General features: G+C 69.1%; 49 protein-coding genes, 2 tRNA genes and 3 pseudogenes (1 of these 54 only partly in view). 33 read left to right on the top strand and 21 right to left on the bottom strand.

What is annotated here, in order from left to right:
* Together mdoH and HHL10_RS05680 are read right to left on the bottom strand one after the other, a co-directional pair.
* Positions 1-1,108 carry the 5' portion of a glucans biosynthesis glucosyltransferase MdoH gene (mdoH, locus tag HHL10_RS05685; RefSeq protein WP_205832925.1) on the bottom strand. Its footprint begins 1,037 nt before the window's first position, so only the first 1,108 of its 2,145 coding nucleotides appear in the window; it begins with the start codon at positions 1,106-1,108; the stop codon falls past the left edge of the window.
* Between the two features lie 65 nt (positions 1,109-1,173).
* Entirely contained in the window at positions 1,174-2,634 is a 1,461-nt protein-coding gene (locus HHL10_RS05680; RefSeq protein ID WP_235971119.1) for an OpgD/OpgG family glucan biosynthesis protein, read from the bottom strand.
* A gap of 306 nt (positions 2,635-2,940) precedes the next feature.
* On the opposite strand from HHL10_RS05680, the gene HHL10_RS05675 reads away from it, so the two are divergent.
* The 15 genes from HHL10_RS05675 to HHL10_RS05605 all read left to right on the top strand — a co-directional run bounded on the left by HHL10_RS05675 (position 2,941) and on the right by HHL10_RS05605 (position 17,057).
* Complete coding sequence (locus HHL10_RS05675; RefSeq protein WP_169159384.1) at positions 2,941-5,271, top strand: Tex family protein; 2,331 nt, start codon at positions 2,941-2,943, stop codon at positions 5,269-5,271.
* Between the two features lie 565 nt (positions 5,272-5,836).
* Entirely contained in the window at positions 5,837-6,331 is a 495-nt protein-coding gene (locus tag HHL10_RS31110; RefSeq protein ID WP_375138942.1) for a superoxide dismutase family protein, read from the top strand.
* Between the two features lie 127 nt (positions 6,332-6,458).
* Positions 6,459-6,920, top strand: coding sequence for an outer membrane lipoprotein (locus tag HHL10_RS05665; RefSeq protein WP_169159383.1), 462 nt, complete (start codon positions 6,459-6,461; stop codon positions 6,918-6,920).
* A 206-nt stretch (positions 6,921-7,126) separates the two neighbouring features.
* Positions 7,127-9,046 carry a threonine--tRNA ligase gene (gene thrS / locus HHL10_RS05660; RefSeq protein WP_169159382.1) on the top strand — a complete coding sequence of 640 codons (1,920 nt, stop codon included), beginning with the start codon at positions 7,127-7,129 and terminating at the stop codon, positions 9,044-9,046.
* Positions 9,047-9,111: 65 nt separating this feature from the next.
* Complete coding sequence (infC, locus tag HHL10_RS05655) at positions 9,112-9,660, top strand: translation initiation factor IF-3 (protein WP_157266315.1); 549 nt, start codon at positions 9,112-9,114, stop codon at positions 9,658-9,660.
* A gap of 164 nt (positions 9,661-9,824) precedes the next feature.
* The gene (gene rpmI, locus HHL10_RS05650; protein WP_029001830.1) at positions 9,825-10,028 is read left to right on the top strand and encodes a 50S ribosomal protein L35; all 204 of its coding nucleotides are present in this window, start codon (positions 9,825-9,827) and stop codon (positions 10,026-10,028) included.
* Between the two features lie 25 nt (positions 10,029-10,053).
* Positions 10,054-10,410: a 50S ribosomal protein L20 gene (rplT, locus tag HHL10_RS05645; protein WP_169159381.1), complete on the top strand. Its 357-nt coding sequence runs from the start codon at positions 10,054-10,056 to the stop codon at positions 10,408-10,410.
* A 138-nt stretch (positions 10,411-10,548) separates the two neighbouring features.
* Positions 10,549-11,592, top strand: a complete 1,044-nt coding sequence (pheS, locus tag HHL10_RS05640; RefSeq protein ID WP_169159380.1) for a phenylalanine--tRNA ligase subunit alpha — start codon at positions 10,549-10,551, stop codon at positions 11,590-11,592.
* Between the two features lie 15 nt (positions 11,593-11,607).
* Positions 11,608-14,031 (top strand): phenylalanine--tRNA ligase subunit beta, encoded by a 2,424-nt coding sequence (pheT, locus tag HHL10_RS05635; protein WP_169159379.1) that lies wholly within the window; start codon positions 11,608-11,610, stop codon positions 14,029-14,031.
* A gap of 12 nt (positions 14,032-14,043) precedes the next feature.
* Positions 14,044-14,406, top strand: a complete 363-nt coding sequence (locus tag HHL10_RS05630) for an integration host factor subunit alpha (protein ID WP_051244479.1) — start codon at positions 14,044-14,046, stop codon at positions 14,404-14,406.
* 91 nt (positions 14,407-14,497) lie between these two features.
* Positions 14,498-14,965, top strand: coding sequence for a MerR family transcriptional regulator (locus HHL10_RS05625; protein ID WP_169159378.1), 468 nt, complete (start codon positions 14,498-14,500; stop codon positions 14,963-14,965).
* 32 nt (positions 14,966-14,997) lie between these two features.
* A tRNA-Pro gene (locus HHL10_RS05620) sits at positions 14,998-15,074 on the top strand.
* 269 nt (positions 15,075-15,343) lie between these two features.
* Positions 15,344-15,420, top strand: a tRNA-Pro gene (locus HHL10_RS05615).
* A 315-nt stretch (positions 15,421-15,735) separates the two neighbouring features.
* Entirely contained in the window at positions 15,736-16,377 is a 642-nt protein-coding gene (locus HHL10_RS05610) for a caspase family protein (protein WP_169159377.1), read from the top strand.
* Positions 16,378-16,391: 14 nt separating this feature from the next.
* Positions 16,392-17,057 carry a hypothetical protein gene (locus HHL10_RS05605; protein WP_169159376.1) on the top strand — a complete coding sequence of 222 codons (666 nt, stop codon included), beginning with the start codon at positions 16,392-16,394 and terminating at the stop codon, positions 17,055-17,057.
* A 31-nt stretch (positions 17,058-17,088) separates the two neighbouring features.
* Here the strand turns inward: HHL10_RS05605 and HHL10_RS05600 are convergent, their stop codons facing one another.
* Positions 17,089-17,565: an Lrp/AsnC family transcriptional regulator gene (locus HHL10_RS05600; RefSeq protein WP_169159375.1), complete on the bottom strand. Its 477-nt coding sequence runs from the start codon at positions 17,563-17,565 to the stop codon at positions 17,089-17,091.
* A gap of 173 nt (positions 17,566-17,738) precedes the next feature.
* Here HHL10_RS05600 and HHL10_RS05595 point away from each other — a divergent pair, with 173 nt between their 5' ends.
* The 5 genes from HHL10_RS05595 (at position 17,739) to hppD (ending at position 22,911) form a co-directional block, all read left to right on the top strand.
* A complete protein-coding gene (locus tag HHL10_RS05595; protein WP_169159374.1) occupies positions 17,739-18,719 on the top strand; it encodes an ABC transporter substrate-binding protein in 981 nt (326 codons plus the stop codon).
* Between the two features lie 93 nt (positions 18,720-18,812).
* Positions 18,813-19,748, top strand: coding sequence for an ABC transporter permease (locus HHL10_RS05590; RefSeq protein WP_169159373.1), 936 nt, complete (start codon positions 18,813-18,815; stop codon positions 19,746-19,748).
* Entirely contained in the window at positions 19,748-20,542 is a 795-nt protein-coding gene (locus tag HHL10_RS05585; protein WP_169159372.1) for an ABC transporter ATP-binding protein, read from the top strand. Before HHL10_RS05590 ends, HHL10_RS05585 begins: the two co-directional genes overlap by 1 nt.
* A 42-nt stretch (positions 20,543-20,584) precedes the next feature.
* Entirely contained in the window at positions 20,585-21,811 is a 1,227-nt protein-coding gene (locus tag HHL10_RS05580; protein WP_169159371.1) for a Glu/Leu/Phe/Val dehydrogenase dimerization domain-containing protein, read from the top strand.
* A gap of 17 nt (positions 21,812-21,828) precedes the next feature.
* On the top strand, positions 21,829-22,911 hold the full coding sequence (hppD, locus tag HHL10_RS05575; RefSeq protein ID WP_169159370.1) for a 4-hydroxyphenylpyruvate dioxygenase: 1,083 nt from the start codon (positions 21,829-21,831) through the stop codon (positions 22,909-22,911).
* 39 nt (positions 22,912-22,950) lie between these two features.
* On the opposite strand, the gene HHL10_RS05570 is transcribed toward hppD, so the two are convergent.
* Together HHL10_RS05570 and HHL10_RS05565 are read right to left on the bottom strand one after the other, a co-directional pair.
* Positions 22,951-23,733, bottom strand: coding sequence for a DNA/RNA non-specific endonuclease (locus tag HHL10_RS05570; protein WP_169159369.1), 783 nt, complete (start codon positions 23,731-23,733; stop codon positions 22,951-22,953).
* 199 nt (positions 23,734-23,932) lie between these two features.
* Positions 23,933-25,078 (bottom strand): mechanosensitive ion channel family protein, encoded by a 1,146-nt coding sequence (locus HHL10_RS05565; protein WP_169159368.1) that lies wholly within the window; start codon positions 25,076-25,078, stop codon positions 23,933-23,935.
* A gap of 236 nt (positions 25,079-25,314) precedes the next feature.
* Between HHL10_RS05565 and HHL10_RS05560 the strand changes: the two genes are divergently transcribed.
* Positions 25,315-26,559: an NnrS family protein gene (locus HHL10_RS05560; protein WP_169159367.1), complete on the top strand. Its 1,245-nt coding sequence runs from the start codon at positions 25,315-25,317 to the stop codon at positions 26,557-26,559.
* Between the two features lie 134 nt (positions 26,560-26,693).
* Here the strand turns inward: HHL10_RS05560 and HHL10_RS05555 are convergent, their stop codons facing one another.
* The 6 genes and pseudogenes from HHL10_RS05555 to nosZ all read right to left on the bottom strand — a co-directional run bounded on the left by HHL10_RS05555 (position 26,694) and on the right by nosZ (position 35,094).
* The gene (locus HHL10_RS05555) at positions 26,694-27,218 is read right to left on the bottom strand and encodes a nitrous oxide reductase accessory protein NosL (RefSeq protein WP_375138937.1); all 525 of its coding nucleotides are present in this window, start codon (positions 27,216-27,218) and stop codon (positions 26,694-26,696) included.
* Positions 27,215-28,030: an ABC transporter permease gene (locus tag HHL10_RS05550; RefSeq protein WP_169159366.1), complete on the bottom strand. Its 816-nt coding sequence runs from the start codon at positions 28,028-28,030 to the stop codon at positions 27,215-27,217. Before HHL10_RS05550 ends, HHL10_RS05555 begins: the two co-directional genes overlap by 4 nt.
* A gap of 13 nt (positions 28,031-28,043) precedes the next feature.
* Complete coding sequence (locus tag HHL10_RS05545) at positions 28,044-28,961, bottom strand: ABC transporter ATP-binding protein (protein WP_310734534.1); 918 nt, start codon at positions 28,959-28,961, stop codon at positions 28,044-28,046.
* 136 nt (positions 28,962-29,097) lie between these two features.
* Positions 29,098-30,378 (bottom strand): nitrous oxide reductase family maturation protein NosD, encoded by a 1,281-nt coding sequence (locus HHL10_RS05540; protein WP_169159364.1) that lies wholly within the window; start codon positions 30,376-30,378, stop codon positions 29,098-29,100.
* A gap of 2 nt (positions 30,379-30,380) precedes the next feature.
* A pseudogene (locus tag HHL10_RS05530) lies at positions 30,381-32,989 on the bottom strand (4Fe-4S binding protein).
* A gap of 170 nt (positions 32,990-33,159) precedes the next feature.
* Positions 33,160-35,094: a TAT-dependent nitrous-oxide reductase gene (gene nosZ / locus HHL10_RS05525; protein WP_169159361.1), complete on the bottom strand. Its 1,935-nt coding sequence runs from the start codon at positions 35,092-35,094 to the stop codon at positions 33,160-33,162.
* A 212-nt stretch (positions 35,095-35,306) separates the two neighbouring features.
* Between nosZ and HHL10_RS05520 the strand changes: the two genes are divergently transcribed.
* Both HHL10_RS05520 and HHL10_RS05515 read left to right on the top strand, forming a co-directional pair.
* Complete coding sequence (locus HHL10_RS05520) at positions 35,307-35,702, top strand: c-type cytochrome (RefSeq protein ID WP_169159360.1); 396 nt, start codon at positions 35,307-35,309, stop codon at positions 35,700-35,702.
* 23 nt (positions 35,703-35,725) lie between these two features.
* Positions 35,726-36,781: an FAD:protein FMN transferase gene (locus HHL10_RS05515; RefSeq protein WP_169159359.1), complete on the top strand. Its 1,056-nt coding sequence runs from the start codon at positions 35,726-35,728 to the stop codon at positions 36,779-36,781.
* Positions 36,782-36,794: 13 nt separating this feature from the next.
* Here the strand turns inward: HHL10_RS05515 and HHL10_RS05510 are convergent, their stop codons facing one another.
* From HHL10_RS05510 to HHL10_RS05480, 7 genes are all read right to left on the bottom strand, one after another.
* Positions 36,795-37,526: an ABC transporter ATP-binding protein gene (locus HHL10_RS05510; RefSeq protein ID WP_235971118.1), complete on the bottom strand. Its 732-nt coding sequence runs from the start codon at positions 37,524-37,526 to the stop codon at positions 36,795-36,797.
* Entirely contained in the window at positions 37,526-38,302 is a 777-nt protein-coding gene (locus HHL10_RS05505) for an ABC transporter ATP-binding protein (protein WP_169159358.1), read from the bottom strand. Before HHL10_RS05505 ends, HHL10_RS05510 begins: the two co-directional genes overlap by 1 nt.
* On the bottom strand, positions 38,302-39,315 hold the full coding sequence (locus tag HHL10_RS05500) for a branched-chain amino acid ABC transporter permease (protein WP_169159357.1): 1,014 nt from the start codon (positions 39,313-39,315) through the stop codon (positions 38,302-38,304). The genes HHL10_RS05505 and HHL10_RS05500 overlap by 1 nt, the downstream gene beginning before the upstream one ends.
* 15 nt (positions 39,316-39,330) lie before the next feature.
* Complete coding sequence (locus tag HHL10_RS05495) at positions 39,331-40,212, bottom strand: branched-chain amino acid ABC transporter permease (RefSeq protein ID WP_169159356.1); 882 nt, start codon at positions 40,210-40,212, stop codon at positions 39,331-39,333.
* A 90-nt stretch (positions 40,213-40,302) separates the two neighbouring features.
* Positions 40,303-41,469 carry an ABC transporter substrate-binding protein gene (locus HHL10_RS05490; protein WP_169159355.1) on the bottom strand — a complete coding sequence of 389 codons (1,167 nt, stop codon included), beginning with the start codon at positions 41,467-41,469 and terminating at the stop codon, positions 40,303-40,305.
* Positions 41,470-41,552: 83 nt separating this feature from the next.
* Positions 41,553-43,121: a benzoate-CoA ligase family protein gene (locus tag HHL10_RS05485; RefSeq protein ID WP_169159354.1), complete on the bottom strand. Its 1,569-nt coding sequence runs from the start codon at positions 43,119-43,121 to the stop codon at positions 41,553-41,555.
* Positions 43,122-43,203: 82 nt separating this feature from the next.
* A complete protein-coding gene (locus HHL10_RS05480; protein WP_169159353.1) occupies positions 43,204-43,695 on the bottom strand; it encodes a 4-hydroxylaminobenzoate lyase in 492 nt (163 codons plus the stop codon).
* A 147-nt stretch (positions 43,696-43,842) separates the two neighbouring features.
* On the opposite strand from HHL10_RS05480, the gene HHL10_RS05475 reads away from it, so the two are divergent.
* The 8 genes from HHL10_RS05475 (at position 43,843) to HHL10_RS05440 (ending at position 52,869) form a co-directional block, all read left to right on the top strand.
* On the top strand, positions 43,843-44,754 hold the full coding sequence (locus tag HHL10_RS05475) for a helix-turn-helix transcriptional regulator (protein ID WP_169159352.1): 912 nt from the start codon (positions 43,843-43,845) through the stop codon (positions 44,752-44,754).
* Between the two features lie 145 nt (positions 44,755-44,899).
* Entirely contained in the window at positions 44,900-46,576 is a 1,677-nt protein-coding gene (gene boxC / locus HHL10_RS05470; RefSeq protein WP_169159351.1) for a 2,3-epoxybenzoyl-CoA dihydrolase, read from the top strand.
* A 43-nt stretch (positions 46,577-46,619) separates the two neighbouring features.
* Positions 46,620-48,059, top strand: coding sequence for a benzoyl-CoA 2,3-epoxidase subunit BoxB (gene boxB / locus HHL10_RS05465; RefSeq protein WP_169159350.1), 1,440 nt, complete (start codon positions 46,620-46,622; stop codon positions 48,057-48,059).
* A gap of 88 nt (positions 48,060-48,147) precedes the next feature.
* A complete protein-coding gene (gene boxA, locus HHL10_RS05460) occupies positions 48,148-49,380 on the top strand; it encodes a benzoyl-CoA 2,3-epoxidase subunit BoxA (RefSeq protein WP_169159349.1) in 1,233 nt (410 codons plus the stop codon).
* Positions 49,381-49,396: 16 nt separating this feature from the next.
* Positions 49,397-50,176 carry an enoyl-CoA hydratase-related protein gene (locus tag HHL10_RS05455; RefSeq protein WP_169159348.1) on the top strand — a complete coding sequence of 260 codons (780 nt, stop codon included), beginning with the start codon at positions 49,397-49,399 and terminating at the stop codon, positions 50,174-50,176.
* The gene (locus HHL10_RS05450; RefSeq protein ID WP_169159347.1) at positions 50,173-51,714 is read left to right on the top strand and encodes a 3-hydroxyacyl-CoA dehydrogenase; all 1,542 of its coding nucleotides are present in this window, start codon (positions 50,173-50,175) and stop codon (positions 51,712-51,714) included. Before HHL10_RS05455 ends, HHL10_RS05450 begins: the two co-directional genes overlap by 4 nt.
* Positions 51,711-52,166, top strand: a complete 456-nt coding sequence (locus HHL10_RS05445) for a MaoC family dehydratase (protein ID WP_169159346.1) — start codon at positions 51,711-51,713, stop codon at positions 52,164-52,166. Before HHL10_RS05450 ends, HHL10_RS05445 begins: the two co-directional genes overlap by 4 nt.
* Positions 52,167-52,254: 88 nt before the next feature.
* Complete coding sequence (locus HHL10_RS05440) at positions 52,255-52,869, top strand: LysE family translocator (protein ID WP_169159345.1); 615 nt, start codon at positions 52,255-52,257, stop codon at positions 52,867-52,869.
* Positions 52,870-53,157: 288 nt separating this feature from the next.
* Here the strand turns inward: HHL10_RS05440 and HHL10_RS05435 are convergent, their stop codons facing one another.
* The 3 genes from HHL10_RS05435 to HHL10_RS05425 form a co-directional block, all read right to left on the bottom strand.
* Complete coding sequence (locus tag HHL10_RS05435) at positions 53,158-53,898, bottom strand: arginyltransferase (protein WP_169159344.1); 741 nt, start codon at positions 53,896-53,898, stop codon at positions 53,158-53,160.
* Positions 53,895-54,662 (bottom strand): leucyl/phenylalanyl-tRNA--protein transferase, encoded by a 768-nt coding sequence (gene aat, locus HHL10_RS05430; RefSeq protein ID WP_169159343.1) that lies wholly within the window; start codon positions 54,660-54,662, stop codon positions 53,895-53,897. The genes HHL10_RS05435 and aat overlap by 4 nt, the downstream gene beginning before the upstream one ends.
* A gap of 174 nt (positions 54,663-54,836) precedes the next feature.
* The gene (locus tag HHL10_RS05425; protein WP_169159342.1) at positions 54,837-55,076 is read right to left on the bottom strand and encodes a cold-shock protein; all 240 of its coding nucleotides are present in this window, start codon (positions 55,074-55,076) and stop codon (positions 54,837-54,839) included.
* A 176-nt stretch (positions 55,077-55,252) separates the two neighbouring features.
* On the opposite strand from HHL10_RS05425, the pseudogene HHL10_RS05420 reads away from it, so the two are divergent.
* Together HHL10_RS05420 and HHL10_RS05415 are read left to right on the top strand one after the other, a co-directional pair.
* Positions 55,253-56,237, top strand: a pseudogene (locus HHL10_RS05420) (transposase); the annotation flags it as partial.
* A pseudogene (locus HHL10_RS05415) lies at positions 56,214-56,610 on the top strand (IS21 family transposase); the annotation flags it as partial. The pseudogenes HHL10_RS05420 and HHL10_RS05415, both read left to right, overlap by 24 nt.
* Between the last annotated feature and the right edge of the window lie 120 nt (positions 56,611-56,730).

Raw genomic sequence — 56,730 nt, 5'->3', positions numbered from 1 at the left:
CGTCGAGCAGGTGTGCCGGCGGCTGCTCGAAGCTGCCGGGCAGGTCCACCAGCCAGACCTCGTAGCCGGCGCGGCGGATGAGCGCGGCCTCCACGAAGTCGTGCGACAGGATCTCGCCGCCCAGCCCGCCGCGCCGCGGCAGCGGCGCCAGGCCGCAGTGCTGCATGAAGGGCGCCACGCGCAGCATGGCGTTGTGGCCCCAGTAGTGCGACTCGCCCAGTTGCCAGCAGCGCAGCCCGGCCGCGAACAGCGGCGCGGCTACGCGGCCCAGGAACTGCTGCGCGCGCGCATGCAGCGTGTCGTGGCCGCGCGACACCGGCTGCGTCTGCAGGATGCCGATGCGCGGGTGCTGCTCCATGAGCTGCTGCATCTTCACCAGGCACTCGCCGGTCATGACGCTGTCGGCGTCCAGCACCACCATGTAGCGGTACAGCGCGCCCCAGCGGCGGCAGAAGTCGGCCACGTTGCCGGCCTTGCGCCGGGTGCGGCGGCGGCGGTGGCGGTAGTAGATGCGCTCGCCCAGGCCCGAGCCCAGCTGCGCGCGCAGCTCGCGCCAGGCGCGCAGCTCCGCGGCCCGCAGCGCCGGGTCGCTGCTGTCGGAGAGGATGAAGAGGTCGAAGGCTTCCTCGCGCCCGGTGGCGCGCAGCGACTCGCAGGTCTCGCGCAGCCCGGCGAAGACGGTGTCGATGTCCTCGTTGCAGATCGGCATCGTCAGTGCCACGCGCGCGGCCGGGTCCGTGGGGCCGGTCTGCGGCAGCACCTGGGGCGAGAGCGTGTGCGGGTCGCCGCGGCGCAGGCAGAGGTAGCCGGCCACCGCCGTGAAGCAGCCCGCGCTGACCCAGCCGAACAGCAGGAAGAACAGCAGCAGGTGCGCCGCCTCGACCAGGTCCAGGCCGTCGGCGACGGCGGGTTGCGCCAGCACCAGCGTGGCGATGCCGGCCGACAGCGTCACCGCGCCCAGCAGCCCGGTGCGGCGCCGGCGCGCCGCGGCGTGCCAGGGCGGCTCGGCGGCGTCTGCGGTACGGGCACGGGCGCGTTCGCCGCCACCCGTGCCTTGCAGCCGGGCACGCAGCGCCGCACCCGGTCCGGACCACGGACGCGCGGGCATGGGCCGTCGATGGATCGGCGGGGCGGTGGGGGCGGTCGCCGCGGCGCTCCTCGGTTGTTCAGCGCTCATTGCGGCGGGATGGCGTGACTCCATGTCTCACTCAGCACCTGGGTGCCCAATTGAAGATAGGCGCGCAGCTCCACAGGTTGCGTGCGCGCCAGACGCTGCAGGCGCAGCGTCATGCGCCAGCCGCCGGTCTGGGGATGGCGGTAGGCATTGACGAAAAGGACCTTGGCGCCGGCCGGCGCGCTGACCACGGCCTGCACCGGCGCGTCGGCCGCGAGGGCCTGCAGCGCGGGGCCGTCGAAATCGACCACGTACTGCAGCTCCTCGGGGCCCAGGGCCTCGAAGCCGCGGCCCAGCCGTGTCTGCGTGACCCAGGCGCCGGGCGGGCGGGTGGCGTCGGTGCCCTGCCAGTGCAGCCGCCAGGCCAGCTCCAGCGGCTGGCCCGGGGCGGGCAGTTGCTGGGGCACCCAGCTCGCCACCACGTTGTCGTTGGTCTCGTCGACGGTGTGGAACTGCAGCAGCTCCACGCGGCCTGGGCCCCAGTCGCCCAGCGGCTCGACCCAGACGCTGGGGCGGCGCTCGTACTGGGCCTCGGTGTCCTCGTAACTGCTGAAGGCGCGGTCGCGCTGCATCAGTCCGAAGCCGCGCAACCCCGGCAGGACGAAGCTGGTGGCAAAGGGCGTGCCCGGGTTGTGCAGCGGGCGCCACAGCCACTCGCCGCTGGCGCTGTGCACCTGCAGCCCGTCGCTGTCGTGCACCTCGGGGCGGAAGTCGCCCGGCACGGGCTGGTTTTCGCCCGCGTAGAACATGCTGGTCAGCGGCGCGATGCCCAGCGCCGCCACCGGTGCGCGCAGGTAGAGCACGGCGCGCACGTCCACCACGGTCGCAGCGTCGGGCTTCACGTCGAAGCGGTAGGCGCCGGCCACGCGCGGGCCGTCCAGCAGCGCGTAGAAGGTGAGGGCCTTGGCATCGGCAGCCGGGCGCTCCAGCCAGAAGGCGGTGAAGGCGGGGAACTCCTCGCCCTGGCCGCCGGTGATGTCCACGGCCAGGCCGCGCGCCGACAGGCCGTAGTGCTGGCCGGCGCCCACGGCGCGGAAGTAGCTTGCGCCCAGGAAGGCGATGACCTCGTCCTTGTAGTCCGGGCGGTTGATCGGGTAGTGCACGCGAAAGCCGGCGATCTCGGCCGCGGGCGCCGTGCCAGCCGGCGCGCCCTTGGCCTGGCGGCCGAAGGCGTTGTCGGGAATGCGCAGCGGCGTGGCGCGCCCGCCCTGGATTTCATGGAGCTGCACCGGGTGCGCGAAGCCGCGGCCGACGTGGAAGTACTGCAGCTCGAAGGGCAGCCCCGCGCCGCGCCAGGTGGACTGCGCCGGATCGAAGCGCAGCGCGCGGTACTCGTCGTAGCTCAGGTCCAGCAGCGCAGGCTCGCGCGTGGTCGTCGGCGGCTTCCAGGGTTGTTGCGCAAGCACCCGTGCGCGCTCGGCCACGTCGGCCAGGCCGAAAGCCTGTGCGGACGCAGCCATGGCTGCCGTCCAGCTCAGCATGGACAGCAGGAAAAAGGCAACAGTCGTCAAAGGGCGCCGCCGTGAAGCGGCGCTGTGGGTTCGATTCATTGGGGTCCGGAAAGGCACAAAGCGTGCCGGGCGAATGCACCCGATCGGGGCAGCGCAAGACTAGCCGCCCGCTTCGCCACGCAACGTTTCTGGGCCAATGGGGGTGCAACGAGTTGTGGACCGGCCGCGTTGACGTGCGGCGCGCTGCCGATGCGGGAATTCCCCTAGGGGCATGGCACACTCGCGCGCTTTCCCACACCCCTCAGGCGACCCGAGTTGGAAAAAATCCTGTTGCAGATTGCGGCCGAGTTGAAGGTGCGGCCCGCGCAAGTGCAGGCGGCCGTGGAGCTGCTCGATGGCGGCGCCACCGTCCCGTTCATCGCCCGTTACCGCAAGGAGGCTACCGGTGCCCTGGACGACGCGCAGCTGCGCGAGCTCGAAGCCCGGCTGGCCTACCTGCGCGAGCTGGAGCACCGGCGCGCCGCGGTGCTCAAGAGCATCGACGAGCAGGGCAAGCTCACGCCCGAGCTGCGCGCCGCCATCGAGGCGGCGCCCACCAAGCAGGAACTGGAAGACCTGTACCTGCCCTACAAGCCCAAGCGCCGCAGCAAGGGGCTGATCGCCCGCGAGGCCGGGATGGAGCCGCTGGCCGACAAGCTGCTGGCCGACCCCGCGCTGGACCCGATGGCCGAGGCCGCCGCCTTCCTCAACCCGGAGGCCGGCTTCGCCGACGCCTTTGCCGTGCTCGACGGCGTGCGCGACCTGCTTTCCGAGCGCTGGGCCGAGGACGCCGCGCTGGTGGGCCCGCTGCGCGAATGGCTGTGGAGCGAGGGTTTCATCCGCAGCAAGCGCGTCGAGGGCAAGGACGAGAACAACCCCGATGTCGCCAAGTACCGCGACTACTTCGACCACCAGGAGCCCATCCGCACGATGCCCTCGCACCGCGCGCTGGCCGTGTTCCGCGGCCGGGCCCAGGAGATCCTGGACGCGCGGCTGGTGCTCGATGAGGAGCTCGTCCCCGGGCAGCCCTCGCTGGCGGAGGGCAAGATCGCGCTGCACCTGGGCTGGAGCCACCGCAAGCGCCCGGCCGACGAGTTGATCCGCAAGACCATCGCCTGGACCTGGAAGGTCAAGCTCAGCCTGAGCCTGGAGCGCGACTTGTTCGCGCGGCTGCGCGAGCAGGCCGAGGAGGTGGCGATCAAGGTGTTCGCCGAGAACCTGCGCGACCTGCTGCTGGCCGCGCCGGCGGGCAAGCGCGTGGTGATGGGGCTGGACCCGGGCATCCGCACCGGCGTGAAGGTGGCCGTGGTCAGTGACACCGGCAAGGTGCTGGACACCGCCACCGTGTATCCGCACGAGCCGCGCCGCGACTGGGACGGCGCGCTGCACACGCTGCAGCGGCTGTGCGCCGCGCATGGCGTCAACCTGATCGCCATCGGCAACGGCACCGCCAGCCGCGAGACCGACAAGCTCGCCGGCGACCTGATCAAGCGGCTGCAGCAGCTCGCGCCCGAGGCGCGCATCGAGAAGGTGGTGGTGAGCGAGGCGGGCGCCTCGGTCTACTCGGCCAGCGAGTTCGCCAGCAAGGAGCTGCCGGAGTTGGACGTGAGCCTGCGCGGCGCGGTGAGCATCGCGCGCCGGCTGCAGGACCCGCTGGCCGAGCTGGTGAAGATCGAGCCCAAGAGCATCGGCGTGGGCCAGTACCAGCACGACGTCAACCAGGGCCAGCTCGCGCGCACGCTGGACGCCGTGGTCGAGGACTGCGTCAACGCCGTGGGCGTGGACCTCAACACCGCCTCGGCGCCGCTGCTGGCGCGGGTGTCGGGCCTCTCCGCCAGCGTGGCGGCCTCGGTGGTGCGCTGGCGCGACCAGCATGGCGCCTTCCGCAACCGGCGCCAGCTGCTGGACGTCACGGGCCTGGGCCCGAAGACCTTCGAGCAGTCCGCGGGCTTCCTGCGCATCCGCGACGGCGACAACCCGCTGGACCTGTCGGGCGTGCACCCGGAGACCTACCCGGTGGTCGAGAAGATCATCCAGGCCGCCGGCCGGCCCATCAAGGAGCTGATGGGCAACACCGACGTCATCGCCAAGCTCAAACCCGAGGCCTTCGCGGATGAGCGCTTCGGTGCCATCACGGTCAAGGACATCCTGGCCGAGCTGGTGAAGCCGGGGCGTGATCCGCGGCCGGACTTCAAGGTGGCGCGCTTCAACGAGGGCGTGGAGGACATCAAGGACCTGCAGCCCGGCATGGTGCTGGAAGGCACGGTCAGCAACGTGGCGCAGTTCGGCGCCTTCGTGGACCTGGGCGTGCACCAGGACGGCCTGGTGCACGTGAGCCAGCTCGCCAACAAGTTCGTGGCCGACGCACGCGAGGTGGTCAAGACCGGCGACATCGTCAAGGTGCGCGTGGTCGAGGTGGACCTGGCGCGCGGGCGCATCGCGCTGAGCATGCGCACCGACGCCGGCGCCGCCAAGGGCGGCGCGGGGGCAGGCAGTGGCAACGCCTTCCGCCCGGCCGGGCGCCAGGAGCGCGCGGGCCGCGGCGGCAACGCCCCGGCGCCGCAGGGCGCGATGGCGGCGGCGTTCGCCAAGCTGCAGAAGCGCTGAGCGCGCGGTGGGCGGCCGTGGTGCCGCCGCGGCGCTCAGCCCGGAGCGCGGGATCGGTCGTTCAGGCCCATTTGACGATTCGAGGCCGTTGCCCTTCGGGCCGCGTTGCGGCACGCCTCGCACCCGCCGGTACGGCCGTCGCTTCGTAGCCGTCCTCATCTTTTCTTGTGGCGGTGCTTGCCTGGCTGGCTGGTGCGGGGCGGCACATGGCGCCGGTGGGGCGGCTAAGCTGCAAGCCGCCGCCGCGCCGCGCCCCGAAGGGCACGGGCCGTGGTCGGGGCAGCGGCCCTGCGCCGCAAGGGGCAACGTCCGCCGCGTTCCCCGGGCTGCCATCGACCACGGAGCGGTGCCGTGGCCGCAATGACGTTGCGGCCTCATCCACGTTGACATGGAGAAAGCGATGAGTGTCTTGAGCTGGAGCAAGGTTGTGGGCCTGGCGGCGGTGGCCGCGGCGCTGGCGGGCTGCGCCGGACCGGAGCGGGGCCCGGGGCATGGGCCCGGCCCGGGGCCGATGGGTGCCGGGCCGGGCCCCGGCATGATGGGCGGCGGACCGGGTGCCGGCCCGATGGGCCCTGGGCCCGGTGCAGGACCGGGTGGCGGCATGATGAACATGCCCATGGCCATGGCCACGCTCTCGCCCACGCAGGGCCAGAACGCGCGCGGCATGGTGGGCTTCCACGACATGGGCGGCGGCCAGGTGATGGTCCATGCGCGCCTCACCGGCCTGGCGCCCAACGCCGAGCATGGCTTCCACGTGCACGAGAAGGGCGACTGCTCGGCGCCGGACGCCAGCAGCGCCGGCGGGCACTTCAACCCCAGCGGCCAGCCGCATGGTCCGCAGGACGCCGCGCATCACATGGGCGACATGCCCAACCTGCGCACCGACGCCAACGGCAACGCGGACGTGCGCATCATGCTGCAGGGCGTCTCGGTGGGCAGCGGCGCGGGCGACATCGTCGGGCGCGCGGTGGTGGTGCATGCGCAGCCCGACGACTACCGCTCGCAGCCCGCGGGCAACTCCGGCGCGCGCATCGCCTGCGGCGTCATCGCCAGGCGCTGAGGCCGGGCCGCGCGCCAAAGGTTGGCGGCCCGGTGAATCCACATCCGGTTGCAGTTGCGGATCAACCGCTGGCCGCCGCCGCGCGTTGCTGCTCCAGGCGCGCCGAATCCGGCGCGTGGAGCCGAGGATGCAATCGATGAAATGGATGGGAGGGGCGCTGGCGTTGGCGCTGATGGCGGGCTGTGCGCAGCAGCCGGTGGGGCGTGCGCCCTCGTATCCGCCGGGCTACGGCTGGGGCGCGCAGCAACCGCAGCCCTCCTATGTGCAGTACGGGACCGTGACGCGCATCGAGCGCGTGGGCGCCGAGCCCAGCGGCGGCGGTGCGGTCATCGGCGGCGTGGTCGGCGCGGTGGTGGGGCGCCAGCTGGGCCACAGCTCCTCGGCGCGCAATGCCGGCACCGTGCTGGGCGCGGTGGGCGGGGCGCTCATCGGGCACCAGATCGAGCGCGGGCGCAGCAACGACGGCGCGATCCGCGTGTCGGTGCAGTTCGACAACGGCGGGGCGAGGGCGTTCGACTATGCCGAGCTGGGCGACCTGCGCGTGGGCGACCGCGTGCGGCTGCAGGACGGCCAGCTCTACCGCTACTGATACTTGAACAGGGGCTGGACAGCCTGACTTAGAATCCGCGTCTTCCCCTGAATTCAGCAAGAGCGAGAAAGGCACCCTGGTTATGACACCGCGAACTTCGACCTGCACCGAGGTTTCGTAGTCGCTGCCGCGCGTCATTTCCTTGCCTTTTCGTTCCTGAAGCGCGGTCACCCACCGCGCTTTTTCATTTCCGGAGTTCTCCCTCGATGATCGCCATCCAGCTGCCCGACGGTTCGCGCCGCGAGTTCCCCGCACCCGTCACCGTCGCCGAAGTGGCGGCCTCGATCGGCCCCGGCCTGGCCAAGGCCGCGCTGGCCGGGCGCATTGGCCATGGCCAGGAAGCCAAGCTCGTGGACCTGAGCCACGTCATCGACTGCGACACGCCGCTGGCCCTCATCACCGACAAGGACCCGGAAGGCCTGGAGCTGATCCGCCACTCCACGGCGCACCTGCTGGCCTACGCGGTCAAGGAGCTGTTCCCCGAGGCGCAGGTGACGATCGGGCCGGTCATCGAAAACGGCTTCTATTACGACTTCTCGTACAAGCGCCCGTTCACGCCCGAGGACCTGCAGGCCATCGAGAAGCGCATGGCGGAGCTGGCCAAGAAGGACGAGAAGGTCACGCGCCGCGTGCTGCCGCGCGACGAGGCGGTGGCCTACTTCAAGGGCCTGGGCGAGGACTACAAGGCCGAGATCATCAGCAGCATCCCGCAGGGCCAGGAGGTGTCGCTGTACCGCGAGGGCGGTTTCGAGGACCTGTGCCGCGGCCCCCACGTGCCCTCCACGGGCAGGCTCAAGCATTTCAAGCTGATGAAGGTGGCCGGCGCCTACTGGCGTGGCGACCACCGCAACGAGATGCTGCAGCGCATCTACGGCACGGCCTGGGCCAGCAAGGATGACCTGCAGCAGTACCTGCACCGCCTGGAAGAGGCCGAGAAGCGCGACCACCGCAAGCTTGGCCGCGAGCTGGACCTGTTCCACATCGACGACCACGCCCCGGGCGTCGTGTTCTGGCATCCCAAGGGCTGGACGGTGTGGCAGGAGGTGGAGCAGTACATGCGCCGCGTCTACCGCGACAACGGTTACCAGGAGGTCAAGGGTCCGCAGATCATCGACCGCTCGCTGTGGGAAGCCACGGGCCACTGGGACAAGTACCGCGACAACATGTTCACGACGGAGTCGGAAAAGCGCGACTACGCGCTCAAGCCGATGAACTGTCCGGGCCACATCCTGATCTTCAAGCAGGGCATCAAGAGCTATCGCGACCTGCCGCTGCGCTACGGCGAGTTCGGCCAGTGCCACCGCAACGAGCCCAGCGGCGGCCTGCACGGCATCATGCGCGTGCGCGGCTTCACGCAGGATGACGGCCACATCTTCTGCACCGAGGACATGATCCTGGACGAGTGCGTGGCCTACACGGCGCTGCTGCAGAAGGTCTATGCCGACTTCGGCTTCACCGACATCCTCTACAAGGTCGCCACGCGGCCCGAGGCGCGCATCGGTTCCGACGAGATCTGGGACAAGGCCGAGCAGGCGCTGATCGAGAGCCTCAAGCGCTCGGGCTGCGAGTTCGTCATCGCCCCGGGCGACGGCGCCTTCTATGGGCCGAAGATCGAGTACACGCTCAAGGACGCGCTGGGCCGCCAGTGGCAGTGCGGCACCATGCAGGTGGATTTCTCCATGGCGCAGCGCCTGGGCGCGGAGTACGTGGCCGAGTCCGGCGAGCGCCGCACGCCGGTGATGCTGCACCGCGCCATCGTCGGCAGCCTGGAGCGTTTCATCGGCATCCTCATCGAGCAGCACGCCGGCGCGCTGCCGACCTGGCTGGCTCCGGTGCAGGTCGTGGTGGCCTGCATCACAGACGCGCAGGCCGACTATGCGCAGGAAGTGGTGAAACAGCTTCAAAAACAAGGAGTTAGGGCCCAGGCTGATTTGCGCAATGAGAAGATCACGTATAAAATCCGCGAGCATTCTTTGCAAAAGGTTCCGTTCATCCTCGTCGTGGGCGACAAGGAGAAGGCAAACGGGGCCGTTGCAGTGCGCGCCCGGGGCAACCAGGACCTTGGGGTGATGAGCTCGACCGACTTCAGCCAAAAGATCGCCGAGGCCATTGCCAACAAGGGCTGAGCGGCCCCGTTTCGCGTTCTGACCGATTCATGGCCGCCGCCTTCGGCTGACACGAGGTTCCAACCATCGCTACTTTTTTCGATCGTCGCACTCCAAATGCCGAGCGCAAGCACCGGCTGAACCGGGAGATCATGGCGCCTCAGGTGCGTCTCAACGGCCCCAACAACGAGCCGCTGGGCATCGTGAGCATCCAGGAAGCGTTGCGGATGGCCGGCGAGGCCGACGTCGATCTGGTGGAGATCGCCGCCACGGCTGATCCCCCGGTGTGCCGGCTGATGGACTACGGCAAGTTCAAGTACCAGGAACAGAAGAAGGCGGCCGAGGCCAAGGCCAAGCAGAAGGTCATCGAGGTCAAGGAAGTCAAGTTCCGCCCCGGTACCGACGAAGGCGACTACGCGATCAAGATGCGCAACCTGCGCCGCTTCATCGCGGAGGACGGCGACAAGGGCAAGGTCACGCTGCGTTTCCGCGGCCGCGAGATCACGCACCAGGAAATCGGCATGCGGCTGCTGGAGCGTATCCGCGACGAGCTTGCCGACGTGGCCGTGGTCGAGCACATGCCCAAGCTCGAAGGCCGCCAGATGATCATGGTGCTGGCGCCCCGGCGCAAGTAATCACCGAAGCAGGGTTCGGCGCCTCCGGTCTGGTCACCGGGGCGCCAACGGTCCGGTTGCCGTCGCTGTGGCGGTGGTCGGAACACAGAAGCCGTTGCGGGCCGACAAGCACCGTGGACGAGTTGTCCGCGGTCGCCCGCAAGGGTCACTTACAAGGAGCAGTCATGCCCAAGATGAAGACCAAGAGCAGCGCGAAGAAGCGTTTTCGCGTCCGTCCGGGTGGTACCGTGAAGCGCGGTCAGGCGTTCAAGCGCCACATCCTCACCAAGAAGACCACGAAGAACAAGCGCCAGCTGCGCGGCGCTGCCAACGTGCATGAGACCAACATGGGCCACATCGCCGCGATGCTGCCCTTCGCCGGCCTCTGAGCTTCAAGGTTAAAGGAGTAGAACCATGCCTCGCGTTAAACGTGGTGTAACCGCCCGCGCCCGTCACAAGAAGGTCCTGGCCCTGGCCAAGGGCTTCCGCGGCCGCCGCAAGAACGTCTTCCGCATCGCCAAGCAGGCGGTGATGAAGGCGGGCCAGTACGCCTATCGCGACCGCCGTGCCAAGAAGCGCGTGTTCCGCCAGCTCTGGATCGCCCGTATCAACGCGGCTTCCCGTTCGCTCGGCGTGACCTACAGCAAGTTCATGGCCGGCCTGAAGAAGGCCCAGATCGAGATCGACCGCAAGGTCCTGGCCGACATGGCCGTCAACGATCCGGCCGCCTTCGGCAGCATCGTCGAGAAGGTGAAGGCCCAGCTCGCCTGAGTCATGCCCGCAGCGGCCGCTCGCGTCCTCTCGTGGACGGCCGCCGCGCGCTGCCCCGGCCCTGAGACGGGTCGGGCAACACTTCCGAAGGCCGGCACCTGGTGACCGGCCTTTTTTATCGCCCCCGTCCCGCATCCCATGAACGACCTCGATCCCCTGGTGTCGTCCGCGCGTGCCGACTTCGCCGCCGCCGCCACGCCGGCCGAGCTGGAGAACGCCAAGGCGCGCTACCTCGGCAAGACCGGCCGCCTCACCGAACTGATGAAGGGCCTGGCCGCGCTGCCGCCCGAGCAGAAAAAGGCCCGCGGCGCCGAGATCAACGCTCTCAAGCAGCAGGTCGAGGCCGCGCTCAATGCGCGCCGCCAGGCACTGGCCGATGCGGAGCTGGAGCGCCAGCTCCAGGCCGAGGCACTGGACGTGACCCTGCCCGGGCGCCAGCGCGGCAGCGGTGGCCTGCATCCGGTCTCGCGCACGCTGGAGCGCATTGAGGCCATCTTCGGTTCCATGGGCTTCGCCGTGGCCGACGGCCCCGAGATCGAGAACGACTGGTTCAACTTCACCGCGCTGAACACGCCCGCCGACCACCCGGCGCGCTCGATGCACGACACCTTCTACGTCGACGCTCAGGGCCCCGCCGGCGGCTACCTGCTGCGCACGCACACCAGCCCGATGCAAGTGCGCCACGCCGTACAGCATGTCAAGGCGCATGCCGGCAAGGGCGAGGCGATGCCCGAGATCCGCGTCATCGCGCCGGGCCGCACCTACCGCGTGGACAGCGACGCCACGCACTCGCCGATGTTCCACCAGTGCGAAGGCCTGTGGATCGGCCGCAACGTCAGCTTCAAGGACCTGAAGGCGGTCTTCGCCGACTTCTTCCGCAACTTCTTCGAGACGGACGACCTGCAGATCCGCTTCCGCCCGTCCTTCTTCCCCTTCACCGAGCCCTCGGCCGAGGTGGACATCACCTTCGGCGCCGGCCCGCTCAAGGGCCGCTGGCTGGAGGTGGCGGGCTCGGGCCAGGTGCATCCCAACGTGGTGCGCAACTTCGGGCTCGATCCGGAGCAGTACATCGGCTTCGCCTTTGGCATGGGCCCGGACCGGCTGACCATGCTGCGCTACGGCGTCAATGACCTGCGCCTGTTCTTCGACGGCGACCTGCGCTTCCTCTCGCAGTTCAAGTAAAGGCTGAGATCGACCATGCAATTTCCCGAGTCCTGGCTGCGCGCGTTCTGCAACCCGCCGCTGACCACCGCCGATCTGGCCGACACGCTGACCATGGCCGGCCTGGAAGTCGAAGAGCTGCGCCCGGCCGCGCCCGCCTTCAGCCGCATCGTCGTCGGCGAGATCCTGGAAGCCGAGCAGCATCCCAACGCCGACCGCCTGCGCGTCTGCAAGGTCAATGCCGGCGAGCATTCCAAGGACGGCCCGCTGCAGATCGTCTGCGGCGCGCCCAACGCCCGTGCCGGCATCCGCGTGCCGCTGGCGCTGGTCGGCGCCGAGCTGCCGCCCGGCGAGGACGGCAAGCCCTTCCAGATCAAGCTCGGCAAGCTGCGCGGCGTGGACAGCCACGGCATGCTGTGCTCGGCGCGCGAACTGCAGCTCTCCGACGAGCACGGCGGCCTGCTGGAGCTGGCCGCCGACGCCCCGGTCGGCGCCGACGTGCGCGAGGTGCTCAACCTCGACGACACGCTGTTCACGCTCAAGCTCACGCCCAATCTGGCGCACTGCCTGAGCGTCTACGGCATCGCCCGCGAGGTGTCCGCGCTCACCGGCACGCCGCTGCAGACGCCGCGCTTCGAGCCCGTGGCCGCCGCCAACGACGCGCGGCTGCCGGTGCGCGTCGAGGCACCGGATCTGTGCGGCCGCTTCTCCGGCCGGGTCATCCGTGGCATCAATCCGCAGGCCAAGACGCCGGCCTGGATGGTCGAGCGCCTGGCGCGCTGCGGGCAACGCTCGGTCGGCGCCCTGGTGGACATCTCGAACTACGTGATGTTCGAGTACGGCCGGCCCAGCCACATCTTTGACCTCGATAAGATCCACGACAACCTGGTCGTGCGCTGGGGACGCCAGGGCGAGAGCCTGAAGCTGCTCAACGGCAACACCATCGAGCTGGACGAAACGGTCGGCGTGATCGCCGACGCGCAGGCCGTGGAATCGCTGGCCGGCATCATGGGTGGCGACGCTACGGCCGTGTCCGACGACACGCGCAACGTCTACGTCGAAGCTGCCTTCTGGTGGCCGCAGGCGGTGGCGGGCCGTTCGCGCCGCTTCAACTTCAGCACCGACGCGGGCCACCGCTTCGAGCGCGGCGTCGATCCGGCGCAGACGGTGGAGCACATCGAGCACTTGACGCGGCTGATCCTGGAGATCTGCGGCGGCGAGCCCGGCCCGATGGACGACCAGGTCACGCAGCTGCCCGAGCGCAAGCCGGTGACGCTGCGCGTGGCGCGGGCCGCCAAGGTCATCGGCATGCCGGTGACGCAGGCGCAGTGCGCGGAAGTGTTCCAGCGCCTGGGCCTGGGCTTCACGGAAGGCGAGGGCACGCTCACCGTCACGCCGCCGAGCTGGCGCTTCGACCTGCAGATCGAGGAAGACCTGATCGAGGAGGTCATTCGCGTCATCGGCTTCAACCAGCTGCCCGACACGCCGCCGCTGGCGCCGGTCACCGCCCATGTGCGGCCCGAGAACCAGCGCAGCAGCCACGCGCTGCGGCACCTGATGGCGGCGCTGGGCTACCAGGAAACCATCAACTTCAGCTTCGTCGAGGAGCGTTGGGAAAAGGAGCTGGCCGGCAATGCCGACCCGATCCGCGTCCTCAATCCCATCGCCGCGCCGCTGGCGGTGATGCGCTCCAGCCTGCTGGGCAGCCTGATCCACGTGCTGCGCTACAACCTCGCGCGCAAGGCGGCGCGGGTGCGCGTGTTCGAGATCGGCCGCGTGTTCCTGCGCGACGCCTCGGTGACCGACAGCGACACCAGCGTGGCCGGCGTGCACCAGCCACGGCGCCTGGCGGGCCTGGCTTTCGGCAGCGCACAGGAGCTGCAGTGGGGCCAGCGCGAGCGTGCCGTGGACTTTTTCGACGCCAAGGGCGACGTGGAGGCGCTGCTGGCGCCGCTGCAGCCGAAGTTCGTGGCCGCCACGCACCCGGCGCTGCACCCCGGGCGCAGCGCCCGCATCGAGCTCGACGGCCGGGCCGTGGGCTGGATCGGCGAGCTGCACCCGCGCTGGCGTCAGGCCTACGAACTGCCGCAGGCGCCGGTGCTGTTCGAGCTGGAGCTCGACGCGCTGCTGCAACGCCCGCTGCCGGCCTTCGAGCCGATCTCACGCCAGCAGTCGGTCTGGCGCGACGTGGCGCTGGTGGCGCGCGAGGACCTCGGCCATGATGCGCTGATGAGCGTGATCCTGGACGACGACAGCGCTCTGGTGCGCTCGGCCAAGCTGTTCGACCTGTACAAGCCCGCCACGCCGATGGCTGGCATCGAGGCCGGCGAGCGCAGTCTGGCCGTGCGGCTGGAGCTGCTCGACCCGGACACCACGCTCACCGACGAGCGCATCGACGCCGCCGTGGCCGCGCTGCTGCAGCGGCTGCAGCAGCGCCTGGGCGTGCGGCTGCGCGGCTGAGGAGGCAAGCCCATGAATGACATCACCAATCCGCCCGAGTCCGTACTGCTGCCCAGCATCGAGACGCCGACGCTGACCAAGGCCGAGCTGTCCGAGCTGCTGTTCGAGCGGCTGGGCCTGAACAAGCGCGAGTCCAAGGACATGGTGGAAGCCTTCTTCGACATCCTGCACGGCGCGCTGGTGCAGGGCCAGGAGGTGAAGCTTTCGGGCTTCGGCAACTTCAACATCCGCCGCAAGGCGCCGCGGCCGGGGCGCAATCCGCGCACGGGCGAGACCATTCCCATCAACGCGCGCAACGTCGTTACGTTCCACGCCAGCCACAAGCTCAAGGGCCTGGTACAGGGCGATGCCGACGCCCATGACGACGCCGAGTGAGGTGGTGAGCACGGCCGGCCGGGAGGCCGGCCCTGGCGACGCCGGCCGCGCCTGGGCGCGCTGGCGCGTTCTTCCCCGTTGATCCGCCGCGATGGACAAGACGCCGCTGCCCGAGATTCCCGCCAAGCGTTACTTCACCATCGGTGAGGTCAGCGAGCTGTGCGGCGTCAAGCCCTACGTGTTGCGCTACTGGGAACAGGAGTTCTCGCAGCTCAAGCCCATGAAGCGCCGCGGCAACCGGCGCTACTACCAGCACCACGAGGTGCTGCTCATCCGCCGCATCCGCGACCTGCTCTACGAGCAGGGTTTCACCATCAACGGCGCGCGCAATCGTCTTGCGGACGAGTCGCCGCGCGGCTCGGCGCTGCGCGCGGCGGCCCAGTCCTCCCTGAGCACGGACGCGGCACAGGCCACGGCCCCGGCGCATGTAGACGAGGCGCAGGACCCGGACTTCCCCGGCAGTGCCATCGCCCTGGCCGCGTCAATGGTCAATGCGGATTTGCTCGAAGAGCTGCGTGCCGAGCTGTTTCAGATTCGTGCGCTGCTTGACCACAAATAGCAAATTAGTGTTATACTTTCAGCTTCAGCAGTCGGGGTGTAGCGCAGCCTGGTAGCGCACTTGCATGGGGTGCAAGGGGTCGCGAGTTCGAATCCCGCCACCCCGACCAAAGAAAGCCTGAGCCTGGTGTCCACAAGACACCAGGCTTTTTGCTTTGTGGCATCTGGTTTTGAGACGCTCCCTCCCGTCGCGAAGACGCGTGCGCTGGCGAGGCTGAGGTGCAACGCGGATGGCGCGAACGGGTGGAGGGCGGCGGCACGGCGATGCACCGTGCCGATGTGCGAAACCGGGGCGGCGTGTCGTGTCGTTGCGTTGTCAAATTAATCATTTCAGCCCGGAAGCACCTGCTGCAGCGGGTATACTTACAGCTTCAGCAGTCGGGGTGTAGCGCAGCCTGGTAGCGCACTTGCATGGGGTGCAAGGGGTCGCGAGTTCGAATCCCGCCACCCCGACCAAAAAAGCTTGAGCCCGGTGTCCACAAGACACCGGGCTTTTTGCTTTGTGGCCCTTCAAAGCCCGGAAGTGGCAAGAGCGGCATGGTTGCCTGCGCAACAGGACCGCCGGTTGCGGAAGCATCCGGAGCTTGGCTTGCCGACGGCGTACACCACCGGCGTGGCTCACGCCTCGCGGAACATACAGGTTTCGCAGCTCGCCACTGGAGGCAGCGCCGTTGCCGGCGCTGCCCATCCGTGATTGCGAGCAATGCAAGCGCGCGCCCGTCTGCCTAGGCTGGCGGCCCCGGACATGGGGTCCGGTCTTGCGGAGGCGACATGGCGAAGAAGGCGTTGTGCATCGGCATCAACAACTATCCCGGCACCGGGATGGACCTCCAGGGCTGCCTCAATGACGCCCACGACTGGGCCGAGACGCTGACGCAGCGCGGCTTCGCGGTAAGCACGCTGCTCGACGCCCAGGCCACCAAGGCGGCGATGGTGGAGGGAATGGCGCAGCTGATCGGGCAAGCGCAGCCCGGCGATCTGGTCGTCATCACTTACTCCGGCCATGGCACCTACGTGCCCGCCATGGAGGACGACGAGGTGGACGGCCTGGACGAGGCGCTGTGCCCGCACGACATCCGCAGCAAGGGCGCGCTCACCGACGACGAGATCCACGAACTGCTCCTGCGCCGCCAGCCCAAGGTCAAGCTGGTGCTGATCGCCGACAGCTGCCACTCCGGCACCGTCACCCGCGCGGCGCCGGACACCGATGCCGATCCGCGCGCCACCCGGCCGCGCTTCATGCCCATCGGCAACTGGATGGACGACGCCGCGCTGCCGCGCGGCCCCGGCGGCCCGCTGCGCCGGCTGCCGCCGGTGCAGGGCCGCAGCCCGCTGGCCAAGCTGGTGGCGCGCCGCAGCGGCGACCTGCTGCTCGCGGGCTGCCAGGAGGGGCCGAACCCGGCGATGACCTGAAGTGGAGCGACTTCGTGCAGGCACCGTACGCCAAGCCCGACCGGCGCTGGCTGGACGAGCTGCAGAACGTGGTGCACCTGGCGGCCAACAACAAGGCGTTCAAGCGGATGCAGGCCGTCTGCCACACCGACCATGGCGCCTTCCAGCCCGAGCTGGCCAAGCTCGACGTCGATGCCGAGGGCAACCTGCGCTTCCACGTGCACATGGTCGAGACCGTGGTGGCGCCGCTGTTCGAGGTGCCCGGCGACATCGGTTTGCTGGCCACGATGCTGCGCCTGGGCCTGCGCTTCCGCTACGAGGTGATCGACAAGTACCGGCAGGTGCGCCCGGGCAGGACCCCGCTGTGCACCGTGGCGGACCTGGTGGCCGAGGTGCGCGCCGCCATCGAGGTGATCGAGAACGACGCGCAGTCGCGCGGCGCGGAGAACCTGGACGAGGCCACCGTCGTGGACCTGTTCACGTCGGCGCAGGACCAGGACGACATGGCGACGGTGCTCGATCGATGGAACAGGGCCCGGGAGCGGCTGTTCGCCGACCCGCCGCCGGCCGAGCTGAGCAGGCTGCGCGCCATCCTGGAAGAGATGCGCGAGCTCAACTACCGCTTCATGTGCCTGGGCTCGCGGCGCTTCCACGAGATGGTGTGCACGCGCTGGGGCGACGCCCCGCACCGGGAGGGCTGAGCGCCCGGGCCACCCGTCGAGGCCCGGCGCCTCAACCCGCGGCCAGCGGCAGCGTGGCGGTGCACTTGATCTCGTCCAGGCACACGCTGGAGCGCACGCTGTTGACACCGGGCAGCCGCATGAGCGTCTCCATCAGGAAGGTGGACAGCGCCTTGAGGTCCTGCGCCACGACCTTGAGCACGTAGTCGAAGTCGCCCGTCACCGAGTAGCACTCCAGCACCTGCGGCAGGTCCGCCACCAGGCGCTGGAAGCTGGGCAGGTCGCGCAGGTGGCCCTTTTCCATGCCGATGTGGATGAAGGCCACCACCGTCAGGCCCAGCCGGCGCGCGTCCAGCCGCGCGTGGTAGTCGGCGATGAAACCCAGCTCCTCCAGCCGCCGGTGCCGCCGGTGGCACTGCGCCGGCGACAGCCCGGCGGCTTCCGCCAGCTCCAGGTTTGAGGCCCGGCCATGGGCCTGCAAGTGGCTCAGGATGCGGCAGTCGATTCGATCCAGATCAAAGGCATGCAAGCAAATCTCCTGGTGGGTACGTACGGGCGAAATTTTGTCTCGCTTTGGCGGGAAGGTCCCGACTTTGGATGCAAAGCAATTGCGCGGCGGCGTCTCTACAGTTTCGCCTGTCCGCAACGACCGCCGCACCCGGCCACGAGCCCGGTGCGAGACGACACCAGGAGACAGTCCCCATGCAACAACCTTTCATCCGCGCCGCGCTGGCGACCCTCACGCTGGCGGCCGTGCTGCCCCTGACGGCGCAGGCCGCCGATGCCGCCCCGAAGCGCGTGGCCGTGACCGCCATCGTCGAGCACCCGGCGCTGGACGCCGCGCGCGACGGCGTGCGCGACGAGCTGAAAGCCGCCGGCTACGAGGTCGGCAAGAACCTGTCCTTCGAGTACCAGAGCGCGCAGGGCAACACCGGCACCGCGGCGCAGATCGCGCGCAAGTTCGTGGGGGCGCGGCCCGATGCCATCGTGGCCATCGCCACGCCGTCGGCGCAGGCGGCCGTGGCGGCCACGCGCGACATCCCGGTGGTGTTCTCCGCGGTCACCGACCCCGTGGCGGCGCGGCTGGTCAAGAGCTGGCAGCCCGCGGGCGGCAACGTCACCGGCGTGTCGGACGCCTCGCCGCTGGACAAGCACCTGGAGCTGATCAAGCGCGTGCGGCCCGAGGTGAAGAAGGTGGGCGTGATCTACAACCCCGGCGAGGCCAACTCGGTGGCCATCGTCGAGGCGCTGAAGAAGGCCTGCGCCGCCGCCGGCCTGACGCTGGTGGAAGGCGCCGCCCCGCGCACCGTGGACGTGCCCGGCGCCGCGCAGAGCCTGGTGGGCAAGGCCGACGTGATCTACGCACCCACCGACAACAACGTGATGTCGGCCTTCGAGGGCATCGTCAAGGTGGCGCAGCAGGCCAAGCTGCCGGTGGTGGCGGCCGACACCGATGCCGTCAAGCGCGGCGCCGTCGCCGCCCTGGGCCTGAACTACTACGACCTCGGCCGCCAGACCGGCAAGCTCGTCGTGCGCGTGCTGCACGGCGAGAAGCCTGGCGCCATCGCCGCGCAGACCAGCCAGCAGTTCGAGCTGCACGTGAACCCGGACGCGGCGCGCAAGCAGGGCGTCACGCTGCCCGAAGACCTGCTCAAGACCGCCAAGCTCGTCGCGCAGCAGTGAGCGCCGCGCGCCGCTGACCTTTACCACCCGTTGATTCCGCTTCCGGTGCGCCCGCGCGGCGCCCCCGGGCGGAGCCTTCCCGCAGGAAACCCCATGTCCCTGATTGCCTCCCTGGGCGCCCTGGAGATCGGCCTCGTCTTTGGCCTGGTCGCGCTGGGCGTCTTCATCTCCTTCCGCGTCATCAACTTCCCGGACCTGACCGTGGACGGCAGCTTCCCGCTGGGCGGCGCCGTCGCGGCCACGCTGATCGTGGCGGGCTGGCACCCGCTGGCGGCCACCGCCGTGGCGGTGCTGGCCGGCGCCGCCGCCGGCGCGCTCACCGCCTGGCTGCACGTGGGGCTGCGCATCATGCAGCTGCTGGCCAGCATCCTGGTGATGATCGCCCTGTACTCGATCAACCTGCGCGTGATGGGCAAGCCCAACGTCGCGCTGATCACCGAGCCCACGCTGTTCAGCCTGTTCACCTTCAATGACTGGCCCGACTACGTGTTCAAGCCGCTGCTGATGCTGGCGATCGTGGCGGTGGTCAAGCTCCTGATCGACCTGTTCTTCGCCTCCGAAGCCGGCCTGGCGATGCGCGCCACCGGCGGCAACGCCCGCATGGCCCGCGCGCAGGGCATCTCCACCGACCGCTTCACCATCTACGGCCTGGCGCTGTCCAACGCGCTGGTGGCGCTGGCCGGCGCGCTGTTTGCGCAGACCCAGGGCGGGGCGGACATCTCCATGGGCGTGGGCACCATCGTCATCGGCCTGGCCGCCGTGATCGTGGGCGAGACGCTGCTGCCCGCGCGCGGCCTGGTGCTGGCCACGCTGGCCTGCGTGCTGGGCGCGGTGCTCTACCGCTTCTTCATCGCCGCGGCGCTCAACACCGACTTCCTGGGCCTGCAGGCGCAGGACCTCAACCTCGTCACCGCCGTGCTCGTGGCCGGGGCGCTGCTGATGCCCTCGCTCAAGCGCAAGCTCGTCAAGCGAGCGCCGCGCAAGAGCGCCGACACCCAACCCGCCACCGCCGCCAAGGAGGCCCTGTGATGCTGCGCGCGCAACGACTCGAAATCACCTTCAACCCCGGCACGCCCATCGAGAACCGCGCGCTGCGCGGGCTGAACCTGGAGATCCCGGCCGGGCAGTTCGTGACCGTGATCGGCTCCAACGGCGCGGGCAAGTCCACCTTCCTCAACGCCATCAGCGGCGACCTGCGGGTGGACAGCGGCCGCATCGAGATCGCCGGCCACGACGTGACGCGGCTGTCGGCCTGGCAGCGCAGCGCGCTGGTGGCGCGCGTGTTCCAGGACCCGATGGCCGGCACCTGCGAGGCGTTGACCATCGAGGAGAACATGGCGCTGGCCTGGCGGCGCGGGCAGGGCCGAGGCCTTGGTCTCACGCTCAACCGGGCGCTGCGCGAGCAGTTCCGCGACAAGCTGCGCACGCTCAACCTGGGCCTGGAGAACCGGCTGGCCGACCGCATGGGCCTGCTCTCCGGCGGCCAGCGCCAGGCCGTGAGCCTGCTGATGGCCTCGCTGCAGCCCTCCAAGCTGCTGCTGCTGGACGAGCACACCGCGGCGCTGGACCCGCGCACGGCGGCCTTCGTGCTGGAGCTCACCGACCGCATCGTGCGCGAGCAGCAGCTCACGGCGCTGATGGTCACGCACAGCATGCGCCAGGCGCTGGACCACGGGCACCGCACCGTGATGCTGCACCAGGGCCGCGTGGTGCTGGACGTCTCCGGCAGCGAGCGCCAGGGCCTGGACGTGCCCGACCTGCTGCGCCTGTTCGAGCGCACCCGCGGCGAGCGCATCGACGACGACAAGCTGCTGCTGGCCTGAGCGCCGCGGCACGACGCATTCCTCAAAGCCCTGGAGACCCCCATGAAAGACCTGCTGCAACGCTTCGAGAACAAGCCGCCCGAGATCGTGTTCGAGTGGCATGACGACCAGACGCCCGCGCGCGGCTGGGTGGTGATCAACAGCCTGCGCGGCGGCGCCGCCGGCGGCGGCACGCGCATGCGCCGCGGGCTGGACCGGCGCGAGGTCGAGTCGCTGGCCAAGACCATGGAGGTGAAGTTCGCCATCTCCGGCCCGGCCATCGGCGGCGCCAAGTCGGGCATCGACTTCGACCCGGCTGACCCGCGCAAGGAAGAGGTGCTGCGCCGCTGGTACAAGGCCGTCGCGCCGCTGCTCAAGAGCTACTACGGCACCGGGGGCGACCTCAACGTCGACGAGATGCACGAGGTCATTCCCATCACCGAGAGCCACGGCCTGTGGCATCCGCAGGAGGGCGTGGTCAACGGCCACTTCAACCCGGGCGAGAGCGAGCGCATCCGCAAGGTCGGGCAGCTGCGCCGCGGCGTGGCGCACGCGGTGGAGCACCCGCGCTACACGCCCGACGCGGCGCGCCGCTACACGGTGGCCGACCTCATCACCGGCTGGGGCGTGGCCGAGTCGGTGCGGCACCAGCGGCGGCTGTGGGGCCGTCCGCTCGAAGGCCAGCGCGTGATCGTGCAGGGCTGGGGCAACGTGGGCGCCACGGCCGCCTACTACCTGGCGCAGGCCGGGGCCACGCTGGTCGGCATCATCGACCGCGAGGGCGGCCTGCTGCGGCCCGACGGTTTCAGCTTCGACGAGGTGAAGGCGCTGTTCCTGGGACGGCGCGGCAACCAGCTCGCCGCGGACGGGCTGCTGCCCGTCGAGGAGGTGAACCGCCGCATCTGGAGCCTGGGCGCGGAAATCTTCCTGCCCTGCGCCGCCTCGCGCCTGGTGACGCGCGAGCAGGTGGACGCAATGGCGGCGGCCGGGCTGGAGCTGATCGCCTGCGGCGCCAACGTGCCCTTCGCCGACAGCGAGATCTTCTACGGCCCGATCCAGGAGCACGCCGACGGCCGCGTCGCGCTGATCCCGGACTTCATCGCCAACTGCGGCATGGCCCGCGCCTTCGCCTACCTGATGGGCGAGGCCGCCGACGGCGACGCCGCCCTGTTCGAGGACGTGTCCCGCACCATCGGGAACGCCCTGGAGCGCTGCCGCGCGCACAGCGCCGAGCCCACCGGGCTGGCGCGCACGGCCTATGCGCTCACGCTGGATCAACTGGTCCGATAAACCAAGGAGGAAGTGACATGACCGACCTGTTTGACAACCCGATGGGCCTGATGGGCTTCGAGTTCGTCGAGTTCGCCTCGCCCACGCCGGGCGTGCTGGAGCCCATCTTCGAGAAGCTGGGCTTCACGCTCGTCGCCAGGCACCGCTCCAAGGACGTGCTGCTGTACCGCCAGGGCGACATCAACTTCATCGTCAACCGCGAGCCCAAGAGCGTGGCGGCTTATTTCGCCGCCGAGCACGGCCCCTCGGCCTGCGGCCTGGCCTTCCGCGTCAAGGACGCGCACCAGGCCTATGCCCGCGCGCTGGAGCTGGGCGCGCAGCCGGTGGACATTCCCACCGGCCCGATGGAGCTGCGGTTGCCGGCCATCAAGGGCATCGGCGGCGCGCCGTTGTACCTGATCGACCGCTTCGAGGACGGCAAGTCCATCTACGACATCGACTTCGAGTTCGTCGAGGGCGTGGAGCGGCACCCGGCGGGCCATGGCTTCAAGGTCATCGACCACCTCACGCACAACGTCTACCGCGGGCGCATGGCGTACTGGGCCTCGTTCTACGAAAAGCTCTTCAACTTCCGCGAGATCCGCTACTTCGATATCCAGGGCGAGTACACGGGCCTGACCTCCAAGGCCATGACGGCGCCGGACGGCAAGATCCGCATCCCGCTCAACGAGGAAGCGAAGCAGGGCTCGGGGCAGATCGAGGAGTTCCTGATGCAGTTCAACGGCGAGGGCATCCAGCACGTGGCGCTCTTGACCGACGACATCTTCGACTCGGTGGACAAGCTGCAGCTGGCGGGCATCCCGGTCATGACCGCGCCCAACGACGTCTACTACGAGATGTTGCAGGAGCGGCTGCCCGGCCACGGCGAGACGGTCAATGAGCTGAAGGCGCGCGGCATCCTGCTCGACGGCTCCACCCGCGACGGCAGCCGCCGGCTGCTGCTGCAGATCTTCTCGCAGGCGCTGCTGGGCCCGGTGTTCTTCGAGTTCATCCAGCGCAAGGGCGACGACGGCTTCGGCGAAGGCAACTTCAAGGCGCTGTTCGAGTCGATGGAGCGCGACCAGATCCGGCGTGGGGTGCTGCAGGCCGAACCGGCTTGAGGCCGGCGCCGCGTGCCGAGCCTCAAGGCCCCAGGCCCGTCACGCCCTCGGCTGCAGCCCCGGCAGGAACTCGATGCCCGTGCGCCGCACCAGCTCCTGGTAGCTGATGGGCGGGCCGGCCCGGGCGTCGTCGCTGTTCTCCACCCAGTGCGCCCAGGCGCGGCGGGTGGAAGCGTCGTAGACCAGCTTGTAGAGATAGGCCGGCACCCAGACCCGGCCCTCGCCGATGCTGCGCGGCCGGGCGCCGAACACCGGCCCGGTGAACACGTACACCGGGCCCTGCGCGCGCATCACGTAGCGGCGCGTGGCCTTCTCGATCTCGGCCCAGGTGCGCTGGTTGTTGCGCGGCGCCTGCGGAACGATGTTGGCCAGCGAGAAGGACTGCGCCATGGCCGTGGGCGTGGGCATGTCGGCCGCCGGCGCCATGTGGCCGCGGTCGAAGCCCGAGCCCTTGTAGTCCTCCAGCGTGGCGCGCTCCGCGCTGGGCAGCCGCGCATCGGCAAAGAAGCGCTGCGTCCGCTGCTCGTCGCGCGCGTCCAGCAACTGCTCGCGCGTGAGCCGCTCCACCGTGTAGACGGGCGTCTTGGTGCGCCCGGAATGCAGCGTGGCGAAGGCCGCGAAGCACAGCTCGCGCGGCTGCGCCACGGTGGCGCTCAGGCGCGGCGGCGTGCCCGCCGGGAAGAAGCCCCGGCACTGCGTGAAGCCCTGTGCCTGCGCCAGCGCGCCCAGCAGCGCCAGGCCCAGGGCCGGCAGCAGTCGCTTGGTGGAAAGGAGGAGGAGGAGGGAAGGAGCGGGGCGGAAGCTTGCGAGGGACAACGACATCAGGAGGCGGCCGGTACGGCACCGCCGGGCACCGCGGGGGCGCCGGGGGCAGCTCGGGAGAAAGGGAAACCCCCGAGCTTAAGGGTGCGAGCCCACCCGACCGGGTGGCGTGGCTTGGCCGCTACGCCGCCCGGCGTGCGGTTGCACCGGAAACCAACGGCCGCGGGCGCGGCCGGGTGAGATCAGCTCGGGGCCGCCTTCAGGGTGCCACGCGGCGCGGGCGCAGCACCGGCTGCTCCTCCGGACGGGGCTGGGCCGCCAGCCGCGCCTCCAGCCCCGGCATCTGCAGCGTGCGGGTGGGGAAGGCGAAGCTCACGCCCAGCGCGCGGAACTCGCGCATCAGCGCCAGGTTGATGCGCTGCTGGATGTCCATGTAGAGGTTGAAGTCGGAAGACAGCACGAAATAGACGACCTCGAAATCCAGCGAGCTGTCGCCGAAGCCCTGGAAATGCGCGCGGTCGAAGCGCGTGTGCTCTTGCGACTCGACGGCCCGCCGCACGATGCCCGGCACGGCCTCGGCCTGCTCCGGGGTGCTGTCGTAGGTGAGGCCGAACTTGAAGACCACGCGCCGCTGCTGCATGCGCTTGTAGTTGTTGATGGTCTGCTTGAGCAGCTCGGTGTTGGAGATCACCACCTGCTCGCCACTGAGGGCGCGGATGCGGGTGGTCTTGAGCCCGACCTGCTCGACCGTGCCGGCCACGCCGCTGAGCGTGATGAAGTCGCCGACCTCGAAGGGTTTATCGACCGCGATGGACAGCGAGGCGAACAGGTCGCCCAGGATGTTCTGCACCGCCAGGGCCACCGCCACGCCGCCCACGCCCAGGCTGGCAACCATGGCCGTGATGTTGACGCCCAGGTTGGCCAGCATCGCCAGCAGCAGCACCGCCCACAGCATGGTGCGCAGCGTCCACGACAGCAGCGTGGCGGAGGTGCTGACCTGCCGTGCCATGCCGCCATCGCCGTGGTTCTCCACGTAGCGGCGCAGCCCGATGACGATGGCGCGGTTGCCCCACAGTCCGAATTGCAGCGCCAGCGTCAGGAACCACAGCTGGCTCACGCGCCCATCCCAGCGCGCCGGCAGCTCCAGCATCGACAGCCCGATCAGCAGCGCCGTGACGAACAGCAACACGCGGCTGGTGCCGCGCAGCAGGTCCACCAGCAGATCGTCCACGCGGTTGGTGGTGGCCTGCGCCACCACGCTGGCGCGGCCCAGCAGCAGCTTGAGCGCCAGCCGCATGGCCACCCAGCTCGCCAGCGCCACGGCCACGGCCGTGGCCCAGCTCGTCACCGAGGCGCCCAGAAATTTCGCGGAGGTGAAGCCCTCCCAAGTCAGCCAACCCGGCATGCTTTCTCATTCCTTGCCCGCAGAGCGCCCGCGCCGGCGACGCTTCCCCGACGTCTGCGTTTGCGGCACTGCAGCAAATCGCTTACCCGGGGGCTTGTGGCCGGGTCCGGAAAGAGCGTCCAGGGACCAGGGCGTGGAACGGAACAGCCTTGGCGGTGCCCGGGGCGGGCGACGCGGCAGCGTCCACTGACTTGGCGCAAGACCTTGCCGGGCCGAGGCTGCCAGCCTCGCGCCCCATGTCTGCCGTATCCCGCCCACCCCGCGCGACGGACGGTCGCTGGTATCCGCGCCGGCTGCTGGAGTCGCCGCACCGCCTGGCTTTCGGTGCCGGCGCCTCGATGCTCGCCGCCGCCGCGCTGTGGTGGGCCTGGAGCCTGCTGCGCCTGGTGCCGGCCGGCGCGCTGCCGCGCACGCCGGTGCACGGGCTGCTGATGGCCTGGGGCTTCCTGCCGCTGTTCATTGCCGGCTTCCTGTTCACCGCCGCGCCGCGCTGGCTGGGCTGCGCCCCGGTGGCGGCGCGGACGCTGCTGCCCGCACTGGGCGCGCAGCTGGCCGGCTGGGTGATCGCCGGGCTGGCGCTCGTGGGCGGCGGCGCGGACGGGCCGCTGTTGCTCGGCATGGGCCTGGCCGCCGTGGCCGCGGGCTGGAGCAGCCTGGTGCTGCGCTTCTGGCGCCTGGTGCGTGCCGGCACGGCCGGCGACCGGCTGCACCTGCGGGTGGCGCTGGCGGCCTGCGTGGCGGGTGCGCTGCTGCTCGACGCCACCGTGGCCGCGGTGATGGCCGAGGCCTGGACGCTGGTGAGCATGCTGACCCAGGCCGCGCTGTGGGGCTGCTTCGGCGTGGTCTACGCCGCCATGCTGCACCGCTTGCTGCCCGTCTTCGGTGCCGCGGTCCCGGCCCGGCTGGAAGAGCGCTGGCCGCACGGGCCGCTCTGGATGCTGGCCGGCATCCTGGCCTTCCAGGCCCTGGCGACCGCCGCGACCTTGCTGGCCGCCGGGCCCTGGTCGCCTGCGTGGCGGCTGCTGGCGGGTGGGGTGCAGGGCGCGGCGGGCCTGCTGCTGCTGGGGCTGGCCTGGCGCTGGAGCCGGCTGCAGCGCCTGAGCCAGCGGCTGCCGGCGATGCTGCAGCGCGGCCTGGTGTGGCTGGGGCTGGCGCTGCTGCTGTCGGCCGCGGGCGCGCCGGGCGCGGCGCTGCATGCCTATGCCCTGGGCTTCCTGGGGACGACGCTGCTGGCCATGGCCTCACGCGTCACCTGCGGCCATGCCGGCCGGGCGGTGGTGGCCGACGGCGTGCTGTGGACGCTGCACCAGGTCCTGCAAGCCGTGGTGGTGGCGCGCATGGCGGCGGCGCTGTGGCCGGCCGTCGCGCACTGGCTCCTGCCGCTGGCGGCCTTGGGCTGGGCGGCAGTGGGGCTGGGCTGGCTGCTGCGCTACGGGCCGTGGCTGGGGCAAGGCAGGGTCCCGCCGACACGCGGCACGTGAATTGGTCAGCTTGGCTGAACAGTGATCCCAGACAGTGGGTTCACTGTTCAGTTTTCTGACCAATCCGGTGTCGGCACAGGTTGCTGACCGCACTGCGGGCTGGCTGGTCCGCCCAGGCGCATGTCGGCATGGGCTTACATGTGCTTGTCGTGCTGGCTGCCGCCACCCAGGTCGGCCATTTCCGGCTTGACGTCCGCGAAGCGCAGCACCTTGCCGCCGTGCTCGGTGGCGAACTTCCTGGCCTCGGCCTCGGCCGCGAAGCTGGCGAAGGTGGGGCCCATCGAGCCATGGCGCTTGCTGCCGGCGACGTAGAAGCCGCTCCTTGCATCGAACCAGTGGCCGCGCGGCTGGTTCCAGTCGGCATGGGCCATGTCCTGCGTCAGCACCGCGCGCACCGGGCGCACCTGCTCGGGCCGCAGCAGCGCCGAGAACATCTCGACGGTGTCGCAGAAGAAGACCGGCGCGGCGGCGTCGGCGTAGTGGATCTGCGCCTTGGGGCCGGGGTAATCGGCCAGCAGCATGCCGTCGAAGTCGCAGGTGGTGGCGGGGTCGATCTCCACCGCCTTCACGGCGGCCCCGGAGTCGCCCCGGTTGCAGCCCCACAGCGCGACGGGCAGGGCACAGGCGGCAAGCAGAAGGCTTCGGCGTTGGGCAATCACGGACGGAATCTCCAGGTGGCGATGGACAACGGCGCCACGATCCAGCCCAGCATCACCAGGCTCATCAGCCAGGGCTTGGCCAGGGCCTGCGGCACGATGCTGGTCAGGCCGTAGAGGCTGCGCACGTCGTCCAGGGAAAAGACATTGAGGATGCGGAACACGTCCGCCGGGTTGAGCAGCAGCGCCCAGGCGAACCAGTCGCCGCCGGTCTGCCCGCCGGTGACGACCAGCAGCCCCAGCAGCAGCAGGTCGAACGCCAGCACGAAGAAGAACCACAGCGCGATGGCCAGGCCCGAGGCGCGCGTGCGGTCCGCCGCCAGCACCGACAGCATCACGGCCAGGCTCAGGAACACCAGGCCCAGCAGCACCGAGCTGCCCATGAAGCCCAGGTAGGGCGCCAGCGCCGCGCGGCCCGCCTGCGCGCCCAGCAGCAGCGCCACCAGCCCGAAGCCGGCGACGGTGGACAGGCTCAGCGCCGCGGCCAGCCCCAGGTACTTGCCCAACAGCAGCTCCAGCCGCGTGATGGGCAGCGCCAGCAGCAGGTCCAGCGAGCCGCGCTCGCGCTCGCCGACGATGGCGTCGAAGCCCAGCAGCAGTGCGATCAGCGGGATCAGGTAGATCACCAGGCTCACCAGGCTGGTGATGGTGAACTCGATGGAGCGCAGGCCCACCGCGCCCTGTTGCGCCCCGCCGAAGTAGGCGATGACCAGCGCGAACACCGTGAACACCAGCGCCACCGCCAGCACCCAGCGGTTGCGCAGCCGCTCGCGCAGCTCCTTGTGCGCGATGGTGAGAACTTGGCCGAACTCCATGGCGTATGCCCTCTCAATGGGCCAGGCCGAAGAACACGTCTTCGAGCGAGGGCTCGTGCACCTGCAGGTCCAGCACCGCGCCGTCCAGGCCGGTGAGCGCGGCCAGCACCGCCATCTTGGCGTCGCGCGGGCAACGGGCCTGCAGCTGCAGGCCGTGCCAGCGCACGCCCTCCAGCGGCAGCGGCTCCAGCGCAGCGCGCACCGCCGCCAGGCCGGACTCGGCCACGCGCACGTCCAGCCCCAGCGGCAGCGCCATGTGCTCGCGCAGCTCCCGCACGCTGCCTTGCGCGCGCACGCGGCCGGCGGCCAGGATGGCCAGGCGGTCCACCCGCTCCTGCAGCTCGGCCAGGACGTGCGAGGTGATGACCATGGTCACGCCCTCGTCGCGCAGCTCGTGCAGCGTGGCGTGGAAGGCGCGGATGGCCTCCGGGTCCAGCCCGGTGGTGGGCTCGTCCAGGAACAGCACCTGCGGCCGCCCCAGCAACGCCTGCGCGAAGCCCAGGCGCTGGCGCATGCCCTTGCTGTACTCGCGCACCGCGCGCTGCCCGGCGTGGCCCAGGCCCACGCGCGCCAGCACGGCGGCGCATTCGGACTCCGCCACGCCCTTGAGCCGCGCCATGAAGCGCAGCGTCTCCAGGCCGCTGAGGTTGTCGTAGAGCACGACGTTCTCGGGCAGGTAGCCGATGCCGCGGCGCACGGCGCGGAAGCCCCGGCCCGATACCGGCGCGCCCTGGATGCGGATCTCGCCCGCGCTGGGCGCCACCAGCCCCAGCATCATCTTGAACAGGGTGCTCTTGCCCGCGCCGTTGTGACCGATGAGGCCGAACACCTCGCCGCGGCGCACGTCCAGGTCCACGCCGTCCACGGCGCGCACCGTGCGGAACTGCTTGACCACGCCGCGCAGCGTGATGGCGCCGGCGTCAGGGTCCACGTGTTGTCCCGTTCGCCCCGAGCTTGTCGAAGGGCTTGCGTGCCAGTCGGGCCGCGGGGCTTCGACAGGGCCTGTCCTGAGCTTGTCGAAGGGCTCGGCCCGAGCGGCGTCTTTGGGCACGAACGGCGCTCCCATCTCAGGGCTCGGGCGAAGACTGCTTTCCATTCCATTCCTTCCAGTCCGGGTGCGCCGGACGCATGCGCGGCTTGGGATCGACCACGCTGGGCACGCGCAGCACGGGGAACTGCTGGCCCACCAGGCGCAGCGCCTGCACCGCCGGGCTGGCCAGCAGCAGCCGCGCCGCGGGGTGGCGCCACACCAGGCGGTCCACCAGGTCGTTGGCCTCGTAGCGCAGGTCGCCATGGCCGTCGCCGTCGCGGTCCCAGCCCAGGTAGTTGCTCCAGTGGTTGCCGCTCTCGGCGCCCCAGGTCTCGTCGCGTGCGCCCACGTAGCGCACCTGCTCGCGGTTGGCGACGAAGTCGTTGCCCTCGACGCGGTTGCGGGTGGAGCCGGCCGAGAGGTGCACGCCCACCTGGTTGTTCACCACCAGGTTGCCCTGCAGCCGCGCGTACTCCACGTCGTAGATGAAGAAGCCGCGGGCGTTGCCCGCCACCACGTTGTTCTCGATCACCGAGTCCTGCAGCGTGCGCAGCATGATCCCGTGGTCGCTGTTGTCCCAGGCGCGGTTGTTGCGCACGACCTGGTCGCGCACCTCCATCAGCGCCAGGCCGCCGCGGTTGCGGTAGCTGTCGTTGTCCTCCCACAGGTTGTGGTAGGAGTTCATGTAGTGGGTGCCGTAGCGGCTGTGGTGCAGCCGGTTGCCGCGGAACACCGCGTGGTGCGAGACGTCCACGTAGAGCGCGTCGCGCACGAAGCTGATGTGGTTGCCCTCGATGCGCGCGCCGGTGGTGTTGTAGAGCTGCACGCCGTTGCCGCGCTGCGAGGAGCCGTAGTCGCGCTTGCCCACGATCAGGTTGTGCTCGATGCGCACGTCGTCGGCTTTCTCGATCCACAACCCGAACAGGTTGTAGACCAGGTCGCAGCGCCGTACCGCCGCGCGGTGCGAGCCCGGCGCGACGTAGATGCCCGCGTTCTGCTGCAACAGGCTGTCGCCGGAGTCGCGCACGATCAGCCCCTCGATGGTGACGTCCGGCGCCGTGACGCGGATGGTGTCGCCGCGCAGGCCGCCGCTGAGGGTGGGGCGCTGCACGCCGCGCAGCGTCAGCGGTTTCACGATGCGCAGGTTGCCGGCGTAGTGGCCGCGGTGGATCTCCACCACGTCGCCGGCGGCGGCGCGGTCGAGCACCGGCTGGATGGCCTCGCCGGGGCGCACCGTCCAGGTGGCGGCCTGCAGCGCCAGCGGCAGCAGCAGGCTCAGCAGGCTCAGCAGGCAGGCCAGTCGGCGTGTCGCAGCCATCGTCACACCACCACCGTGCCCAGTGCCCGCAGCGCCAGGAACAGCGCCGCGCCGATAAGCAGGTTCTTGAAGCCGACGTAGCACAGCATGTCCATCACGCCGGCGACGCGCCAGCGCCGGCCCCACCAGGGACCGTCCTTGACGTAGCGCTTGGCGTGCAGCCGGATCAGCACCTCGTACACGCTCCAGCCGAACCACCAGGCGATGAGCGCGCCCGCGCGCAGCTCGCCCGCGGCGCCCAGCACCCAGGCGATGGTGGCCGCCAGCGCCAGCGAGACGCCGGCCGCGCGCAGGGCCGCATGCGGAGCGGCCACGCCGCGGCGCCAGGGCCAGAGGTGGTCCCAGGCCTCGGCGCGCAGCCGGCCCAGGCCGCGCGCAGCGGCAAAGGGCGGCTCGGCCGGATCGGTGGGCATGCGGGGATCGACCATGGCGTTCATCCTTTGGGCGCCGGACGGGCCGGCCCGGTGGCGACGGGAACGATGGGGATGAAGTGGCCGTCGCGGCCGATGGGTGTCAGCGGCAGGCCTTCGCGCTCGCGGCGCTTCCTCTCCTTGGCCAGCGGCGGGCAGGCATGGGTGTCGGTGTAGAGCACCATGCAGTCCAGGCAATGCAGGCACTCGCGGTGGTCGATGCGGCCGTCGGCGTCGATGGCCTGCGCCCCGCAGCCCACGGCGCAGGCCTTGCAGGTGCTGCAGGCCTGCTTGCGGCGCAGCCCGAACCAGCGGAACGTGGACGGCATCGCCAGCGACGCGCCCAGCGGGCACAGGTACTTGCAGAAGGGCCGCTCCACGAACAGGGACAGCCCCAGGATGCCGGCGGCGAACAGCGTGTACGGCCAGGCGCGCTGGCCCCAGCCGACCAGGAACGTGGTCTTGAAGGGCTCCACCTCGGCCAGCTTCTCGGCCAGGCCCATGGAGAACATCGACACCGCCAGCAGGCCGAAGAAGACGCCGTACTTGATCCACTTCAGCCGGTCGTGCAGGCGTTGGGGGAGCGCGCGCTGGAAGCGCTTGAGGCCCAGGGCGCCGCCCAGCTTGAACAGCAGCTCCGACAGCGAGCCGAAGGGGCATAGCCAGCCGCAGAACAGGCCCCGGCCCCAGACGAAGACCGTGACGATGATGAAGATCCAGAACAGGAAGATGAACGGGTCGCTCAGGAACAGCGCCCAGGTCCAGTGGAACAGCAGTGCGTGGAACCAGGTGAGCACCTGCGTCACCGAGGGCTGCGCCATCGCGCCGAAGCCCACGAAGCCGATGCTCAGCAGCCAGGCCGAGTACTTGAAGGCGTTGACCGGCCACTTGTTCTTGCGCGTGGACCGGCGCGTGAGCTGGTCGCGCAGGGCATAGACCGTGGCCACCGCCACCAGCAGGGCGGCGAAGAGCGCGATCTCCACCGCGCGCGCCTTCCACACCTTGACCCACGGCGCCTGGGGTTCCTCCACCACCGGGCGGCCGCCTTCCAGCGCCGAGGCCGGCAGCCAGTAGGCGGCCTCGAAGCTGGTGAAGCTGCGCGTGCCGGTGGCGCGGTCCACGCGGTTGCCCAGGAAGCTCAGCTTCCAGGGCCAGGCGGCCGAGAAGGCCGGCGAGCGCACGATGAAGATCGCCGACTCGGTGTAGCGCGGCGCGCCGGCGGCCGCCAGGCCGTAGAGGTTGAGGTAGTCCAGGTCGCGGAAGGTGAAGGTGTCCATGCCCTGGCGCACCTGCACGCGGTCGTAGAGGCCCCCGCGCACGAAGCCCGAGCCCTTGAAGGACTCGGCGCCGGCGCTGCGGACCACGAACAGCGCCTGCTCGCCCGGCTTGAGGCGATCCATGAGCTGCTTCCAGCCGTCCGCGCCCAGCAGCGCGCGCCCCGCGTCGGGCGGGTTGAGCAGGCCGAACCACAGCTCGATGAAGGGCGTGCCGCCGTTCTTCTCCAGCCCGACCTGCTCGGGCATCACCACCAGGCGCTGCACGCTGCCCTCGGCCACCAGCGCGGCCCAGTCGGGCCGGCGCCCGGTGTCGGTGAACTTGGCTTGTGGCCGCAGCGTCGGGGCCAGGATGCCGGTCTGGCGTGCCACGGCGGCGCCGCTGGCCAGCATGACCTGGTTCTGCGCGATCACGGTGACGGTGGCGCCGGAGATGGCGTCCAGGCCGATGACGCCCTCGTCGGGGCGCGAGCGGCCGATCTCGATGTTGTCGCCGACGAACTTGCCCAGGTACTGGTCGTTGAACTTCGTCAGCGCGGATTCGGGGATGCCCAGCAGCAGGATGGGCTCGGAGTGCTTGAGCACCTTCACGCCCGTGAAGCGGCCCTGCAGGTCCATGCCGATGAGCGTGACCACCGGCTTGCCCGAGTAGGCGGGCGTGTCGGTGATGTCGGTGGACAGCATCACGTAGCCCAGCAGCTTGGGCTGGCCGTGGTCGTCGGCGTAGGCCTCGACGTAGGGCGGCTGGCCCTTGCGCCCGGAAAACGAGGTCGCGCCGGGGAAGACCTCGGCGCAGGGCGCGAAGTCGCACAGGCGCGGGCCGTGGATGCCCTGGGGCAACTCGGCCTCGTAGGCGGTGGCCCACAGCGGCGAGGCGCCCAGCAGCGCGGCGGCCAGCGCACACAGGCGCAGCAGGAGGGACAACATCATGGGCAGTTGGAAGGACCGGGGAGCGGCGTCATGCGGACCTGCAGCAGGTGCCGAATGAGCCATTACCCGTTCGCCCTGAGCCTGTCGAAGGGCAGGCGCCCTAGGGCTTCGACAGGCTCAGCCCGAACGGAACTCGGGCATTTGCGGACTTCGTGGAGGGCGGCGGGTCAGGCCTCGACGATCATCCGGCTGCGCATCTCCAGGTGCAGCGCGTGGCAGAAGTGCGTGCAGTAGGCCCAGAACACGCCCGGCTTGTCGGCGATGAAGGTCACCGACTTCGTCTCCTGCGGGTTGACGATGAAGTTGACGTTGTATTTGGGGATCGCGAAGCCGTGCGTCAGGTCCTCGACCTTGTCGAGGTTGGTCAGGATCAGCGTGACCTCGTCGCCCTTCTTGACGCGGAACTCGCGCAGGCTGAAGGCCGGCGCCTGCGACGTCAGCCTGACGGTGACCTTCTTGCCGTTGCGCTCGACGCCGCTGTCCTTCGGGTCCTTGACCGCGATGTCGGAGTCGCCGAGCTCGTAGACCGGCTTGGGGCGCACCAGCTCGCGCTTGAAGATGATGAAGTCGTGCGGCTCGCCGCGTACCGGGTGGTCGGCCAGCAACACCATTTTCTCGCCCGAGATGTCGATGAGCTGCTCGTTTTCCGGGTGCAGCGGTCCGGCGGGCAGGAAGCGGTCCTTGGAGAACTTGCAGCCCACGGCCAGCCACTTGCCGTCGGCAGCCACGGTTTCCGACTGCGAGGCGTTGACGTGGCCGGGCTGGTACTGCACGTCCACGCGGTCCACCACGTACTTGGCGCTCTTGTCGCCGGCGTGGAACTTGATGGCGGCCTCGATGTTCCACTTCACCACCTGGCTGTCGAGGAACAGCGTGGTGTAGCCGTTGCCGCGGCCGTCGAAGGCGGTGTGCAGCGGGCCCAGGCCCAGCTCGACCTCGGCCACGATGGCCTGGTCGGCCTTCTCCAGCTTGCCGTCGAACCAGTCCAGCACCTTCTGCAGCTCGATGACGGTGCCCGTGGGCGAGAGCTTGCCGGCGCAGATGAAGTACTTGCCGTCGGGGCTGGCATTCACGCCGTGCGGGTTCTTGGGCACGCTGACGTAGGCGGTGAGGGCGGTCTTGGGGTCGGTGTTGGCCTCGCGCGTGCCGTCCACCACGGGCACCTTGGAGTCGCCGATGGTCTTGAACTTGCCGGCCTTCACCGCCGCCTCGATGCGGGCGATGTTGAAGAACAGGCAGGCATCGCGCTCGGCGGACATCATGTCCTCGTACTTGGCGCCGCCCTCCACGTTGTACTGGTTGGTGGCGGCGAGCTTGCCGTCGTAGGAGGTGGCGGTGAGGTCGCAGTTGCCGTCGATCAGCACCTGCCAGCGCAGCTCCATGCTCTCGGCGTCCACGCAGCTGAAGAGCGTCCTGTACTTCTCCGGCTTGTCGATGTCGGCCAGCGACAGCGGCACGTGGAACTCGGCGCCGCAGAACACGCGCGTGGTGTAGTTGATGGCCGGGTCCACCGGGTCGCGCTTGTCGGGGAAGATGCCGTGGAAGCCCTGCACGTTGGGCAGCTCGGTGATCTTGTCGCAGACGAAGTAGTCCAGCCGGATGCGCGCCAGGCGGGAATTGATCTTGTCGTTGATCCAGGCGTAGCGGCCGTCGTAGTTGCCGTCCTTGTAGGAGGCGTGCACGTGGTGGCTGTCGGCCACCGTGTACTTCAGGCTGCCGTCGGGCTTGGTGCCCATGACCTTCTTGGACTCGTTGGTGATGCCCCAGCCCACCAGCGCGTCCGGCACGAAGCAGGGGATGCGCGTGATCTCGCGTCCCGAGGGCAGGCCCAGCACGCGCATGTCGCCGCTGTGGCCGCCGCTCCACAGGCCGTAGTAGGTATCGAGTTCGCCCGGCTTGAGGTGGATGCTGCCGGCGCCTTCGCCGGGGTTGGGCTGCGCGCTCGGCGCCGACGCCTTGGCCACCGGGGCCGAAGCCGGCTTCTCGGAGCAGGCCGCCATGCCCACGCCGGCCAGGCCGGCGGCGGCCGCGGTATTCAGGAAGCGGCGACGCGCCATGCCGGTTTCGGGAGCCGCCAGTTTATTTTTCACGCCCACGTCCATGGAAATTTCCTTAAACCAGTTCAAGTTTTTGCCTCTTGGCGGGCGATGGTCCAATTTTCTGGTGTCCGCCGGCCATTTATGCAGGCTGAATGATTGGTGGGGCGCGGGAGTATGGATTTGCGCTGGATCAAGTCGCGCGGCATGCGGTGCAAAGGGGTTTGAAAACCGCTTCTAGAATTTCTCATCGCAATTACCGCCCTGTCTCTCAAATCATGAAACATCTCACACTGTCCCTGCTGCTGGTTTCGCTGGGCCTGCTGAGCGCCTGCGGCAAGCAGGAGGCGGCCACCCCCGCGGCGCAGACCGCCGTGGCCGCGGCCCCCGCGCCCGCCGCCACCCCCGCGCCGGCGGAGAACGCCGCCGGCAAGTCCGTGTTCAACAAGACCTGCGCGATGTGCCACGCCGCCGGCGTGGCCGGGGCGCCGAAGCCCGGCGACAAGGCCGATTGGGGTCCGCGCATCGCCCAGGGCGTGGACGTGCTCTACAAGCACGCCCTCGAAGGCTTCAACGGCGCCAAGGGCGCCATGCCGGCGCGTGGCGGCAGCACCACGCTGTCGGATGACGAGGTCAAGTCGGCCGTGGACTACATGGTCGCCAGCTCGCGCTGAGCGCAGTACCCGGGTCATTCGCCATGGAACGTCCCTCTCCGCCGCCGTGTCTCGCCGCGCCGGCCATGCCCGGCCGCCGGCAACTGCTCCGGGCTGCTGCCGCATTGGGCGGCTGCGTGGCGGCCTGGCCACGCCTGGCCCGGGCCGGCCTCCCGGCCGTGCGGCTGCGCGAGGCGCGCGACCTCATGGGCACGCGCGTGGACATCGCGGCGCAGGGCGAGGAAGCCGCCTCGCTGCGCCCGGCCGTGGAGGCGGCCTTCGCCCGCATGGCCGAGCTGGCGGCGGTGATGAGCCATTACGAGCCCACGAGCCGCGTCAGCGCCATCGGCCTGGCGGCCGGCCTGCAGCCCGTGCCTATTTCCAAGGAACTATTGACAGTCCTGGAAATGGCCCAATCGGTTTCCCGGCGCAGCGCGGGCGCTTTTGATGTCACGGTCGGGACAGTCGGGCAGTGGCATTTTGGGCCCGATCATCCGCAAATGCCGGCGCCGGCCCATATATCCAGCCGGCTATCCTCCGTTGGATATAGTCATTTGGAACTAGATGCCCGTGCCGGCAGGGCCTATCTATCGCGCCGCGGCATGCGCCTGGACCTGGGTGGAATTGCCAAGCTGTATATCCTCCAGGCCGGCATGGAGGTATTGCGCGCCCATGGCCTGAATACCGCGCTGATCAACGGCGGCGGCGACGTGGTGGCGATGGGCGCCGACGCCACGCCGCCGTGGCGCGTGGGCGTGCGCGACCCGCGGGCGCCCGAGCGGCTGCTGGGAGTCGTGGCGCTGCGCCGCGGCTTCGTCGCCTCCTCGGGCGACTACGAGCGCTGCTTCGTGCGCGACGGGCGGCGCTACCACCATGTGCTCGACCCGAAGACCGGCTACCCCACGCAGGGGCCGCATGGCGTGACGCTGGTGGGCGAGTCGCTGGAAGCCGTCAATGGCATCGGTGCCGCCGCCATGGTGCTGGGCCGCGACGCGCCGCCGCTGATCCGGTGGGCCGGCGTGGAGGCGTTGATCGCGCACCGGGACGGCAGCTTGTGGATGACGCCGCGGATGAGATCGCAGCTGCAGCCGCCGGCCTGAGTTCCCGCCTTCCTCACACCCCCAGATACCGATGCAGCGCCGCCTCGTCCGCCGCCAGCTCGGCCGAGGGCCCCTCCAGCACCACGCGGCCCTTCTCCAGCACCACGCAGCGGTCGGTGTGCGCCAGCACCTTGCGGAAGTCGCGGTCCACCACCAGCGAGGCGATGCCGCTGGCGCGGATCAGGCCGATGACGCGCCAGATCTCGGCCACCACCAGCGGCGCCAGCCCTTCCGTGGCCTCGTCCAGGATCATCAGGTCGGGGTTGGTCATCAGCGCGCGGCCGATGGCCATCATCTGCTGCTCGCCGCCGGAGAGCTGGCCACCGCCATGGCTCAACCGTTCCGCCAGGCGCGGGAAGGTTTTCAGCACGCGCTCCAGCGTCCAGTCGCGCTGGCCCTTGGTGCCCGCCCGCGCGGCCATGACCAGGTTCTCCCGCACGCTCAGGTTCGGAAACACGCCGCGCCCCTCGGGCACGTAGCCGATGCCCAGCCGCGCGATGCGCTCGGGCGGCTGCCCGGTCATGTCCCGGCCCGCCACGCTCACACGCCCGCCCGTGGCCTTCACCTGACCCAGCAGCGTGCGGATGAAGGTGGTCTTGCCCATGCCGTTGCGCCCGAGCAGGCCCACGGCCTCGCCGCGCGCAATGCGCAAGGAGACACCCTGCAGCACATGGCTCTGCCCGTAGTGGGCGTTCAGCCCGGTGGCTTCGAGCAGCGCCTCGGCGTTGTTCATGACGGCACCCATCAGTGGCCCTCTCCGAGGTAGGCGATCTGCACCTCGCGGTTGCTGCGCACGGCCGCGGGGGTGTCGCTGGCGATCACCCGGCCGTTGACCATCACTGTGATGCGGTCGGCAACGCGGAACACCGCGTCCATGTCGTGCTCGACCAGCAGGATGGCGTGGTCGCGCTTGAGCTCGGTGAGCAGCGCCAGCATGCGCTCGGTTTCCTCCGCGCCCATGCCGGCCAGCGGCTCGTCCAGCAGCAGCACCTGCGGCGCGCCCGCGAGGCACATGGCGATCTCCAGCTGGCGCTTCTGGCCGTGCGAGAGCGCGCCGGCGATGCGCTCGGCCTGCGCCGAGAGGCCGGCCTTGCGCAGCGCCTCGTCGGCGGCGGCCAGGCTCTTGCCGCAGCGCTGCGCCGGTGTCCACCAGTCCCAGGCCCGTTGCCAGCGCGACTGCGCCGCCAGGCGGCAGTTCTCGCGCACCGTGAAATTCATGAAGATGGTGTTGCGCTGGTAGGAGCGGCCCAGCCCGGCGCGGGCGCGCCTGGGCTGGCTCCAGGCGGTGGCGTCCTGGCCCATCAGCAGCACGCGGCCCTCGCTGGGCGGGATCTCGCCGGAGAGCAGGTTGATCAGCGTGGACTTGCCGGCGCCGTTGGTGCCGATCACGGCGTGCAGGCTGCCGCGCTCCAGCGTCAGCGAGACGCCGTCCACCGCCTTCAAACCGCCGAAGCGGCGCGACACCTCGGTCGCTACGAGCAGAGCCTGCGTATCAGCGGCTTGGTTGAGGACCGCGCTCATCACTTGTCCCCCTTGCGCTGCAACAACCCGATGAGCCCGTGTGGGAGCAGGGCGACGAAGGCGATGATGGTGAGACCGAGCGACAGCTGCCAGTGCTTGGCAAACGTGCCGAAGATGGCTTCGGATTGATACAGCTCCTGCAGCAGCGTGAACGCCAGGGCGCCCAGTAGCGCGCCGCGCAGGTGGCCCAGGCCGCCCAGGATGATCATCAGCAGCACCGCGCCGCTCTGGTGCCAGGACAGGATCTCCGGGTTCACGAAGCCGTCCTTGAGCGCGTAGAGGAAGCCCGCGAGGCCGGCGAGCATGGCGGAGAGCACGAAGGCCCCGAGCTTGTACGGGTAGGTGGCGAAGCCCGCGGCGCGCATGCGCTGCTCGTTGGCCTTGATGCCGGCCAGCGCCCGGCCGAAGCGGCTGCGCAGCAGCAGCGCCAGCAAGGTGAAAGTGGCGACCAGGCAGCCCAGCACGAAGTAGTAGAAGGTGGGGCCGGCGTCCAGGTCGAGCAGCCGCACCTCGCCCAGCAGCACCTCGGGCTTGAAGTAGAGGTAGATGCCGTCGCTGCCGCCGCCGACGGGCGTGTCGTGGAACACGAAGTAGGCCATCTGGGCGAAGGCCAGCGTGATCATGATGAAGTACACGCCCTTGGTGCGCAGCGAGAGCGCCCCCACCGCCAGCGCGTACAGGCCCGCGGCGCCCATGGCCGCCGGGAGCAGCCACCACAGCGAGGCCGGGCCCGATTGCGGCGTCAACAGCGCCGCGACGTAGGCGCCGATGCCGAAGAAGCCGGCGTGGCCGAAGGCCACCAGGCCGGTCTGGCCCACCAGCAGCTCCAGGCTCAGCGCGAACAGGGCCAGGATCATGATCTTCATCGTCAGCTCGACGTAGAAGCCCGTGAGGCCCAGCGGCAGCAGCGCCAGCACCAGGAAACCCAGCAGCACCGGCAGCGCCTTGAGCGACAGGCCGCGGGCCGGCGCCGGCGCGGTGGCCGGCAGGGAGGACAGCGTGGTCGTGTTCATGAATCCCTCCTCGACTCAACCGGCCTTGAACAGCCCTTCGGGCTTCCACAGCAGCATCACGGCCATGAGCACATACACCGACAGCCCGGCCAGCGCCGGGAACAGCACCTTGCCGAAGGTGTCGACGAAGCCCACCAGCAGCGCGGCCACCAGCGCGCCCTTGATGGAGCCGATGCCGCCGATCACCACCACCACGAAGCACATGATCAGCACGCCCGCGCCCATGTTCGGATAAACGCTGGACACCGGCGCCGCGATCATCCCGGCCAGCGCCGCCAGCGCCACGCCGATGGCGAAGACGATGCGGTAGAGCAGCCGGATGTTCACGCCCATGGCGCGCGCCATCTCGCGGTTGCTGGCGCCGGCACGGATGCGCATCCCGAGCCGGGTGCGCGTGATCAGCGCCCACATCGCCACCGCGATGGCAATGCACACGGCGGAGATGAAGATCCGGTAGACCGGGTAGGTCATGACCTCGCCCAGCGGGATCGAGCCGGCCAGCCACTCCGGCGGCTGCACGCCGTGCACGTCGTTGCCCACCAGGATGGAGCGCAACTCCTCGAAGACGAGGATCAGGCCGTAGGTCATGAGCACCTGCTGCAGGTGCTCGCGCTCGTAGAGGTAGCTGAAGAAGACCCACTCCAGCAGGTAGCCCAGCAGCACGGAGAGCACGATGCCCACCAGCAGCGTGGTGAAGAAGCCCCCGCCGAGGTACTGATTGACCCAGGGCGCCAGGGCGTAGGCCATGTAGGCGCCGATCATGTAGAAGCTGCCGTGGGCGAGGTTGATCACGCCCATGATCCCGAAGATCAGCGTCAGCCCCGAGGCCACGAGGAAGAGCAGCAGCCCGTACTGGACCGCGTTCAGGCACTGGATGAGGAAGGTCGCGATGTCCATGGCGGCCCCTGAGGGCCCGCGGCGCCGGCCGCGGGCGTTACTGCGGAACAACGGGCCGGAACGCCGGCCCGCTCGTCGATCACGCGCCGATCACATCCGGCAGCCGCGGCCCGGATCGGCCAGCGCCTTCACCGCGATGCCCGTGCTCTTGTTCTCCTTGCCCTCGACCTTGCGCAGGTAGAAGTCCTGCACCGGGTTGTGGTTCTTGGCGATGGTGAAGGGGCCGCGCGGGCTGTCGATCTTGGCCACGCGCAGCGCGGCGGCGAACTCGGCCTTCTTGCTGACGTCGCCCTTCACGGCGTTCAGGCCCACGCCCAGCATCTGCGCCGCGTCGTAGCCCTGCACGGCGTAGACGTCGGGCTGGAGCTTGAAGGTCTTGGCGTAGGCGCTGCGGAAGGCGTTGTCGCGTGGGGTGTTCAGGCCGTCGGCGTAGTGCAGCGTGGTGAGCAGCCCCTGCGCTGCGTCGCCCTGGGCTTCGAGCGTGCCGTCGGTGAGGAAGCCCGCGCCGTAGAGCGGGATGGTCTTGTTCAGGCCCGCGGCGGCGTAGTCCTTGACGAACTTCACCGCGCCGCCGCCGGCGAAGAAGGTGTAGACCGCATCGGGCTTGCTGGCGGCGATCTCGGTGAGCAGCGCCTGGAACTCGACGTTGGGGAAGGGCAGGTTGAGCTGCTTGACCACCTGGCCGCCGTTCTTCTCGAAAGCCTCCTTGAAGCCGGCCACCGACTCGTCGCCCGCGGCGTACTTCCAGGTGATGGTGATGGCCTTCTTGTGGCCCTTCTTGGCCGCGACCTCGCCCATGGCGTAGGCCGGCTGCCAGTTGGAGAAGCTGCTGCGGAAGATGTTGGGCGCGCACATCGGGCCGGTGACGGCGTCGGCGCCGGCGTTGGGCACGATCAGCAGCGTGTTGCTCTCCTTGGCGGCCTTGGCCATGGCCATGGCGACGCCGGAGTGCACGGTGCCGATGATCACGTCCACCTGGTCGCGCTTGATGAGCTTGTTGACGTTGTCGGTGGCCTTGGAGGGGTCGGACTCGTCATCGACCTTGACGAATTCGATCTCGCGCCCGGCGAGCCGGCCGCCCTGTTCCTGCACGTAGAGCCGGAAGCCGTTCTCGATGGCATTGCCCAGCGCGGCGTAGGTGCCGGTGTAGGGCAGCATGAACCCGACCTTCAGTTTTGCACCGGCCTGGGCCCAGGCCGGTTGGGCGGCCAGCAGCGCGGCGGCAGCCACCGCGCCCAGGGTGTGAATGAGCTTCATGCGCTTGTCTCCATGGGTTGTTGTCGTGAAAAGGCCCGGGCGGCCTCGATAGCTCCCGGGCCGGTCGCGTGGCGGCAGCCCGTTCAGCGGGCCGCCTCCTGCTCGCGCAGCCTGAAACGCTGGATCTTGCCGGTGGCGGTCTTGGGCAGCTCGGCCACGAACACCAGCTGGCGCGGGTACTTGTGGGGCGCCAGGCGCTGCTTGACGAAGTCCTTGAGCGCCTCGGCCATGGGCTCACCGGCCTCGCCCTGGTTCTTGAGCACCACGAAGGCCTTGGCACGGGTGAGGCCGTGGTCGTCGGCCACGCCGATCACGGCCGCTTCCAGCACGTCGGGGTGCTGCATCAGCGTGGACTCGACCTCGAACGGCGAAACATACTGGCCACTGACCTTGAGCATGTCGTCGCTGCGGCCGGCGTAGACGTAGTAGCCGTCGGCGTCGCGCAGGTACTTGTCGCCGCTCTTGGTCCAGGCGCCGAGGAAGGTGTCGCGGCTCTTGTCACGGTTGCACCAGTACATCAGGGCGGCGCTGGGCCCCTTGATGAACAGGTCGCCCACCTGGTCGCTGCCGTCGATGACGGCGCCGTTCTCGTCGCGCAGCTCCACCTCGTAGCCGTCCACCGGCAGGCCCGAGGTGCCGTAGCGCACGTCGCCGGGGCGATTGGAAATGAAGATGTGCAGCATCTCGGTGGAGCCGATGCCGTCGATGATCTCGGCGCCGAAGCGGGCCGTGAACTTCTCGCCGATCTCGCGCGGCAGCGCCTCGCCGGCCGAGGAGCACAGCCGCAGCGCCACCTGCTCGCAGCTGGGCAGCCCGGGCGAGGCCAGCATGCCGGCGTAGCCGGTGGGCGCACCGAAGAACACGGTCGGCTTCTGCTCCACCCAGCGCTTGAACACCGCGTCCGGCGTGGGCCGCTCCGCCATCAGCACGGTGGTGGCGCCCACCGACAGCGGAAAGCTCAGCGCGTTGCCCAGGCCGTAGGCGAAGAAGAGCTTGGCGGCGGAGAAGCAGGTGTCGTTTTCGCTCAGGCCCAGCACCGGGCGGGCGTAGAGCTCTGCCGTCCAGTACAGGTTGGCGTGGGTGTGCACCGTGCCCTTGGGGCGCCCGGTGGAGCCGGAGGAGTAGAGCCAGAAGCCGATGTCGTCGGCCGCGGTGTCGGCGGGCTTGTCGGCGAGTGCCTGCTCCGTGAGCCAGGCGTCGAAGTCCAGCGCGCCGGCGGGCAGGGCATTGCCGCGCGAGACCACCAGGTTCCCGACCTCGTGCGTGCCGCGCTCCATGGCGGCCTGCAGCGTGGGCAGCAGCGCGCCCGAGACCAGGGCGGCCTGCGCGCGGCTGTGGGCCAGCATGTAGGCGTAGTCGTCGGCGGTGAGCAGGGTGTTGACGGCCACGGGCACCACGCCGGCGTACAGGCAGCCCAGGAAGGCCACCGGCCAATGCACGCAGTCATGCATCAGCAGCAGCACGCGCTCCTCGCGGCGCAGGCCCAGCGCGGCCAGGCCCGACGCGACGCGGCGCACCTGCTGGGCCAGCTCGGCATAGCTAAGGCGGCCGAGGTCGTCGAGGTAGGCCGCCTTGTCCGGGCGGCCGGCATTGAGCGCGATGAGGTGCTGCGCGAAGTTGAAGCGCGCAGGCGGCGGCGCGGTGTAGCCCATCTTGTCTCCTCAGGTCTCCGTGGATGTGGAGCGGGCGGCCTCTTCTGGCGAAGGCCTGCCCGGCGCGGGATCGCGGCGCGGCCTAGGCGGCAGCGCGGCTGAATTCGATGGCGCCCTGCGGCAGCAGGTACAGCACCAGGGCCCGGCCGCCGGTGACGGTGGGCCGGTGCGCGCTGCCGGGGCCGTACACCTTCCAGCCCGGGCCTTGGCCGTCGAAGCGGGCACCGCCACCCGGGCTGCCGTCATCAAGGATCGGCATCACCAGGTCGATCTCGCCGTTGGGGTGGACGTGGTGCGGGCCCGCCAGGTCCTTCATGTCCACCACGTCCACTGAGAAGCCGTGCGTGGCGGCACCGTGCCTGATGACGCGGCCCCAGCGGATGCCGTCGTTCTCGCGGCTGCACATCCAGCCGGCGGCCACCGCCTGCCGGCAGGCATCGAACAAGGCTTCGTACACCGGGCTGCCGGCCGGGTACTCGCGGTTGAGGCGCTCGGCCAGCGCGGCATCGAGCGGCTGGCCTTCCAGCGTGGCGGTGAGGGAGGCGATCAGGTCTTGGAAGCGTTCGGGCGTCATGGGCGGCATGTCAATCACATGGGGTTTGCCGATGCTGCGGGCGAACCCGGGTGGTTGAACTAAAGTGCATCGCTGAAACTTAAACGCACCCTTGTTGCTGGTCAAGCAATATAGTGCATGAGCCGGGTAAACACTGACTCTCACGTCATGGACAACCACAACACCACCCAAGAACTGCCCGAGCGCACGGCCGAGGCGCAACGTGATCCCTTTTTGGCCGCGCTCGGCGAGCGGGTGCGCTCGCTGCGGGCGCGCAAAGGTTTGACCCGGCGCGCGCTGGCGCTGGCCAGTGACGTGTCGGAGCGCCACCTGGCGAACCTGGAGCTGGGCGTGGGCAACGCCTCGGTGCTGGTGCTGCGTCAGGTGGCGCGGGCGCTGGACTGCGAACTGGTCGATCTGCTCAACGACGAGAGCGCCGCGGCGCCCGAATGGCTGCTGATCCGCGAGCTGCTGCGCGGACGCTCCGACGAGGAGCTGCGCCGCGCCCGCGTCGCGCTCACCGAGCTCTATGGTCAGGCCGGCTTGGCCGACGCGCGCACCTCGCGCATCGCGCTGATCGGGCTGCGCGGCGCGGGCAAGTCCAGCCTGGGGCAGTTGCTGGCCGACGACCTGAACGTGCCCTTCGTCGAGATGAACAACGAGATCGAGCGCGTGGCCGGCTGCGGGCTGGGCGAGATCCACAACCTGCTCGGCCCCACCGCCTACCGCCGCTACGAGCGCCGCGCCCTGGAGGAGATGATCCAGCTCTACCCGGACGCCGTCATCGCCACGCCCGGCGGGCTGGTGTCCGACCCGGCCACGCTGAACCTGCTGCTGTCGCACTGCTACACGGTCTGGCTGCGCGCGACGCCGCAGGAGCACATGCAGCGCGTCATCGAGCAGGGCGACCTGCGACCCATGGCCGGCAACCAGGAGGCGATGCAGGACCTGCGCCGCATCCTCGAAGGCCGCGCCGCCTTCTACGGCAAGGCCGACCTCAGCTTCGACACCAGCGGCAAGACGCTGTCCGAGGCCTTCAGCGGCCTGCGCGAGGCGCTGCGCCAGCACGCCGGGGTGTGAACCGGGCCACTGCTCGGTGTTTTCCCTTGGATATGCACTAAAGTGCTGCGTATGCATTGACGTTCATCAGAGGATGCCTATCATGCACCGCACACGCACTGCATGATGCTGCATGTCCGGACCACTGGGCTGCCGAGGAGACCCGATGAACGCTGCCGCCGAAACCGCCGACACCGCCCGCGTCAACTACCAGATCGAGCCTTCGCAGTACAGGCACTGGTCGCTGCGCACCGAGGGGCAGATTGCCACCCTGACGCTGGACATCGACGAGAACGCCGGCATCCGCCCGGGCTACAAGCTCAAGCTCAACAGCTACGACCTGGGCGTGGACATCGAGCTCAACGACGCCCTGAACCGCATCCGCTTCGAGCACCCGCAGGTGCGCAGCGTGATCGTGACCAGCGCCAAGGACCGCATCTTCTGCTCGGGCGCCAACATCTTCATGCTGGGCGTGTCCAGCCATGCCTGGAAGGTGAACTTCTGCAAGTTCACCAACGAGACGCGCAACGGCATGGAGGACTCCAGCGCGCATTCGGGCCTGAAGTTCATTGCCGCGGTCAACGGCGCCTGCGCCGGCGGCGGCTACGAGCTGGCGCTGGCCTGCGACGAGATCATCCTGGTCGATGACCGCTCCTCGGCGGTGAGCCTTCCGGAGGTGCCGCTGCTGGGCGTGCTGCCGGGCACGGGCGGCCTGACGCGCGTCACCGACAAGCGCAAGGTGCGCCACGACCTGGCCGACATCTTCTGCACCACCACCGAGGGCGTACGCGGCCAGAAGGCCAAGGACTGGCGCTTGGTGGACGAGGCCGTGAAACCCGCGCAGTTCGCGCAGAAGGTGCAGGAGCGGGCCCAGGCCCTGGCCGCGCTGAGCGACCGCCCGGCCGAGGCGCAGGGCGTGGCGCTGGTGCCGCTGCAGCGGACCATCGAGGCCGATGCGCTGCGCTATGGCTTCGTCACGGTGGAGATCGACCGCGCCAGGCGTGCCGCGACCTTTACGGTCAAGGCGCCGGAAGGAGCGCAGCCCGCCGACCTGGCCGGCATCGTGGCTGCGGGCGCCGCCTGGTGGCCGCTGCAGATGGCGCGCGAACTGGACGACGCGATCCTGTCCATGCGCACCAACGAGCCCGAGATCGGCACCTGGCTGCTCAAGACCGCGGGCGATGCTCAAGGCGTGCTGGCGGTGGACGCGGTGCTGCAGGCGAACCAGGGCCACTGGCTGGTGCGCGAGACCACGGGTCTGCTGCGCCGCACCTTCTCGCGGCTGGACGTGTCCTCGCGCACGCTGTTCGCGCTGATCGAGCCGGGCTCGTGCTTCGCCGGGCCGCTGCTGGAGCTGGCGCTGGCGTGCGACCGCAGCTACATGCTGGCGCAGCCGGACGACGAAGCCGCCGCGCCGAAGATCGTCGTGACCGAAACCAACTTCGGCCTGTTCCCGATGGCGACGAACCAGTCGCGGCTGGGCCGCCGCTTCTACGACGAGGCGCCGGCGCTGCAGGCGGTGCGCGCGCAGCTGGGCCAGCCGCTGGACGCCGATGCGGCCTTCGGGCTGGGCCTGGTGACCTCCAACCCCGACGACATCGACTGGGCCGACGAGGTGCGCCTGGCCATCGAGGAGCGCGCGGCGATGTCACCCGACGCGCTCACCGGCATGGAGGCGAACCTGCGCTTCAACGGCCCCGAGACCATGCTCACCCGCGTCTTCGGCCGGCTCACGGCCTGGCAGAACTGGATTTTCCAGCGCCCCAACGCCGTGGGCGACAAGGGCGCGCTCAAGCTCTACGGCAAGGGCGAGAAGGCCCAGTTCGACATGAACCGCGTCTGAATCCGACGCCCCTACATCCCACGACATTCCAGGAGACAGCGCCATGTCCAGCATCGACTACAGCGAGAAGATTCCCAACAACGTCAACCTGTCGGAAGACAAGACGCTGCAGCGCGCGCTGGAGCACTGGCAGCCCAACTACCTCAACTGGTGGAACGACCTGGGCCCCGAGGGCTCGCAGGGCTTTGACGTGTACCTGCGCACGGCCATCAGCGTCGACCCGCAGGGCTGGGCGCAGTTCGGGCACGTGAAGATGCCCGACTACCGCTGGGGCATCTTCCTGAACCCGAAGGAGGAGGGCCGGCAGGTCAACTTCGGCGAGCACAAGGGCGAGGCGGCGTGGCAGGACGTGCCCGGCGAGCACCGCGCCAACCTGCGCCGCATCATCGTGACGCAGGGCGACACCGAGCCCGCGTCGGTGGAGCAGCAGCGCCACCTGGGCCTGACCGCCCCGAGCCAGTACGACCTGCGCAACCTGTTCCAGGTCAACGTGGAGGAGGGCCGGCACCTGTGGGCGATGGTGTACCTGCTGCACAAGTACTTCGGCCGCGACGGGCGCGAGGAGGCCGACGCGCTGCTGCAGCGCAACTCGGGCGACGCGGACAACCCGCGCATCCTGGGCGCCTTCAACGAGAAGACGCCGGACTGGCTGTCCTTCTACATGTTCACCTACTTCACCGACCGCGACGGCAAGTTCCAGCTGTGCGCGTTGGCTGAAAGCGGCTTCGACCCGCTGGCGCGCACGACCAAGTTCATGCTGACGGAAGAGGCGCACCACATGTTCGTGGGCGAGTCGGGGGTGTCGCGCGTGATCGCGCGCACCTGCGAGGTGATGAACCAGCTCAAGACCGACGACCCGGCCAAGATCCGCGCCGCGGGCGTGATCGACCTGCCGACGATCCAGCGCTACCTGAACTTCCACTTCAGCGTGACCATCGACCTGTTCGGCGCCGACGAGTCGAGCAACGCGGCCATCTTCTACAACTCGGGCCTGAAGGGCCGCTTCGAGGAGACCAAGCGCGACGACGACCACCAGCTGCACGGCCAGAGCTACCGGGTGCTGGGCGTGGAGAAGAGCGGCGACGGCGGGCGGCTGGTGGAGCGCGAGGTGCCGCTGCTCAACGCGCTCAACGAGGTGCTGCGCGACGACTACATCAAGGACTCCATCGGCGGCGTGAACCGCTGGAACAAGGTCATCGAGAAGGCGGGCATCCCGTTGCGGCTGGTGGCGCCGCACAAGGCCTTCAACCGCAAGATCGGCTCGCTGGCCGGCGCCAACGTCACGCCCGACGGGCGCGTGGTCAGCGGCGCCGAGTGGGCTGCGCGCCAGGACGAGTGGCTGCCCTCGGACACCGACCGCGCCTTCGTCGCTTCGCTCATGGGCCGCGTGGTCGAGCCGGGCCGGTTCGCCAACTGGATCGCGCCGCCGGTCATGGGCATCAACCGCCAGCCCGTCGATTTCGAGTACGTGCGCTTCAACTGAGCCCATTTTTCCGTTCGCCCTGAGCTTGTCGAAGGGCTCAGTCCGAACGGGAAACGGTTACAGCGCCCGCAATGACAGAGAGAGCTTCATGAACGCCCCGCTGCCCGAGGTGCTCAAGCAGCACCTGATCGACCCCGAGATCTGCATCCGCTGCAACACCTGCGAGGAAAGCTGCCCGGTCGATGCCATCACGCACGACTCGAACAACTACGTCGTGGACCCGGGAAAGTGCAACTTCTGCATGGCCTGCGTGCCGCCGTGCCCCACGGGCGCGATCGACAACTGGCGCACCGTGCTGCGGCTGGAGGCCTACTCGGTCGAGGAGCAACTGACCTGGAGCGAGCTGCCGGCGGAAAAGGCGCTGGGCCTGAACGTCGAGACGGCGGCCGAGGCTGCAGGGCCGCAAGTGCAGGCGCAGGAGAGCCCGCTGGCCGACGCGGTCAACGGCGCGCAGGTGCCGCCGTGGTCGGCCTCGCATCCCTACGTCAACCTGTACACGCACAAGAGCCCCATCACGGCCACGGTGGCGGGCAACTACCGCGTCACGGAGCTGGGCACCGACAGCGACACGCACCACATCGTGCTGGATTTCGGCAACGTGCCGTTCCCGGTGCTGGAAGGGCAGTCGCTGGGCATCCTGCCGCCGGGCACGGACGCGCAAGGGCGGCCGCACCACGCGCGCCAGTACTCCATCGCCAGCCCGCGCGACGGCGAGCGCCCGGGCTACAACAACGTCTCGCTGACCGTGAAGCGCGTGACGGCCGATTACCAGGGCCGGCCGGTGCGCGGGGTGGCTTCGAACTATCTGTGCGACCTGAAGAAGGGTGACCCCGTGCAGGTGATCGGCCCCTTCGGCGCCACCTTCCTGATGCCCAACCACGCCGGCAGCCACCTGGTGATGATCTGCACCGGCACGGGCAGTGCCCCGATGCGCGCCATGACCGAGCGCCGGCGGCGCCGCCGCGGCCAGGGTGAGAGCGGCAAGCTCATGCTGTTCTTCGGCGCGCGCACCCAGCAGGAGCTGCCGTACTTCGGGCCGCTGATGAACCTGCCCAAGGATTTCATCGACATCAACTTCGCCTTCTCGCGCACGCCGGGGCAGCCTCGACGCTACGTACAGGATGCAATGAGAGAGCGAGGGGCGGACTTGGTTAAGCTGCTGCGCGACCCGAACGCCTATTTCTATGTCTGTGGCCTGAAGGGCATGGAGGCCGGCGTGCTGGAGGTGCTGCGTGACGTGGCCGTGCAGCACGACCTGGACTGGCCGGCGCTGCACCAGCAGCTCAAGCGCGAGGGCCGGCTGCACCTGGAAACCTATTGACCGAGGAGACTCCCTGATGACCGTTGTCGTGGAGCGCGGCGCCGTGGCGCGCGTGCGCATGAACCGCCCGGAGGTGTTCAACGCCTTCGACGAAGCCATGATCGCCGCCCTGCATGACGCGTTCACGGTGCTGTCCGGGGACCCGGAGGTGCGGGTGATCGTGCTCGAAGGGGCCGGTAAGGCCTTCAGCGCCGGGGCGGACCTGCAGTGGATGCAGCGTGCCAGCACCGCCTCGCAGGAGTGGAACCTGCAGGACGCGCGCCGCTTCGCCGGCATGCTGGCTGCCATCCACCAGAGCCCCAAGCCGACCATCGCCCGCGTGCAGGGCGTGGCGCTGGGTGGCGGGGTGGGACTGACCGCGGCGTGCGACATCGCCATCGCCGGGGAGGACGCCAGGTTCGCGGTGAGCGAGGCCAAGTTCGGCATCCTGCCCGCGGTGATCGGGCCCTATGTCACCAACGCGGTGGGCAAGCGCCAGGCGCTGCGGCTGGCGCTGACCACCAGCCGCATCGGCGCGCAGGAAGCGCTGGACATCGGCCTGGTGCAGAAGGTGGTGCCGCTGGACGGGCTGGACACGGCGGTGGAGGCGATGGCGGCCGAGCTGCTGGTGGGCGGGCCGCTGGCGCAGCGCGAGATCAAGCAGCTCTTTGGCCGGCTGCAGATGGGGCCGATCACCGAGGAGGTACGCGAGCTCACGGCGCAGACCATCTCGCGCGTCCGTTCGACGCCGGAGGCGCGCGAGGGCTTCGAAGCCTTCCTGGCCAAGCGGCCGGCGAGCTGGATGCCGAAAGTATGAGCGTGCTGCAGGGTGCGCCGCTGCTGGTGGTGGGCGCGGGGATCATGGGGGCCGGCATCGCCCAGGTCGCGGCCCAGGCCGGGCACCGGGTGTGGCTGTACGACCTGCGCGAGGGGGCGGCGGCCGAGGCCAAGGGCAAGCTGGGCAAGAGCCTGGAGGGGCTGGTCGCCAAGGGCAAGCTCACGGCGCAGGCGGTGGACCAGACGCTGGCGCACATCGAGCCGATCACGGCGCTGGAAACCGCGGCTTCGGCACGTCTGGTGGTGGAGGCGGTGGTCGAGAAGCTGGACGCCAAGCGCTCGCTGTTCCGGCAGCTTGAAAGCCTGGTGGCCGAGGACTGCGTGCTGGCCACCAACACCTCGTCCATTTCCGTGACCGCCATCGCCAACGGACTGCAGCGGCCGGGACGCCTGGTGGGCATGCATTTCTTCAATCCCGTGCCGCTGATGAGGCTCGTCGAGGTGGTGTCGGGGTTGCAGACCGAGCCGGCGGTGGCGCAGGCGATCCACGAGCTTTCGAAGCAATGGGGCAAGGTGCCGGTGCACGCGCGCTCCACGCCCGGCTTCATCGTCAACCGCATCGCGCGGCCGTATTACGCCGAGACGCTGGCGTTGCTGCAGGAGCGGGCCGCCTTGCCGGCGGTGCTGGATGCCTGCCTGCGCGCGGCGGGCTTCCGCATGGGGCCGTGCGAGCTGATGGACCTCATCGGCCACGACACCAACTTCTCCGTCACGCAGTCCGTGTACGAGGCCAACTTCTTCGACAAGCGCTTCGTGCCCTCGCTGGTGCAGCGCGAGCTGGTCGAGGGCGGGCTGCTGGGGCGCAAGTCCGGGCGCGGCTTTTATGACTACGCGGATGGCGCGCCGAAGCCGGCCTTGCCCGCGGTGAACGGGGACGGGCCGCCGGAAGCCACGATCCTGAGCGTGCATGGCAACGATGCCGTGGCGCGGCGCATCCGCGACGCGCTCACGGCCCGCGGCCGCGGCTTCGAGCCCATGCCGGACAGCGACTGGACCGGGCTGGAGGTGGACGGGGCGGAGTTGCGCCTCACCGACGGGCGCCCGGCCTCGCAGGTGGGTGCCGGGGAGGCGGCCGACGTGGCGGTGTTCGACCTGCCGCTGTCGCAGGCGCCAGGCGCCGCGCTGGCCTGGGCGCCGGCGGTGCAGGCCTCCGCAGCCTGGTGCGCGGCGGCTCCGCTGTGGCTGCAGGAGCTGGGTTTCAACCCCCAGCGCCTGGCCGACGCGCCGGGGCTGGTGGTGGCGCGCACCATCGCCATGCTGATCAACGAAGCGGCCGACGCGGTGCACCAGGGCGTGTGCGACGAAGCTGGCGCCGACGCAGCGATGAAGCTGGGGGTGAACTACCCGCAGGGCCCCTTCGAGTGGCTGCGCGGCTGGGACACCGCCGGCGTGATCAATCTGCTCGACGCGCTGGACGCGCATTACCGCGGCGAGCGCTACCGTGTCAGCCCGGGCCTGCGGCTGTGCGCCTGGCGGCGTGGGCTTCATGAAGTCGAGTGCATCGGGGGTGGAGTTTGAAATTCGCGGAGTTCTTTGCCGGGCTGCGCATCAGCGCCGGGCCAGCATCGCTGAGCGAGGCCGAGATCCTGGCGTTCGCCCAAGCCTGGGACCCGCAGTGGTTCCACACCGACCCGGTGGCGGCCGACCAGGGGCCTTTCAAGGGGCTCATTGCCAGCGGTTGGCAGACCTGCGGTCTGGCCATGCGCCTGGCGGTCGAGGCGGCGCTGCAGGGCTCGGAGAGCTTTGCCTCGCCCGGCATCGCCTACATCAAGTGGCCCAACCCCGTGCGTCCCGATGAGCCCGTGCGCCTGGAAGCCACCGTGCTGGAAGTGCGGCGCTCGCAGAGCAAGCCCGATCTGGGCGTGCTGCGCTGGCGTTGGGAGCTGCTGCACGAGGATGGGCGCCAGGCGCTGGAGCTGGAGGCGACCAGCCTGTTCGACCTGTCACAGGCGAAGGGTGCCGGCGTCTGAAGGGGGCCTGCCCACGGTGTGGGCCTTGCGCGGCCTGCCTGTGTGCCGCGCCCAGGGGCAGGGGAGTACCGGTCTATAGACTGCCCGAATGAGCATGGATGAATGGGTGGCCCTGTTGACGGTGGCCACCGCAATGAGCTTCACGCCCGGTCCGAACACGACGCTGTCCACAGCCCTGGCGGTCAATTTCGGCTTGCGCCGGGCGCTGGTGTTCGTCAGCGCGGTACCGGTGGGCTGGACACTGCTGATGCTGGGTTGCGGCCTGGGGATCGGCGCGCTGCTGCTGGCGCTGCCGGCGGCGCGCTGGGCGGTCAAGGCCGCCGGCATTGGCTACCTGCTGTGGCTGGCGTGGAAGCTGTCCCGGGCCGGGCAGCTGGGGCAGGCGGACGAGCGGAGGCTCAACGTCGGTTTCTGGCAGGGCGTCGGGCTGCAGTTCCTGAATATCAAGGCCTGGATGCTGGCCCTGACCTTGGCCGGCGGATGGGTAACGAGCGCGGGCGGGCAGCCGTCAAGCAATCCGGGGCAGCGCTTGCTGATCGTGTGTGCGGTAATGGTGTTCTTCGCCTGGAGCAGCAACTTCAGCTATGCGCTGGTGGGCTCGGTACTGCGGCGCTGGCTGGCGCAAGGGCGGCGACTGCTTTGGTTCAATCGGCTCATGGCTGTCGTGCTGATGCTCACGGCCGCTTGGATGGTGAGGGCTTGAACGGGGGTAGCGTGATGTTCTTGTATCGAGCCTACTGCTGTAGGTGCTACTCGATACCCCGACCTCGATTCATGAGATAGGCGTGGCAGCGACGTGTTGCGCAGAAGAGCGTTGCTGCATAACTCTGACGTAGGTCCCAGGCTCCCTTAAAAGTACATACATGTATTACGGAAGCACTTGGTCCTCTCTCTTGCAAGCAGAATGTCGTTATCGCGGTCCTAAGTCGGGCTCAACGAAGGCATGGAGAAGCGTTAGTGTGAGACATACATGGTTAAGACAATCTTACAATCACGCCGAGGTATTCGCTCGCCACCGACCATCCACCAGCAACTCATGAGGTCGGAACTGGGCTTTGTAGGCCATCTTGCCGCTGCTGCCGATCCAATAGCCCAGGTACAGATAAGGCAGCTTCAGCAACCGTGTCTGCTCGATCTGCCAGAGGATGTTATAGGTGCCGTAGCTGGCGTGGTCATCGGGGTCGTAGAAGGTGTAGACAGCGGACAATCCATCGCTGAGCACGTCCAGGATGGAAACCATTTTCAGTGCTCCCAGCCCGGATTCACTAGGCTCGCGAAACTCGACCAGCCGCGAGTTGACGCGACTTTGCAGCAAGAACTGGGTGTACTGGTCCACACTGTCGTGGTCCATCCCACCTCCACTGTGGCGCCCTGATTGATAACGCAGATAAAGTTGATAGTGCTCAGGCAAGAAGCACAGCCGCAGCACTCGCGCAACTAAACTCCGGTGCGCTTGCCATGCTCGGCGTTGGCTACGGGAAGGGTTGAACTGCTGAACCGGTACACGCAACGGGACACACGCACGGCAACCGTCGCAATACGGCCGGTAGGTGAAAAGACCGCTGCGCCTGAAACCGCGGGCTACCAGTTCCGAGTAAGCGTCAGCATGAATAAGATGACTTGGAGTAGCTACTTGCGAACGCGCTAGCCGGCCAGACAGATAGCTGCACGGGTAGGGCGCCGTAGCATAGAACTGTAGCGACGCGAGGGGTAGTTCCTTTGGAGCGGTCACGGAGATCCTCTGGTCGTGGGGCGCAACCCTAACTGCGCCCACATCGACTCATCATAGATCCAGTCTCGCACTGGCTCAGCATCCACTGTGGCAGCTAGATGCCTCAGGAAATCAGTCCGCGCTATTTCTCGTGCTCCCAAAGAAGCCAAATGCGCAGTGTTCTGTTGGCAATCAACGAGCCTGATCTGGTGGATACGGCAAAAGCAAATCAAAGCTGCTAAAGCGATCTTCGAGGCATCTGTGCGTGTTGAGAACATCGACTCGCCGAAGAACATCCGCCCTAGGCCAACGCCGTAGAGTCCGCCCACCAACTCACCGTCTATCCAAGTTTCAAAGCTATGGACGCAGCCTGCCGCATGCCAAGCACCGTATGCGTGCTGCATCGCTGGCACGATCCAGGTGCCGTCCTGACCATCCCGCGATACGGAAGCACAGGCATGTATGACTGTGGTGCAGGCGCTGTCAATACGCATCTCACAAGTGGGCGTATCCAAGAAGCGTTGCAGCTTTTTGCGTAGTGAGCGATGGAGCCGGAACTCCGTCACTGGCAGTACCAAGCGTGGGTCAGGTGCCCACCATAGTACGGGTTGGTCTTGCGAATACCATGGGAAAATGCCATTGCGGTAAGCCTCGCGCAACCGCTTTGGCGTAAGTCTTCCGCCAGCGGCCAGCAAACCTGGTGCGGGCGAATCAGCCCCTAGAGCCAGGGCAGGCGATGGCAAGGGCGAGTATTCGTCATCTAGCCAAGGCAACGGTAAGTTCATACCAAAGATGATCGTCGTTGCAGAACCGAGGTGAGAAGCCCAGGCATTCCCGAGCAGCCTGAAGCGTCATGCTTGTGGCAAACATGGCGTTCAGGCCAAGCAAATCGCCATTACCAAAGAGCTTTCATCTTTGCAAGACAAGTCAAGGCTCTCACCAAGGTTTACTCGCTCTCTTCAGCGTAATTCGTCACTGGGCAAGTCCGACGCTGCGTCGATAGCTCGGATGTTCTGAGCCAGTTCCCCCTTGGGACCTTTTACGATTTCAAAGCTCACTCGGCTGCCTTGTTTAAGAGTCCTGAAGCCTTCCATCTGAATGGCGGAAAAATGGGCAAATACATCTGCCCCGCCGTCGGCCGGCTGGATAAAGCCAAAGCCCTTTGCATCGTTGAACCACTTAACAGTGCCGATAGCCATACGCGCCCCTCCAAGTGTTTTTGCTGCGGTGCAACAGATTTTGTAAGGGGCATCCGCGTTGTGTCAATGAGCTACGTCACCAAAAACACACAAATTGATACACGCTATAGACCTAGGAGCGTAGGCGGCAGAACGGGGTCGCGGACCATTGAGGGCACGACCCGCGCATTGACCTGATGGCCACCAGCTACCGCCCCTACACACCCGACCAGCTCATGCTGCTGCCAGCCTCGCTGCAGGACTGGCTGCCCGAGGGGCACCTGGCGTACTTCATCAGCGACACGGTCGATGCGCTGGACCTGAGCGCGTTCCACGCACGCTATGCCGGGGGCAGCTCGCGCAACCAGCCCTTTCACCCGGCGATGACGGTGAAGCTGCTGGTCTACGGCTACGCCACGGGCGTGTTCAGCTCGCGCAAGATTCAGCGCCGGCTACACGAGAACCTGGCGTTTCGCTTCCTGGCCGCGGGCAATTTCCCGCACCACCGCACGATCCGCGACTTCCGGGCGCTGCACCTCCAGGAGCTCGGCGCGCTGTTCGTGCAGGTGGTCCAGCTCGCGCGCGAGATGGGGCTGGTCAAGCTCGGCACGGTGGCCATCGACGGCACCAAGGCCAACGCCAGCCGCCACAAGGCGATGAGCTATGAGCGCATGCAGCTGGCCGAAGCCGAGCTCAAGGCCCAGATCGATGCGCTGTTGCAGCGAGCCAAGAGCATCGATGAGGCCGAGGCCAACGAGCCCGAGCTCGACATTCCGGCCGAGATCCAGCGGCGCGAGGTGCGCTTGAAGGCCATCGCGCAAGCCCGTCAGCGGCTGGAGCAGCGCCAACGCGATGCCGACACCGAGCGCGGGCGCAGCGATGACGACGACAGGCGCCCTCGCGGCCCGGACGGCAAGCCCAAGAAGGGCGGGCGCTACAAGCGCGACTTCGGCGTGCCCGAGCCAAGGCGCAGGAGAACTTCACCGACCCGGACAGCCGCATCAAGAAGCGCACCGGCGGTGGCTTTGATCCCAGCTACAACGCGCAAACGGCGGTGGACGACACGGCGCACATCATCACAAGCCGCCGAGCTTGGCAACAGCGCGGCGGACAGCGGTCAGTTGCTGCCTTGTGCTGCAAGCCATCGAGACCAACACCGGTGCATTGCCCCGGCAAGGTGTGCACGGCGTCGTGCACGAGAATGGCGCCATCGAGAGCCCGCACGGGCACCTCAAGAGCGCCATCCGTGACGCGCTGCTGCTGCGCGGCAGCGCCGACTTCGCCGACTTGCAGGCCTACCGGCACTTCATCGACGAGATCGTCAGCCGCCACAACGTGCGCTGCCGGCCGCGCATCGAGGCCGAGCGCGCCATGCTGCCGCCGCTGCCGGCCGCGCGCACTTGGCGACTACGAGGAGACGCTGGTGTACATGACCTCAGCGTGCGGCTTCAGGCTGCGCAAGGTGTTCTATACCGTGCCGTCGCGGCTCATCGGGCACCGGCTGCGCGTGCGGCTCTACGACGACCGGCTGGAGCTGTTCCTCGGCGGCTGTCACGCGTCGGCGTAATCCGGCCACCCAGAGTCGGCATATACCGGCCAGCTTTGCCGGTGCCGAAGGCCGTCTCGAACGACTCCGTTTCAAGGCTTATTTTGATGCGTTGCCAGGCTTGTCTTG

This window comes from Azohydromonas caseinilytica (assembly GCF_012927045.1).
Classification (GTDB): Bacteria; Pseudomonadota; Gammaproteobacteria; order Burkholderiales; family Burkholderiaceae_C; genus Azohydromonas; species Azohydromonas caseinilytica.
This window is presented reverse-complemented; position numbering and strand designations above follow the sequence as displayed.

Coding starts and splice junctions, on each gene's coding strand:
- HHL10_RS05550 (WP_169159366.1), bottom strand. CDS start 28,030: ATGGAGTTCGGCCAAGTTCTCACCATCGCGCACAAGGAGCTGCGCGAG.
- HHL10_RS05480 (WP_169159353.1), bottom strand. CDS start 43,695: ATGACGCCCGAACGCTTCCAAGACCTGATCGCCTCCCTCACCGCCACG.
- HHL10_RS05630 (WP_051244479.1), top strand. CDS start 14,044: ATGAATGACATCACCAATCCGCCCGAGTCCGTACTGCTGCCCAGCATC.
- HHL10_RS05455 (WP_169159348.1), top strand. CDS start 49,397: ATGACCGTTGTCGTGGAGCGCGGCGCCGTGGCGCGCGTGCGCATGAAC.
- aat (WP_169159343.1), bottom strand. CDS start 54,662: ATGAACTTACCGTTGCCTTGGCTAGATGACGAATACTCGCCCTTGCCA.
- pheS (WP_169159380.1), top strand. CDS start 10,549: ATGAACGACCTCGATCCCCTGGTGTCGTCCGCGCGTGCCGACTTCGCC.
- pheT (WP_169159379.1), top strand. CDS start 11,608: ATGCAATTTCCCGAGTCCTGGCTGCGCGCGTTCTGCAACCCGCCGCTG.
- boxB (WP_169159350.1), top strand. CDS start 46,620: ATGTCCAGCATCGACTACAGCGAGAAGATTCCCAACAACGTCAACCTG.
- HHL10_RS05585 (WP_169159372.1), top strand. CDS start 19,748: ATGCTGCGCGCGCAACGACTCGAAATCACCTTCAACCCCGGCACGCCC.
- rpmI (WP_029001830.1), top strand. CDS start 9,825: ATGCCCAAGATGAAGACCAAGAGCAGCGCGAAGAAGCGTTTTCGCGTC.
- nosZ (WP_169159361.1), bottom strand. CDS start 35,094: ATGGACGTGGGCGTGAAAAATAAACTGGCGGCTCCCGAAACCGGCATG.
- HHL10_RS05520 (WP_169159360.1), top strand. CDS start 35,307: ATGAAACATCTCACACTGTCCCTGCTGCTGGTTTCGCTGGGCCTGCTG.
- HHL10_RS05610 (WP_169159377.1), top strand. CDS start 15,736: ATGGCGAAGAAGGCGTTGTGCATCGGCATCAACAACTATCCCGGCACC.
- HHL10_RS05625 (WP_169159378.1), top strand. CDS start 14,498: ATGGACAAGACGCCGCTGCCCGAGATTCCCGCCAAGCGTTACTTCACC.
- rplT (WP_169159381.1), top strand. CDS start 10,054: ATGCCTCGCGTTAAACGTGGTGTAACCGCCCGCGCCCGTCACAAGAAG.
- hppD (WP_169159370.1), top strand. CDS start 21,829: ATGACCGACCTGTTTGACAACCCGATGGGCCTGATGGGCTTCGAGTTC.
- HHL10_RS05595 (WP_169159374.1), top strand. CDS start 17,739: ATGCAACAACCTTTCATCCGCGCCGCGCTGGCGACCCTCACGCTGGCG.
- HHL10_RS05515 (WP_169159359.1), top strand. CDS start 35,726: ATGGAACGTCCCTCTCCGCCGCCGTGTCTCGCCGCGCCGGCCATGCCC.
- HHL10_RS05510 (WP_235971118.1), bottom strand. CDS start 37,526: ATGGGTGCCGTCATGAACAACGCCGAGGCGCTGCTCGAAGCCACCGGG.
- HHL10_RS05495 (WP_169159356.1), bottom strand. CDS start 40,212: ATGGACATCGCGACCTTCCTCATCCAGTGCCTGAACGCGGTCCAGTAC.
- HHL10_RS05485 (WP_169159354.1), bottom strand. CDS start 43,121: ATGGGCTACACCGCGCCGCCGCCTGCGCGCTTCAACTTCGCGCAGCAC.
- HHL10_RS05490 (WP_169159355.1), bottom strand. CDS start 41,469: ATGAAGCTCATTCACACCCTGGGCGCGGTGGCTGCCGCCGCGCTGCTG.
- HHL10_RS05505 (WP_169159358.1), bottom strand. CDS start 38,302: ATGAGCGCGGTCCTCAACCAAGCCGCTGATACGCAGGCTCTGCTCGTA.
- HHL10_RS05425 (WP_169159342.1), bottom strand. CDS start 55,076: ATGGCTATCGGCACTGTTAAGTGGTTCAACGATGCAAAGGGCTTTGGC.
- boxC (WP_169159351.1), top strand. CDS start 44,900: ATGAACGCTGCCGCCGAAACCGCCGACACCGCCCGCGTCAACTACCAG.
- HHL10_RS05560 (WP_169159367.1), top strand. CDS start 25,315: ATGTCTGCCGTATCCCGCCCACCCCGCGCGACGGACGGTCGCTGGTAT.
- HHL10_RS05540 (WP_169159364.1), bottom strand. CDS start 30,378: ATGGCTGCGACACGCCGACTGGCCTGCCTGCTGAGCCTGCTGAGCCTG.
- HHL10_RS05565 (WP_169159368.1), bottom strand. CDS start 25,078: ATGCCGGGTTGGCTGACTTGGGAGGGCTTCACCTCCGCGAAATTTCTG.
- HHL10_RS05680 (WP_235971119.1), bottom strand. CDS start 2,634: ATGGCTGCGTCCGCACAGGCTTTCGGCCTGGCCGACGTGGCCGAGCGC.
- HHL10_RS05475 (WP_169159352.1), top strand. CDS start 43,843: ATGGACAACCACAACACCACCCAAGAACTGCCCGAGCGCACGGCCGAG.
- HHL10_RS05665 (WP_169159383.1), top strand. CDS start 6,459: ATGCAATCGATGAAATGGATGGGAGGGGCGCTGGCGTTGGCGCTGATG.
- HHL10_RS31110 (WP_375138942.1), top strand. CDS start 5,837: ATGGGCCCTGGGCCCGGTGCAGGACCGGGTGGCGGCATGATGAACATG.
- boxA (WP_169159349.1), top strand. CDS start 48,148: ATGAACGCCCCGCTGCCCGAGGTGCTCAAGCAGCACCTGATCGACCCC.
- HHL10_RS05590 (WP_169159373.1), top strand. CDS start 18,813: ATGTCCCTGATTGCCTCCCTGGGCGCCCTGGAGATCGGCCTCGTCTTT.
- HHL10_RS05440 (WP_169159345.1), top strand. CDS start 52,255: ATGAGCATGGATGAATGGGTGGCCCTGTTGACGGTGGCCACCGCAATG.
- thrS (WP_169159382.1), top strand. CDS start 7,127: ATGATCGCCATCCAGCTGCCCGACGGTTCGCGCCGCGAGTTCCCCGCA.
- HHL10_RS05500 (WP_169159357.1), bottom strand. CDS start 39,315: ATGAACACGACCACGCTGTCCTCCCTGCCGGCCACCGCGCCGGCGCCG.
- HHL10_RS05570 (WP_169159369.1), bottom strand. CDS start 23,733: ATGTCGTTGTCCCTCGCAAGCTTCCGCCCCGCTCCTTCCCTCCTCCTC.
- HHL10_RS05450 (WP_169159347.1), top strand. CDS start 50,173: ATGAGCGTGCTGCAGGGTGCGCCGCTGCTGGTGGTGGGCGCGGGGATC.
- HHL10_RS05580 (WP_169159371.1), top strand. CDS start 20,585: ATGAAAGACCTGCTGCAACGCTTCGAGAACAAGCCGCCCGAGATCGTG.